The sequence below is a fragment of the Amycolatopsis sp. NPDC049868 genome, assembly GCF_044461365.1.
In the GTDB taxonomy this organism is placed as follows: Bacteria; Actinomycetota; Actinomycetes; order Mycobacteriales; family Pseudonocardiaceae; genus Amycolatopsis.
This window is the reverse complement of record NZ_JBITKV010000005.1, coordinates 459,385-516,696: the sequence shown is the minus strand read 5'-3', so window position 1 is coordinate 516,696 and position 57,312 is coordinate 459,385. Positions and strand designations below refer to the sequence as shown.

The 57,312-nt window shown below is 70.0% G+C and carries 49 protein-coding genes; 31 read left to right on the top strand and 18 right to left on the bottom strand.

Going from position 1 to position 57,312, the window contains the following annotated elements; genetic code table 11:
- Positions 1-113 precede the first annotated feature (113 nt).
- Positions 114-1,328, top strand: coding sequence for a GGDEF domain-containing protein (locus tag ACIBTM_RS23950; RefSeq protein WP_395879300.1), 1,215 nt, complete (start codon positions 114-116; stop codon positions 1,326-1,328).
- A 79-nt stretch (positions 1,329-1,407) separates the two neighbouring features.
- Here ACIBTM_RS23950 and ACIBTM_RS23945 read toward each other — a convergent pair whose 3' ends face one another.
- Complete coding sequence (locus ACIBTM_RS23945) at positions 1,408-2,760, bottom strand: TrpB-like pyridoxal phosphate-dependent enzyme (protein ID WP_395879299.1); 1,353 nt, start codon at positions 2,758-2,760, stop codon at positions 1,408-1,410.
- 76 nt (positions 2,761-2,836) lie between these two features.
- Here ACIBTM_RS23945 and ACIBTM_RS23940 point away from each other — a divergent pair, with 76 nt between their 5' ends.
- From ACIBTM_RS23940 to ACIBTM_RS23930, 3 genes are read left to right on the top strand one after another with little or no spacing between them, the layout of a single operon-like run.
- On the top strand, positions 2,837-3,721 hold the full coding sequence (locus ACIBTM_RS23940; protein WP_395879297.1) for an arginase family protein: 885 nt from the start codon (positions 2,837-2,839) through the stop codon (positions 3,719-3,721).
- The gene (locus ACIBTM_RS23935; RefSeq protein WP_395879296.1) at positions 3,718-4,407 is read left to right on the top strand and encodes a dienelactone hydrolase family protein; all 690 of its coding nucleotides are present in this window, start codon (positions 3,718-3,720) and stop codon (positions 4,405-4,407) included. Before ACIBTM_RS23940 ends, ACIBTM_RS23935 begins: the two co-directional genes overlap by 4 nt.
- A 48-nt stretch (positions 4,408-4,455) precedes the next feature.
- Complete coding sequence (locus ACIBTM_RS23930) at positions 4,456-5,250, top strand: PIG-L family deacetylase (RefSeq protein WP_395879295.1); 795 nt, start codon at positions 4,456-4,458, stop codon at positions 5,248-5,250.
- A 304-nt stretch (positions 5,251-5,554) separates the two neighbouring features.
- On the opposite strand, the gene ACIBTM_RS23925 is transcribed toward ACIBTM_RS23930, so the two are convergent.
- Positions 5,555-5,962 (bottom strand): RidA family protein, encoded by a 408-nt coding sequence (locus tag ACIBTM_RS23925; RefSeq protein WP_395879294.1) that lies wholly within the window; start codon positions 5,960-5,962, stop codon positions 5,555-5,557.
- Positions 5,963-6,010: 48 nt separating this feature from the next.
- Here ACIBTM_RS23925 and mtnA point away from each other — a divergent pair, with 48 nt between their 5' ends.
- Positions 6,011-6,976: an S-methyl-5-thioribose-1-phosphate isomerase gene (mtnA, locus tag ACIBTM_RS23920; protein ID WP_395879293.1), complete on the top strand. Its 966-nt coding sequence runs from the start codon at positions 6,011-6,013 to the stop codon at positions 6,974-6,976.
- Here the strand turns inward: mtnA and ACIBTM_RS23915 are convergent.
- The 3 genes from ACIBTM_RS23915 to ACIBTM_RS23905 all read right to left on the bottom strand — a co-directional run bounded on the left by ACIBTM_RS23915 (position 6,973) and on the right by ACIBTM_RS23905 (position 9,672).
- Positions 6,973-8,193, bottom strand: a complete 1,221-nt coding sequence (locus ACIBTM_RS23915; protein ID WP_395879292.1) for a GNAT family N-acetyltransferase — start codon at positions 8,191-8,193, stop codon at positions 6,973-6,975. The two genes, mtnA and ACIBTM_RS23915, sit on opposite strands and share 4 nt — an antisense overlap.
- Before the next feature lie 70 nt (positions 8,194-8,263).
- Positions 8,264-8,479, bottom strand: a complete 216-nt coding sequence (locus tag ACIBTM_RS23910; RefSeq protein ID WP_395879291.1) for a ferredoxin — start codon at positions 8,477-8,479, stop codon at positions 8,264-8,266.
- 2 nt (positions 8,480-8,481) lie between these two features.
- Positions 8,482-9,672, bottom strand: a complete 1,191-nt coding sequence (locus tag ACIBTM_RS23905; RefSeq protein ID WP_395879290.1) for a cytochrome P450 — start codon at positions 9,670-9,672, stop codon at positions 8,482-8,484.
- A 112-nt stretch (positions 9,673-9,784) separates the two neighbouring features.
- Between ACIBTM_RS23905 and ACIBTM_RS23900 the strand changes: the two genes are divergently transcribed.
- Together ACIBTM_RS23900 and ACIBTM_RS23895 are read left to right on the top strand one after the other, a co-directional pair.
- Positions 9,785-10,351 carry a TetR family transcriptional regulator gene (locus ACIBTM_RS23900; RefSeq protein ID WP_395879289.1) on the top strand — a complete coding sequence of 189 codons (567 nt, stop codon included), beginning with the start codon at positions 9,785-9,787 and terminating at the stop codon, positions 10,349-10,351.
- Between the two features lie 40 nt (positions 10,352-10,391).
- Positions 10,392-11,294 carry a phosphotransferase family protein gene (locus ACIBTM_RS23895; protein ID WP_395879288.1) on the top strand — a complete coding sequence of 301 codons (903 nt, stop codon included), beginning with the start codon at positions 10,392-10,394 and terminating at the stop codon, positions 11,292-11,294.
- On the opposite strand, the gene ACIBTM_RS23890 is transcribed toward ACIBTM_RS23895, so the two are convergent.
- Complete coding sequence (locus tag ACIBTM_RS23890) at positions 11,275-12,477, bottom strand: cytochrome P450 (protein ID WP_395879287.1); 1,203 nt, start codon at positions 12,475-12,477, stop codon at positions 11,275-11,277. The genes ACIBTM_RS23895 and ACIBTM_RS23890 overlap by 20 nt on opposite strands.
- A 116-nt stretch (positions 12,478-12,593) precedes the next feature.
- Entirely contained in the window at positions 12,594-15,359 is a 2,766-nt protein-coding gene (locus ACIBTM_RS23885; RefSeq protein WP_395879411.1) for an FAD-binding and (Fe-S)-binding domain-containing protein, read from the bottom strand.
- A 95-nt stretch (positions 15,360-15,454) separates the two neighbouring features.
- Between ACIBTM_RS23885 and ACIBTM_RS23880 the strand changes: the two genes are divergently transcribed.
- The 7 genes from ACIBTM_RS23880 (at position 15,455) to ACIBTM_RS23850 (ending at position 22,568) form a co-directional block, all read left to right on the top strand.
- A complete protein-coding gene (locus ACIBTM_RS23880) occupies positions 15,455-16,633 on the top strand; it encodes a GAF domain-containing protein (RefSeq protein WP_395879286.1) in 1,179 nt (392 codons plus the stop codon).
- Complete coding sequence (locus ACIBTM_RS23875) at positions 16,588-17,244, top strand: response regulator transcription factor (protein ID WP_016332103.1); 657 nt, start codon at positions 16,588-16,590, stop codon at positions 17,242-17,244. Before ACIBTM_RS23880 ends, ACIBTM_RS23875 begins: the two co-directional genes overlap by 46 nt.
- Positions 17,245-17,713: 469 nt before the next feature.
- On the top strand, positions 17,714-18,523 hold the full coding sequence (locus tag ACIBTM_RS23870; RefSeq protein WP_043848629.1) for an ABC transporter ATP-binding protein: 810 nt from the start codon (positions 17,714-17,716) through the stop codon (positions 18,521-18,523).
- The gene (locus ACIBTM_RS23865; protein ID WP_395879285.1) at positions 18,520-19,296 is read left to right on the top strand and encodes an ABC transporter ATP-binding protein; all 777 of its coding nucleotides are present in this window, start codon (positions 18,520-18,522) and stop codon (positions 19,294-19,296) included. The genes ACIBTM_RS23870 and ACIBTM_RS23865 overlap by 4 nt, the downstream gene beginning before the upstream one ends.
- Positions 19,293-20,171 (top strand): branched-chain amino acid ABC transporter permease, encoded by an 879-nt coding sequence (locus ACIBTM_RS23860; RefSeq protein WP_395879284.1) that lies wholly within the window; start codon positions 19,293-19,295, stop codon positions 20,169-20,171. The genes ACIBTM_RS23865 and ACIBTM_RS23860 overlap by 4 nt, the downstream gene beginning before the upstream one ends.
- Entirely contained in the window at positions 20,164-21,321 is a 1,158-nt protein-coding gene (locus ACIBTM_RS23855) for a branched-chain amino acid ABC transporter permease (protein ID WP_395879283.1), read from the top strand. The genes ACIBTM_RS23860 and ACIBTM_RS23855 overlap by 8 nt, the downstream gene beginning before the upstream one ends.
- Positions 21,318-22,568 (top strand): ABC transporter substrate-binding protein, encoded by a 1,251-nt coding sequence (locus tag ACIBTM_RS23850; RefSeq protein WP_395879282.1) that lies wholly within the window; start codon positions 21,318-21,320, stop codon positions 22,566-22,568. The genes ACIBTM_RS23855 and ACIBTM_RS23850 overlap by 4 nt, the downstream gene beginning before the upstream one ends.
- On the opposite strand, the gene ACIBTM_RS23845 is transcribed toward ACIBTM_RS23850, so the two are convergent.
- The gene (locus ACIBTM_RS23845; protein ID WP_395879281.1) at positions 22,510-23,568 is read right to left on the bottom strand and encodes a Glu/Leu/Phe/Val dehydrogenase dimerization domain-containing protein; all 1,059 of its coding nucleotides are present in this window, start codon (positions 23,566-23,568) and stop codon (positions 22,510-22,512) included. The two genes, ACIBTM_RS23850 and ACIBTM_RS23845, sit on opposite strands and share 59 nt — an antisense overlap.
- A gap of 112 nt (positions 23,569-23,680) precedes the next feature.
- On the opposite strand from ACIBTM_RS23845, the gene ACIBTM_RS23840 reads away from it, so the two are divergent.
- The 3 genes from ACIBTM_RS23840 to ACIBTM_RS23830 all read left to right on the top strand — a co-directional run bounded on the left by ACIBTM_RS23840 (position 23,681) and on the right by ACIBTM_RS23830 (position 25,171).
- Positions 23,681-24,160 (top strand): Lrp/AsnC family transcriptional regulator, encoded by a 480-nt coding sequence (locus ACIBTM_RS23840; protein WP_395879280.1) that lies wholly within the window; start codon positions 23,681-23,683, stop codon positions 24,158-24,160.
- A gap of 132 nt (positions 24,161-24,292) precedes the next feature.
- On the top strand, positions 24,293-24,562 hold the full coding sequence (locus tag ACIBTM_RS23835) for a hypothetical protein (protein ID WP_037346685.1): 270 nt from the start codon (positions 24,293-24,295) through the stop codon (positions 24,560-24,562).
- Positions 24,563-24,604: 42 nt separating this feature from the next.
- Complete coding sequence (locus ACIBTM_RS23830; protein WP_395879279.1) at positions 24,605-25,171, top strand: GNAT family N-acetyltransferase; 567 nt, start codon at positions 24,605-24,607, stop codon at positions 25,169-25,171.
- Between the two features lie 186 nt (positions 25,172-25,357).
- On the opposite strand, the gene ACIBTM_RS23825 is transcribed toward ACIBTM_RS23830, so the two are convergent.
- Entirely contained in the window at positions 25,358-25,987 is a 630-nt protein-coding gene (locus tag ACIBTM_RS23825) for a YigZ family protein (RefSeq protein WP_395879278.1), read from the bottom strand.
- 551 nt (positions 25,988-26,538) lie between these two features.
- On the opposite strand from ACIBTM_RS23825, the gene gltB reads away from it, so the two are divergent.
- The 4 genes from gltB to ACIBTM_RS23805 all read left to right on the top strand — a co-directional run bounded on the left by gltB (position 26,539) and on the right by ACIBTM_RS23805 (position 35,421).
- Positions 26,539-31,077, top strand: a complete 4,539-nt coding sequence (gltB, locus tag ACIBTM_RS23820; RefSeq protein WP_395879277.1) for a glutamate synthase large subunit — start codon at positions 26,539-26,541, stop codon at positions 31,075-31,077.
- The gene (locus tag ACIBTM_RS23815) at positions 31,070-32,521 is read left to right on the top strand and encodes a glutamate synthase subunit beta (RefSeq protein WP_395879276.1); all 1,452 of its coding nucleotides are present in this window, start codon (positions 31,070-31,072) and stop codon (positions 32,519-32,521) included. Before gltB ends, ACIBTM_RS23815 begins: the two co-directional genes overlap by 8 nt.
- A gap of 438 nt (positions 32,522-32,959) precedes the next feature.
- Positions 32,960-34,372: a Dyp-type peroxidase gene (locus tag ACIBTM_RS23810; RefSeq protein ID WP_395879274.1), complete on the top strand. Its 1,413-nt coding sequence runs from the start codon at positions 32,960-32,962 to the stop codon at positions 34,370-34,372.
- 263 nt (positions 34,373-34,635) lie between these two features.
- The gene (locus tag ACIBTM_RS23805) at positions 34,636-35,421 is read left to right on the top strand and encodes a DeoR/GlpR family DNA-binding transcription regulator (protein WP_395879273.1); all 786 of its coding nucleotides are present in this window, start codon (positions 34,636-34,638) and stop codon (positions 35,419-35,421) included.
- Here ACIBTM_RS23805 and ACIBTM_RS23800 read toward each other — a convergent pair.
- A complete protein-coding gene (locus tag ACIBTM_RS23800; protein ID WP_395879410.1) occupies positions 35,411-36,304 on the bottom strand; it encodes an ROK family protein in 894 nt (297 codons plus the stop codon). The two genes, ACIBTM_RS23805 and ACIBTM_RS23800, sit on opposite strands and share 11 nt — an antisense overlap.
- A 229-nt stretch (positions 36,305-36,533) precedes the next feature.
- Between ACIBTM_RS23800 and ACIBTM_RS23795 the strand changes: the two genes are divergently transcribed.
- The gene (locus ACIBTM_RS23795; protein ID WP_020634341.1) at positions 36,534-36,740 is read left to right on the top strand and encodes a CbtB-domain containing protein; all 207 of its coding nucleotides are present in this window, start codon (positions 36,534-36,536) and stop codon (positions 36,738-36,740) included.
- 15 nt (positions 36,741-36,755) lie between these two features.
- The gene (locus ACIBTM_RS23790) at positions 36,756-37,517 is read left to right on the top strand and encodes a CbtA family protein (RefSeq protein WP_395879272.1); all 762 of its coding nucleotides are present in this window, start codon (positions 36,756-36,758) and stop codon (positions 37,515-37,517) included.
- On the opposite strand, the gene ACIBTM_RS23785 is transcribed toward ACIBTM_RS23790, so the two are convergent.
- Positions 37,514-38,971: a cobyric acid synthase gene (locus tag ACIBTM_RS23785; RefSeq protein ID WP_395879271.1), complete on the bottom strand. Its 1,458-nt coding sequence runs from the start codon at positions 38,969-38,971 to the stop codon at positions 37,514-37,516. The two genes, ACIBTM_RS23790 and ACIBTM_RS23785, sit on opposite strands and share 4 nt — an antisense overlap.
- Positions 38,968-39,900, bottom strand: a complete 933-nt coding sequence (locus tag ACIBTM_RS23780; RefSeq protein WP_395879270.1) for a cobalamin biosynthesis protein — start codon at positions 39,898-39,900, stop codon at positions 38,968-38,970. Before ACIBTM_RS23780 ends, ACIBTM_RS23785 begins: the two co-directional genes overlap by 4 nt.
- 36 nt (positions 39,901-39,936) lie before the next feature.
- Here ACIBTM_RS23780 and ACIBTM_RS23775 point away from each other — a divergent pair, with 36 nt between their 5' ends.
- Genes ACIBTM_RS23775 through ACIBTM_RS23765 form a run of 3 tightly spaced genes read left to right on the top strand, consistent with a single transcriptional unit; the run spans position 39,937 to position 42,308 of the window.
- Positions 39,937-40,542, top strand: coding sequence for a bifunctional adenosylcobinamide kinase/adenosylcobinamide-phosphate guanylyltransferase (locus tag ACIBTM_RS23775; RefSeq protein WP_395879269.1), 606 nt, complete (start codon positions 39,937-39,939; stop codon positions 40,540-40,542).
- A gap of 9 nt (positions 40,543-40,551) precedes the next feature.
- Positions 40,552-41,565, top strand: a complete 1,014-nt coding sequence (gene cobT / locus ACIBTM_RS23770) for a nicotinate-nucleotide--dimethylbenzimidazole phosphoribosyltransferase (RefSeq protein WP_395879268.1) — start codon at positions 40,552-40,554, stop codon at positions 41,563-41,565.
- Entirely contained in the window at positions 41,562-42,308 is a 747-nt protein-coding gene (locus ACIBTM_RS23765) for an adenosylcobinamide-GDP ribazoletransferase (protein WP_395879267.1), read from the top strand. Before cobT ends, ACIBTM_RS23765 begins: the two co-directional genes overlap by 4 nt.
- Here the strand turns inward: ACIBTM_RS23765 and ACIBTM_RS23760 are convergent.
- From ACIBTM_RS23760 to ACIBTM_RS23740, 5 genes are all read right to left on the bottom strand, one after another.
- Positions 42,221-42,916, bottom strand: coding sequence for a hypothetical protein (locus ACIBTM_RS23760; protein ID WP_395879266.1), 696 nt, complete (start codon positions 42,914-42,916; stop codon positions 42,221-42,223). The genes ACIBTM_RS23765 and ACIBTM_RS23760 overlap by 88 nt on opposite strands.
- Before the next feature lie 142 nt (positions 42,917-43,058).
- Complete coding sequence (cobC, locus tag ACIBTM_RS23755; RefSeq protein ID WP_395879265.1) at positions 43,059-44,066, bottom strand: Rv2231c family pyridoxal phosphate-dependent protein CobC; 1,008 nt, start codon at positions 44,064-44,066, stop codon at positions 43,059-43,061.
- A complete protein-coding gene (locus tag ACIBTM_RS23750; protein ID WP_395879264.1) occupies positions 44,059-45,393 on the bottom strand; it encodes a cobyrinate a,c-diamide synthase in 1,335 nt (444 codons plus the stop codon). Before ACIBTM_RS23750 ends, cobC begins: the two co-directional genes overlap by 8 nt.
- Positions 45,387-46,001 (bottom strand): cob(I)yrinic acid a,c-diamide adenosyltransferase, encoded by a 615-nt coding sequence (gene cobO / locus ACIBTM_RS23745; RefSeq protein ID WP_395879263.1) that lies wholly within the window; start codon positions 45,999-46,001, stop codon positions 45,387-45,389. Before cobO ends, ACIBTM_RS23750 begins: the two co-directional genes overlap by 7 nt.
- Positions 46,001-47,965, bottom strand: coding sequence for a putative cobaltochelatase (locus ACIBTM_RS23740; RefSeq protein ID WP_395879262.1), 1,965 nt, complete (start codon positions 47,963-47,965; stop codon positions 46,001-46,003). Before ACIBTM_RS23740 ends, cobO begins: the two co-directional genes overlap by 1 nt.
- Before the next feature lie 60 nt (positions 47,966-48,025).
- Here ACIBTM_RS23740 and cbiE point away from each other — a divergent pair, with 60 nt between their 5' ends.
- Genes cbiE through ACIBTM_RS23715 form a run of 5 tightly spaced genes read left to right on the top strand, consistent with a single transcriptional unit; the run spans position 48,026 to position 54,793 of the window.
- Complete coding sequence (gene cbiE / locus ACIBTM_RS23735) at positions 48,026-49,165, top strand: precorrin-6y C5,15-methyltransferase (decarboxylating) subunit CbiE (RefSeq protein WP_395879261.1); 1,140 nt, start codon at positions 48,026-48,028, stop codon at positions 49,163-49,165.
- Positions 49,162-49,923, top strand: a complete 762-nt coding sequence (gene cobM / locus ACIBTM_RS23730; protein WP_395879259.1) for a precorrin-4 C(11)-methyltransferase — start codon at positions 49,162-49,164, stop codon at positions 49,921-49,923. Before cbiE ends, cobM begins: the two co-directional genes overlap by 4 nt.
- Positions 49,920-50,915 carry a Gfo/Idh/MocA family protein gene (locus tag ACIBTM_RS23725; RefSeq protein WP_395879258.1) on the top strand — a complete coding sequence of 332 codons (996 nt, stop codon included), beginning with the start codon at positions 49,920-49,922 and terminating at the stop codon, positions 50,913-50,915. Before cobM ends, ACIBTM_RS23725 begins: the two co-directional genes overlap by 4 nt.
- Positions 50,912-51,655, top strand: coding sequence for a cobalt-precorrin-6A reductase (locus ACIBTM_RS23720; RefSeq protein WP_395879257.1), 744 nt, complete (start codon positions 50,912-50,914; stop codon positions 51,653-51,655). Before ACIBTM_RS23725 ends, ACIBTM_RS23720 begins: the two co-directional genes overlap by 4 nt.
- 33 nt (positions 51,656-51,688) lie before the next feature.
- Entirely contained in the window at positions 51,689-54,793 is a 3,105-nt protein-coding gene (locus ACIBTM_RS23715; protein WP_395879255.1) for an arabinosyltransferase domain-containing protein, read from the top strand.
- A 104-nt stretch (positions 54,794-54,897) separates the two neighbouring features.
- Here the strand turns inward: ACIBTM_RS23715 and helR are convergent, their stop codons facing one another.
- A complete protein-coding gene (gene helR, locus ACIBTM_RS23710; RefSeq protein ID WP_395879253.1) occupies positions 54,898-57,081 on the bottom strand; it encodes an RNA polymerase recycling motor ATPase HelR in 2,184 nt (727 codons plus the stop codon).
- Positions 57,082-57,312 lie beyond the last annotated feature (231 nt).

Sequence of the window (57,312 nt, the reverse complement as noted above, 5' to 3'; positions counted from 1 at the left end):
CCCGCGCATGGAGCTCACCCCCTCCGATTACCCGATCCGGTCACGCGTGGTGCACCCACGCCTACCCATACAGCGTAGTGACACCTAGTATCCAACCGATTACGTTCGTCTCCGTGGCGCTAACGAATTGGGCGCTGTGGCGGCTACCCAACCGTGGTTTGATCGGCTTCGTCCTCCTGGTGGACGTCGCGGCGATCGCCGGATCCGCCTGGTCTTTTCTCCGGGTGCCGTTCACCGAGGGCGACGCCATCCCCTTCGCGATCCTGATCCTCAGCGCCGTGCTGTACACGGAATTGTCCCGTCCGGTGGAGCGGGTCCGGGAGCGGTTCGCCGGCACGCCGCATATCTCGCTCGACAGCGTGTGGACCTTCGCCGCCGTGCTGCTGGTGCACCCGGCGCTCGCCGCGCTGGTCATCGCCGTGTCGTTCTTCTACCGGTGGTTCCGCGGGCAGCCGAACCCGTTGTTCCGTCGGATGTTCTCCACCTCGGCGACCGTGCTCTCGGGGTTCGCGGCGGCCGCCTTCCTTTCCCGGTACGCGGCGCCCTTCGACACGCTCCCCCGCGACGTCTCCTCGTTCGGTTCGGTTGTCGCGGCGGGCGGGGTGTTCCTGCTGGTCAACACCGCGCTGATGACGGTCGCGGTGTACTACGGCACCCCGCACGAGCGGCTGCGCGACGCGGTGGCGAAGCCGTTCGAGTACGCGCTCGAAGCGGCGACGATCGCGCTCGGCGTCATCGTCGCGTGGGCGCTGCGGGACTGGCCGGTGGTGCTGCTGCTGGTCGTCGGGATCACGCTGGTGCTGCACCGCGGAGTCCTGCTGCGGCAGCTGAAACGGCAGGCGCGCAGCGACGCCAAGACCGGGCTGCTCAACGCCAAGGCGTGGCGTGAGGCCGCGACCGACGAACTCGACCGCGCGCGGCGCGCGGGGCGGCACACCAGCCTGCTGATGGTCGACGTCGACCGGTTCAAACTGATCAACGACCGGCACGGGCATCTGGTCGGCGACCGGTACCTGGCGGCGATCGCGGAAACGCTGCGCACCGAGGTGCGCGGCACGGATCTGGTCGGCCGGTTCGGCGGCGAGGAGTTCGTCGTCCTGCTGCCCGGCACGCCCGCCGTGCACGCCCACGCGATCGCGGAACGGATCCGGTCGAGCGTGGCTTCGCGCGCCGGTGACCTGCCGGAGCATGTCACCGTGTCGATCGGCCTCGCCGACCGGCCGGGGGTCGCCGATCTGGACACGGTGATCGCCGTCGCGGACCGGGCGCTCTACGAGGCCAAGAACACCGGGCGGAACCGGACGTCGGGCTACCAGGTGACCGGCTGACCCCCTCACCGCGTGCTATGAACGGGCCGTTCCTTGCAAATTTTGCAAGGAACGGCCCGTTCATAGCGCACGGCTGGGGTCAGGGGAGCCCGGCGAGGGACGTCTCGAGGGCCGAATCCGGCAGCGCGTGATCGGAGATGTCGCCCGCCAGGTACGCCCCGTACGCCGGAAGGTCGAGGTGCGCGTGTCCGCACAGCGCGGTCAATATCACCTTCTCCTCCCCGGTTTCCTTGCACCGCAACGCTTCCTGGATACACGCGGCGAGCGCGTGGGTGGGCTCCGGCGCGGGGATGATGCCCTCCGTGCGGGCGAACCGCACGCCCGCGGCGAAACAGTCCTCCTGCCCGATGGCGACCGCGTCGATCAGCCCGAGTTCGTAGATATGCGAGATCAGCGGTGACATCCCGTGATAGCGCAGGCCACCGGCGTGGATGGGGTCGGGGATGAAGTCGTGACCGAGCGTGTGCATCTTCAGCAGCGGCGTGAGCCCGGCGGTGTCCCCGAAGTCGTACGCGTACTTCCCTCGGGTGAGCGTCGGGCAGGCGGCCGGTTCGACCGCGCGGATCACCGGGTCCATCCGCCCGGCGAGTTTCTCGCGCAGGAACGGGAAGGCGAGCCCGCCGAAGTTGGACCCGCCGCCGGTGCAGCCGACGAGGACGTCCGGGGTGTCCCCGGCCAGTTCGAACTGCTTGAGCGCCTCTTCGCCGATGATCGTCTGGTGCAGCAGCACATGGTTGAGCACGCTGCCGAGCGCGTAGCGGGTGTTCTCCGCCTGCGCCGCCTGCTCGACCGCCTCGCTGATCGCGATGCCGAGGCTCCCGGTCGAGTTCGGGTCGGTGGCCAGGATCGCGCGGCCGGATTCGGTCAGCTCGGACGGGCTCGGGTGCACCGTCGCGCCGAAGGTCTCCATCATCAGCTTGCGGTACGGCTTCTGGTCGTAGGAAGCGCGGACCTGCCACACCTCGCACTCGAGCCCGAAGGTGGCGGAGGCGAACGCGAGCGCGCTCCCCCACTGCCCGGCGCCGGTCTCGGTGGTCAGCCTGGTGACGCCCTCCGCCGCGTTGTAGAACGCCTGCGGCACGGCGGTGTTGGGCTTGTGCGAGCCGACCGGGCTGACGCCCTCGTACTTGTAGTAGATGCGGGCAGGGGTGCCGAGCGCCTTCTCCAGCCGCCTCGCCCGGTACAGCGGCGACGGACGCCAAAGCCGGTAGACGTCCAGGACCTCTTCCGGGATGTCGATGTACCGCTCCGTGCTGACCTCTTGGGCGATGAGCGCCTGCGGGAACAGCGGCGCGAGATCGTCCGGGCCGACCGGCTCGCGGGTGCCGGGATGCAAGGGCGGTGGCGGCGGCTCCGGCAGATCCGGGACGACGTTGTACCACCTTGTCGGCATATCTGCTTCGTCGAGGATGTACTTGGTCCGCTCCGCCATTGAGCCTCCTCCGTCCGTCCCTTCAACCTAAAGGGACTGACGGCGTGACACCAGGCGTCACTACTACGGTGTGGGCATGGGGAATTTCGTACTGCTCGACGCACCGTCCAACCTCGGACTGCGCCCGCCGGCCGAAGGTGTGGTCCCCGGCTGTTACAAGGCGCCGGGCGCGCTGCGTGACCACGGCCTGCTCACCCGTTCGGGGGCGACCGACGGTGGCGTCGTCACCCCGCCGCGGTATCTGCCCACCTGGTCACCCGGGAGCGGCGTGCGGAACGCGGCCGGGATCGCGGCCTACACCGAAGCCCTCGCCGGACGTCTCGCGAAGATCCGCGCGGACGGCGGCTTCCCGGTGGTACTCGGCGGCGACTGCTCGATCGCGCTCGCCGCGATGCTGACGCTGCGTCGCGAAGGCCGCTACGGCATCGCCTACTTCGACGGACACGACGACTTCCGGCATCTCGGCAATTCCGATCACGTCGCCAACGTGGGCGGCGAGGCCCTCGCCGTCGTCACCGGCCGAGGCCAGCCGGAACTGGCCGATGTGGACGGTCTGGGCCCCTACGTCCGCGACGAAGACGTCCTCGTGCTCGGCGTTCGCGCGGAGGAGTCCGCCGAGGCGCGGGAAGCCGGGCTCCGGGTCGTGACCAGCCAGGAGATCATGGTGTCCGGCACCGACGGCGCGCTCGCCGCCGCCCGGGAGATTTTCGCGCCACTGGACGGTTTCTGGATCCACGTCGATATCGACACCCTCGATCCGCAATTCGTGTCCGCAGTGGACAGTCCCGACCCCGGCGGGCTCAGTCCGGACAAGCTCGTCGAGCTGCTCCGCGGCCTGCTCGCGATCCCCGGCGCCGCCGGGCTGGAGCTGACCATCTTCGATCCCGATCTCGACCCCGACGGCACGCAGGCCGCCCTCGTGACGGACTGCCTCGTGCGCGCACTGGAAGGAACCCGATGACCAAGGTGACCGTCGCCGCCGGCTCGTTCGACGCCCCGCTCTGGCTGCCCGAATCCGGCTCCGGCCCGGGTCTGGTGCTGATCCAGGAGATCTTCGGTCTCGACGACTACCTCAAGTCGGTCGCCGCCGATCTGGCTGCTCTCGGCTACGTCGTCGCGGTGCCCGAACTGTTCTGGCGGATCTCCCCCGGCTGGTCGGCCACGCATGACGAAGCCGGTGTCTCGGCGTCGATGGCCGTCGCCGGCCAACTGGACCCGGCGAGCGCCGTCACCGACGTCCTCGCGACCCTGGCGACACTGCGCGCATTGCCCGAAACCGGCGGCCGCGCGGGCGTCTTCGGCTTCTGCCTCGGCGGCTCCATGGCCTACGCGGCCGCGGCCGAAGGCGACCCGGACGTCGCGGTCTCCTACTACGGCTCACGCGTTCCCGAGCAACTTCCGTTGCTGGACAAGATCACTTGCCCGATCCAGTTCCAGTTCGGCGGCGCGGATCCCTACATTCCCGCCGAGGGGGTGAGTCGCTTGGCCGACGCGGTCGCTTCCCACGACGGGGCGGAGATCCACATCCACGAGGGCGCGGGGCACGCGTTCCACAATCACGTGGCGCCGATGTTCCATCAGCCGGAGCCCGCCGCTGCGGCCTGGGCGCTGACGCTGGAGTTCCTGGGGCGGACTTTCCCTGCCTGAGGCGACGACCGCCGGAATATGTCGGTGCCTCCCGGTAGTTTCCCCACCATGGCCACATTGGTGAGTTTTCACGCCCACCCCGACGACGAGTGCATCGTCGCGGGTGGAGTCATGCGCAAGGCCTTCGAAGAGGGTCACCGTGTCGTGCTCGTCGTCGCGACCAGGGGGGAGGTCGGCGAGGTGCCGGACGGTTTCCTCGACGACGGAGAGGAGTTGTGGCAGCGCCGCGTGCAGGAGACGCACGCATCCGCCGAGGTCCTGGGGGCCAAACGCGTGGAGTTCCTGGGGTACACCGATTCCGGCATGATGGGCGAGCCGCGCAACGACGTGCCCGGCACGTTCTGGCAGGCCGACGTCGAGGAGGCCGCGCAGCGGCTGGCCGAGATCCTGCGCGAGGAGCAGGCCGACGTCCTGACCGTCTACGACGACAACGGCGGTTACGGGCATCCGGACCACATCCAGGTGCATCGCGTCGGGATGCGCGCGGCCGAGCTGGCGGGTACGCCGCGGGTCTACGAGGCGACGAGCAACAGTGACGAGATGCGCCGCGGCATGGAGGAGGCGGTGCGGACCGGGCAGCTGAAGGCCGAAGACCTTCCTGATTTCGAGGACGGTTCCGAGTTCGGCAAGCCGGAAGCGGTCCTGACGGCACGGGTCGACGTCACCGCGTACCTGCCGGCCAAGCGGGCCGCGATGCGCGCGCACGCCAGTCAGATCAGCGAGGATTCGTTCTTCCTGTCGATGCCCGACGAAGGTTTCGCACAGGCGTTCGGCGTCGAGTGGTTCATCCGTGCCGGGCAGGGGCCGGGCATCACGGAGACCGACCTCATGGCGGGACTCTGACCGACGGGCATGTGCGGCGCGTATCCGATGAATCGCGCGAACTGGGCGGGACTTTGCTGGGGAAGCTGACGGCGGCGGGCGCCGCGGCCACTACTGGATTTTGGGTGCGGCTGATCGCGGGCCAGGTCCGTGAAGGCCTCCTTACCTACCCTGAAGGTAGTAAAGGAGGCCTTCACGGACACGATGATCGCCACACTCGACCCAGGTACACCAGCAGTCACAGCGCCTTCACACCTTCCCCAGTACATGAAGGCCCCCATCCTTGCGCCTAAGTACAGGAAGGGGGCCTTCATGTACCTCAGCTTCAGGCCGTGGCGGCGGTGACGTCGAGTTCGACGAGCTGCCCCGGGTAGCCGAGCTGCGCGACGCCAAGCAAGGTGCTCGCGGTGGTGAACGCCTCCCCGATCGCCGACTCGACGAACCGGTCCCAGACGGCCGAGAGCACGGCCGCGTCCGGTGTCACCACGTAGATCACCGTGCGCACGACATCCGCCGGGGTCGCCTTGGCGAAGGCGAGCGCGGCGGCGGTGTTCGCGACGACCTGGTCGACCTGGGCGAGCACGTCGCCTTCGACGACCTTGCCGTCTTCGGTGAGCGGGCATTGGCCGGCGAGGTGGACGTCCCTCCGGCCTTCGACGATGGTCACGTGGTGGTAGGTGGGCGTGGGGTGCAGGCCGGGCGGATGGTGGCGTTCAATGGTCACGGACCGCATCCTCACCGAGGCGGTCGCGACGGGACAACCTGATTTCACGGGGGAGCCATGCGCAGGACGATCGACTGGACCGGTGACGCGGTCACGATCATCGACCAGACCGTCCTTCCCGCCGAGTATCGCGTGCTCGAACTGCGCACGGTCGGCGAACTCGTCGGCGCCATCCAGCGGCTCGCGGTGCGCGGGGCGCCGGCGCTCGGCGCGGCGGGGGCGCTCGGCGTCGTGCTCGCCACCCGCGCCCAAGGCGACGTCGAGGCCGAGGCGCGCCGTGTCGCCCAGGCCCGGCCGACGGCGGTCAACCTGAGCTGGGGTGTTTCCCGCGCCCTCGCGAAGCTCCCGGAGGGGCCGGAAGCCGTTCTCGCCGAAGCCCTGGCGATCCTCGACGAGGACGAGTGGATCAACCGCGAGGCCTCCCGGCTGGCGGCCGACGTGGTGATCGAGCACTGCGGGCGGCGACCGTTGAAGCTGCTGAGCCACTGCAACGCGGGCCACCTCGCGACGGTCGCCTGGGGCAGCGCGCTCGGCGTCGTCTGGCATCTGCGGGCCCGCGGCCTGGTCGAGTCCGTGCTGGTCGACGAGACCCGGCCGCTGCTGCAGGGTGCCCGCCTGACCGCTTGGGAACTGGCCGAAGCCGGTGTCCCGTACCGGATCCAGCCCGACGGCGCGGCCGCCGCGGCGATGAGCCGCGGCCTGGTCGACTGCGTACTCGTCGGCGCCGACCGGATCGCCGCCAACGGCGACGTCGCCAACAAGATCGGCACCTACGGCCTGGCGATCGCGGCGAAGCACCACGGAATCCCGTTCGTGGTCGTCGCCCCGTCGTCCACTGTGGACACCGCGATGCCGGACGGCGCCGGGATCGTGATCGAGGAACGCGATCCCGGCGAGGTCCTGGCCTTCGGCGGTACGAAGGTCGCGCCCGAAGGCGCGGAAGTCTTCAACCCCGCCTTCGACGTGACACCGCACGAACTGATCACCGCCGTGGTGACCGAGCACGGAATCCTGCGAGGCTAGAAGGATTCCAGGCAGGACGGCTCGCGGTCGGTGTCGAACGCCGCCGTCGCCCGCGAAACCGCGCCGGCGGTCCGCTCCTTGATCCGGCCCGCCGCGGATAGGGTGCTCGGCCTGGTCCCGCCGAGGAAGATCGCGCCGAGGTCGGTGACGTCCAGTTCGAGATCCGGCGCGTCCTCCACTCGCGTCACCTCCGCGTGGCCGTCGGCGCCGGTGACGAGCCGCCAGTTCCCGGTGTTCCACGGGCAGAAGGCGTCGCGTACGCCGAACACCAGGTCCACCGGAGCGTTGTAGCGCCGGGTGACCAGGGCCCGATCGACGTCGACGAGCCGGAGCCACAGGGAGTCGCCGCCGGACCGGGTCATGGCGCGAGGGTTGGCGAGCAGATGGATGAGCGGTTCGTCGAGGGCGGTGAACACCTCCACCGTGGCGACGAGGTCGTAGTCGAGCAGGAAGCGATACAACGTCGCGTACGCCTCCGGCGTCGTCGCGACCAGCTCCTGCACGGTCAGGATCCCCCGCGGGCCCTCGTCGTTCCAGTCGTTCTTCACCCGGTAGATCACGTAACCGTCCGGCAGGACGGCGAACCTCAGCGCGGTCGCGCCGTTCCTCCGCCGCTCCGGGTCGTCGAGGTTGAACTCCCACGTCGCCCCGGGCCGGTCCAGCGCGCCGACCCGTTGGGGCGCTTCCTTTTCGTAGATCGCCTTGATCAGCGGAATCGCCTGCTCACGGCCGACTTCGCGCACCCGCTCGGCTTCGAGTTCGACACCGGGCCGGAACGCGGACTTCGCGCGGATCTTCGCCCGGTAGAACTGCGCCGCGAGCCCGTATCCGAAGCGCGGGTAGATGACGGCTTCGGACGCCCACAACGCGGCGAAGGGTTCGGCACCGTCCTCGTGCAGGCCGTGCAGCTGCGCCCGCATGACCCGGGTCAGCGCACCCCGCCGCCGATGCCCCGGAGCGACGCCGACCGACGTGATCGCCGCGAACGGCGTCGGCCCCGCTCCGGGAACGGTGATCTTCCGGGTGAGGATCTCCCCCATCCCGATCAGCTCGTCGCCGTCGAAGACACCGTGCGAGCGCTCAGGCTCGAACACCAGCCCTTCGCGGTGTTGGAACCCTTCTGAAGGATCGGCGAGGAAAGCACGCGCCAGCATGTCCGAGAGTGCGGGCAGGTCGTCGGTGGTCAGGGTGCGGAGGGTCAAGCCGTCATCGCTCACCCTGTTCGTCCTACGCCCCTTCACCGACGACCGCCACGCCTTTTTCGAAGCAAGCACGGAAGGGCGGCGTTCAGGGCCTCGGCCCGATCACCTCTCCGTTTTCCGTCACCTCGATGGCCATCGCGGGGCAGGAATCCGCCGCGTCGAGCACCGTCTCGTCCGAATCCACCTCCCCCTTGACCACCGTCGCCACGGCGCCTTCGAGTTCGAAGACCTCCGGCATCAGCGCCGCGCACATCCCCGAGCCGATGCACGTGTTGCCATCGACCTCGACTTTCCAGCTCATGCTCACCATCCGATCGGCATGGAGCGGGGGCCCCGCACCAGCATCTGGGTCTTCCACACGATATCGCCGTCGAGGTGCAGCCCGGGGAGATCTCGCAACAGCGCCTTCAGTGCCTCCTGGAGTTCGAGCCTGGCCAGCGGGGCACCGAGGCAGTGGTGCACGCCGTGCCCGAAACCGAGGTGGGGATTGGCCTCCCTGCCGAATTCGAGGGTTTCCGCCGCGGTGAACTGGAGCGCGTCCCGGTTGGCGGCGCCGATCGCGACCATCACCGGCTCGCCCTCCTTCACCAGCACGTCACCCACCTGGATGTCTTCGGTGGCGTAGCGGGCGAACCCGGCTCCGGCACCCAGCGGGACGAACCGCAGCAGCTCCTCCACCGCGGCCGGGATCAGGTCCAAGTCCTCGCGGAGGCGGGCGAGCTGCTCCGGCTGTTCGAGCAGGGAGTAGACGAAGTTGGGGATCTGGCTGGCGGTGGTCTCGTGCCCGGCGATCAGGATGCCGATGCACATGTCGACCAGTTCCAGCTCGCTCAGCCGGTCGCGGACGTCGCGCGCCTCGATCAGCGCGGTCATCAGATCGTCCTGGGGCTCGGCGCGATGCTGCTCGACGAGCACGTGCATGTACGCCCGCAGCTCGTCCTGGTTGGCCATCATCTCTTCGGTGGTCAGCGGGCTGGTCGACAGCGCGGCGTCGCTCCACACGCGGAACTTCGGCCGGTCCTCGACGGGGACGCCGAGCAGTTCGCAGATCACCGCGACCGGGATCGGCAGCGCGTAGTCCTCGACCAGGTCCGCGGGCTGTCCCTTGGCCTTCATGTCCTCGATCAGGCCCGCCGCCAGCTCGGCGACGCGCGGGCGCAGCAGTTCGACGCGGCGCATGGTGAACGCCTTCGCGACCAGCGTGCGCAATCGGGTGTGATCCGGCGGGTCCATGCTCAGGATCCCGCCGGGGCGCCTGCCGGGCGCCATCCTCGGCTCGTCCTTCTCCGCCGCCATCGCACGGGAGAACCGCCGATCGCCCAGGACGAAGCGCGCGTCGGCGTACCGCACGGCGAGCCACGCCGGCTCGCCGTGCGGGAGCCTGACGCGGAGCATGCCCTTAGCGGCGCGGGCCGCCGCGTACGCCTCGTTGAGTTCGAGTCCGGCGTCCTCGTTGAAGGGATAGGCGACGAATTCGGTGTCTGTGGTGGTCATTTGTCCGGAAACCCCCCGGCTCGGCGGTTTGTAAGCAACTGCTTACAACGCTAACCATGATCACGGTGAGCGTCAATGCGCCTACCGTGCGACGCCCGGCTAGCCTTTGCCGATGACGGAAGAACCGCAGGTCCGCAAGCGCGACGCGGCCGCGACCAGGGCGGCCCTGCTCGACGCGGCGGCGGCTCTCTTCGCCGAACGCGGTTTCGACCGGACGACCGTGCGCGACATCGCGAAACTCGCCGGAGCCAACCAGGCCTTGCTGTTCCGCTACTTCGGCTCGAAGGACGCCCTGTTCGAGGAGGTCCTGGCCCGCGGGGGACGCGAGCAGATCGCCACCACCCCACCGGCCGAACTGCTCGGAACGGCGTTGCGCAGCATGCTGGAGTCCGACACCCGCCGCGACCGCACCCTCGACGCGTACCTGCGCTCGACCGGACACGACAGCGCCGCGGCCGCGGTCCGGCGGCAACTCGGCGAGGAGTACGCGAAGGTGCTCGCCACGCTGAGCGACGCCGACGACGCGGAACTGCGGGCCGACCTCGTCCTCGCCTGGCTGCTCGGGATCGGCCTGGTCCGCGACATCACCGGCAAGGAACCGCTGGCCAGCGCGGATCCCGACGACGTCTGCCGTCTGGTGCTCGGCGCGGCACGGACCCTGCTGGAGCGCAGCGGGTAATTGCGTCGCCGTCCACGGCACGCTGTTCTACGGTCGTGCCGTGATCTCGTTCCCGCCCGCCGGCACCGAAGCCGAATTCGACGCGCTGACCAGGCAAGACCTGCTCCCGGCCGTGAAGTCACTCGGCTTTGGCGAAGCCGTCCCGTTCACCGAGGGCTCGCTGCCGGTCTACGCCGTCGGCGACGATCTGGTGCTCAAGCTGTTCCCGCCGGTGCATCTCGGCGAACTCCCCACCGAGCGGACGATGCTCGAGGTCCTGCACGGGAAGTTGCCGATCCCGACCCCCGCCGTGCGTGACGTGGGCGAGCGGGACGGCTGGGGCTATGTGCTCATGGAACGCCTGCCCGGCGAAACGCTGAAGGACGCCTGGCCGAAACTGTCCACAGAGGACAAACACCGGCTCGCGCCCGAACTCGGCGAGGCACTGGCCGCCCTGCATTCGCTGCACGACCCGCGACTCGACGTCCTCGGCCCGCCGGATTGGGCCGCCTTCGTCGCAGAGCAGCGCGCGAAGGTCGTCGAACATCACCGGCGGACCGGGCTCGGCGAAAGCTGGATCGCCCAAATCCCGGCCTTCCTCGATTCCGTCGAGCTGGGCAGCCCGCCGGCCGTCCCGCTGCACACCGAATTCATGCGCGACCATCTCATGGTCACCCACGACGGCGGACGTCCTCGGCTGACCGGGCTCTTCGACTTCGAACCGGCCATGCGGGGCGCGGCCGAGTACGACTTCGTCGCCGTGGGCCTGTTCGTTTCCGGCGGGGACAAGGACTTCCTGCGGCGGCTGCTCGCCGGATACGGCGCCGAGCCGGACGAGGAATTCTCCCGCCGCTGCCTGGCGTACGCGCTTTTGCACGTATACAGCAACTTCACCTGGTATCTCAGTGTCCTCCCCGCACCGGAAGAACCGACGCTGGAGAGCCTCAGCCGCGCGTGGTGGTAGCCCAGGTCACGGGCACCGCCTCCGGGCCGCGGATCGAAAGCGGCGGACGCCAGGCGATGGCCGAGGCGGGAACCGCGAGATCCAATCCCGGAAGCCCGTCGAGCAGGGTCCGGAACGCGATCTCCCCTTCGAGCCGGGCCAGTGCCGCGCCGAGGCAGAAGTGGAGGCCGTGCCCGAAGCCGAGTTGCGGCGCGTTCCGGCGCCGGATGTCGAACCGGGACGCGCCGGGAAAGGCGGCTTCGTCGCGGTTCGCCGCGCCGGTGTGCGCCAGCACCGCCTCACCGCGCCGGACCCGGCCGGCACTCAGCTCGACGTCCTCGAGCGCGACCCGGAGCAGCGACGCGTCGGCCGGGCCGTCGAACCGCATGATCTCCTCGACGGCCCCCTCCGTCAGGCTCGGATCCGAGCGCAGCGCGGCGAGCTGATCCGGATTTCCCGCCAGCAGCACGATCCCGGTCGCGATCAGGCTGACCGTGGTCTCGTGCCCGGCGAGCAGGAGCTGGGTGGCGAGATCGATCAGCTCGGCCTCGGTGAGCCGGTCGCCGTCCTCGTCGCGAGCGTGCACGAGGACGCTCAGCAGGTCCTCTCCCGGCGTCTCCCGCTTGACGGCGACGAGCGCCGCCATGTCGTCCGCCCCGTCACGCCGGGCCCGCGCCACTTCCGCCGGGCTGTACGCCATCGGCGTGACGATCACGCGTGACCATCGGCGAAACCGTTCCCTGCCTTCGTAAGGGACGCCGAGGATCTCGCACATGACCGCGGTGGGCAGCGGAAAGGCGAACAGCTCGACGAGATCCACCGGCGGACCGTGCTCGGCCATCGCCCGCAGCAGCGTGTCGGCGATCTCCTGGATCCGCGGCCGGAGCCCCGCGATCCGGCGGGCGGTGAAGGCCTGCGCCGTCAGCTTCCGCAGGCGCGTGTGATCCGGCGGGTCCATGTTCAGGATGCTGTGCTCGCCCGTGGAGAAGTCGCCGGGTTCGATGAGGCACGGCGCGCCCGGGGCGAGCAGGTTCCGGGAGAACCGGGTGTCCGAGAAGATCAGGCGGACGTCTTCGTACCGGGTCACCAGCCAGCCTTCGCAGCCGCTGGGGAAGACGACCCGGGACATCGGCGGGTACTCGGCGTAGATCGCGCCCATCGGGGTCGCGGGGTCGTCCTTCGCCGCGGGATAGGTGGCTGTCATGGAGCATGATGATGAGCGGCGCCGCGCGTGGCCGGAAGGCTCCGGCCGATCACCCGCCCGAAGAGCCGAAGATCCTTCTCACCGAGTGATAATCCCGCGCCGAACGAGACGCGCGCTCAGGGCAACGCGCGCCGCAGCAGTTCCGCCAGGTGCACGGCCTTGCGCCCGTCGAGCTGCTCGATCTGCGTCCGGCAGCTGAAACCGTCCGCGACCACTTCGGTGCCCTCGGCCGCGGCACGGATCGCGGGCAGCATGCGATCTTCGGCACAGGCGACGGAAACGTCGTAGTGCCAGCGTTCGAAGCCGAAGTTGCCCGCCAGTCCACAGCAGCCGGAGTCCATTGTGGAATTGTGGATACCCGCGGCGCGCATGGCCGCCTCGTCGGCGTCGAAGCCGAGCACGGCGTGCTGGTGGCAATGCACCTGGCTGAGCGCCTCGACGTCCAGCGAACGGAATTCGAGCGGCGAGTCCTCGACGAGTTCGGCGAAGGTCCTGGTCCGTTCGGCGAGCAGTTCCGCCACCGGGTCGCCCGGGAGCAACGCCGGGAGATCGCCGCGGAACAGGGCCGTGCAGCTCGGCTCCAGCCCGGCGACCAGGTACCCCGACCGCAGGTACGGTTCGAGCACGGAAAGCGTGCGGCGCAACACCTTCTTCGCCACGTCGAGCTGACCGGTCGACACCCAGGTGAGGCCGCAGCAGACACCGCGATCGGGCAGGACGACGTCGTAGCCCGCCGCGGTGAGCACCTCGGCCGCGGCGTCGAGGACGTCCGGCGTGAGGTAGTTGTTGAAGGAGTCGGGCCACAGCACCACGGGCCGGGAGCCGGTCGCCCAGCGCTTGAGCTCGGCGCGCCGCCGGGTGAACGGCGCCGTCGCGAACGTCGGCAGGTCCCGTTCCGGCGCGATCCCGCCGAACTTCTTCAGCAGCCCGGAGAACCGGCGCGACACCGTGTTCGCCAGCCGAGGCGCGAGCGACGCCGCGCGAAGCCACACCGGCAGCCAGCCCATCGAGTAGTGCGACGCCGGGCGGATCCGTCCTTTGTGATGCTGATGCAGGAATTCCGCCTTGTACGTCGCCATGTCGACGTCGACCGGGCAATCGGACAGGCAGCCCTTGCACGACAGGCAGAGGTCCAGTGCCTCGGCGACCTCCTCCGAGCGCCAGCCGTCGGTGATCAGTTCGCCGTTCACCATCTCGGCGAGCAGATGCGCGCGGCCCCGCGTCGAATGCTTCTCCTCGCGCGTGGCGCGGTAGCTCGGGCACATCACGCCCGCGCCGGTGGTGTTGCGGCATTTCCCGACGCCGACGCAACGCCGCATCGCCTGCCCGAAGCTCCCCTGATCCTCCGGGTACGCGAGCGCGGTGACGTCTTCGAGCTCCAGTGGCGCGTGACGGACGCGGAGATCGGCGTCGACCGGCCTGGGGTTCACCAGGATACCGGGGTTCATCATCCCCGCCGGATCGAAGATCCCCTTGAACCGCGCGAAAAGCGCGAGGATCTCGGGGCTGTACATCCGGGACAGCAGCTCCGAACGCGCCTGGCCGTCACCGTGCTCCCCCGACAGCGAGCCACCGTGCGCGGCGACCAGATCCGCCGCCTCTTCCAGGAACGACCGGAATCCGGCGATCCCTCGCGACGACAGCAGATCGAAGTCCAGCCGCAGATGCAGGCAGCCCTCGCCGTAGTGGCCGTAGACGACGCTCTTGCGCCCGTGCGCGCGCATGAGCTGCTTGAACTCCCGCAAGTAGGCACCCAACCGCTCGGGCGGCACGGCCGCGTCTTCCCAGCCGGGCCAGGCTTCCTCACCCCCGGCCAGCCGGGTCGCGAGACCGGCGCCCTCCTCCCGGATCCGCCACAGCCGCTTCTGCGCCGCCGCGTCGTCCAACAGCGCGGATCCGGTCAGCGCGCCGCGAAGTCCGTCGATCAGCCCGCGTGCCCGGTCCGGGTCCGCCATTTCGACGAACAGCCAGGCGCCACCGGGCGGCAGACCGTCGGCGCGACCGGGTTCCAGCAGGGCGACGAGATCCGCGTCGACGCCCTCGACGGTCAGCGGTGACCACGGCAGGATCGCCGGGACGGCGTCCGCCGCGGCGATGTCGGATTCGAACCCGAGCACCGCGAGCACCTTGCGTTCCGGCACCTCGGCGAGCGAGACCGTCGCCTCCAGCACGGTGACGCAGGTGCCCTCGCTGCCGACCAGCGCCTTGGCGACGTCGAAACCGTTTTCCGGCAACAGGTGTTCCAGCCCGTACCCGGAGACCCGCCTGCTGAAGGAGGACAGTTCGGTGCGCAGCAGCGCCAGGTTGTCCTGGACGAGCGCGCGTAGCTCGGAGAAGACCCGGCCTTCGGTGCCGGGCTTGGCCGCCCGTGCGTCCACTTCGGACGGTGTGGTCGGCCCGACGGTCAGCCGCGTGCCGTCGTAGAGCAGCACGTCCAGCTCGCGGACGACGTCGACCGTGCGGCCCCAGGCCACCGAATGCGAACCGCAGGCGTTGTTGCCGATCATCCCGCCGATCGTGCAGCGCGAATGCGTCGACGGGTCGGGGCCGAACCGGAGCCCGTGCGGCGCGGCGAGCCGCTGGAGGTCGTCGAGGACGGTTCCCGGCGCGACCCTCGCCGTGCGCGCGGCCGGGTCGAGGTCGAGGACCCCACCGAGGTGACGCGAGGTGTCGAGCACGACGCCCGGCCCGCACGAGTTGCCCGCGACGCTGGTGCCGCCGCCGCGGGCGATCACCGGCAGCCCGGCCCGGCGGCAGGCGGCGACGGCCTCGATCACCTCACCGACGCTCCGCGGCAGCACCACACCCTTCGGCACGTGCCGGTAGTTGGAGGCGTCGGTCGTGTACAGCGCCAGTGTCGCGGCGTCGGCCAGGATCTCCACGGGGTCCATTCAAGACAACCGCGGCCGGAAACGCATCGGCGAACCTCTCCGGACGGGTGTGTCGGAAACCACGTCCGGTGTGCGATCGTGAGCGCGTGACGGCGAGACGGCACGCCGCTGAAGAGCTCGCCGCCGAGCACAGCGCGGTGCTCGGCGGGCTTCTTCGCGAGCGCGAAGAGCTGCTCGCGACCCTCGACCGGGTCGCGGCCCTCAACGGCACCGCGCGGCTGATCCGCGAGTCGATCGGCACGCATTCCGGCTTCGTCGCCGAGCTGGCCGGGCCCGAAGAGGCGGTCATCCGCTGGATGTCGGGCACCCGCACGGACGCGCTGCAGGACCTCGCCGTGCCCATCGGCCAGGGCATCGGCGGGCGGGTACTCGCGCTGGGCAAGCCGGTGAGGGTCAACGACTACGTCAACTCGCCGAGTATCACCCACCAGTTCGACGCCCAGGTCCGCGGCGAGGGCCTCGCCGCGATGATCGCCGTCCCGATCGTCAGCGGGACCGAGACCGTCGCCATCGCGTACGCCGCCATGCGTGAGCGCCGCGACTTCGGCGACGACGCGGTCCAGTCCCTCGAAGACATCGCCACCGAGGCCGGGCGGGCGCTGAAACTGGCGTCGGTCGCCGAGGCCGACCGCGAGACGGCGCTGTCCGCCGAGCGGCTGCGGATGCAGAGCGCGCTGCACGATTCGGTCGGCGCGCTGCTGTTCTCCATCGGTGTCCAGGTGCGGAACCTGCACGAGGACATCAGCGACAACCCGGCGCTCGAATCGCGGCTGCGGCGGCTGGAGGGCGACGTGTCGGCCGCGTCGAGGGCGCTGCGCGAGTCGCTGCTCGCGCTGTCGGAGTCGAGCCCGGAACGCGCGCTGCCGGTGGAGCTGGCCGAGCACTGCCGTTCGTTCCAGGCTCGCTGCGGTGTCCCGGCGCGGTTCGTGCAGCTCGCGCCGGTGCCCAGACTGGATGCCGAACGCACCGGCCTGCTGGTGGCGGCCGTCCGGGAAGGCCTGCTCAACGTGGAGAAACACGCCGAAGCGCTGTCCGTCGTGGTCAGCCTGCTGCCCAGTGACGACGGCGTGCAGGTGGTCGTCGCCGACGACGGGACCGGCCGTCGCGCCGAAGACGCCGAGGAGCCCGAACCCGGCACCGGTATGGGGCTGCGCGCGCTGGCCGAACGCGCCGCGCGGCTCGGTGGCCGGGTCAGCCTGGTCCGCGACGACGACGATGGGTGCACGCTGCGCGCCTGGGTGCCGGAACCGTGCCGTCGCCGGTGACGGTGCTCGTCGTGGACGACCATCCGGTGGTCCGCGACGGGGTGAGCCTGCTGCTGCGGTACGACCCGGCGATGACCGTGGTCGGCTCGGCCGAGACCGGCCGGTCCGCGATCCGGCGGGCGGGTGAGCTGAAACCGGTGCTGATCCTGCTGGACCTGCGGTTGCCGGACATGCTCGCGCCCGAGGTGATCGCCGAACTCCGCCGGGTGCACCCGGCCGGGCGGATCGTGGTGTTCACCGCGCACGGCGACCATCAGGGCGTGCGGGCCGCGCTGGATTCCGGGGCGCACGGCTGCCTGCTCAAGGACGTCGCCGGGACGGATCTGGTGGCGGCGTTGCGGCAGGTGCTCAAGGGTGAGCGCGTCGTCGATCCGCGCATCTTCCCCGACGACGGCCAGCGGTCCGACGCGCTGGCCCGCAGCGGGCTGACGCGGCGCGAGTACGAGGTTTTAAGACTCGCCGCGCAGGGCCAGACGAATCCGGAGATCGCGGAATCGACCGGGCTGGCGCGGAACACGGTGAAGACCTACCTGCAGTCCGCCCTGCACAAACTCGGCGCCCGGAACCGCGTCGAGGCCATCGGCAAAGCCTCCGAAGCCGGCCTCCTCTGACCCGCATGTGACGATGCCGTTGGTCAAGCCAAGCCTGGGCCGATCAGGCGGGGTGAGCCCAAAGCGGCAGAACCCGGCCGCGGCTAACCCGAAACGCCACTCACGAGCCTCTGAGGTACATGAAGGCCCCCTTCCTGTACCTAGGCGCAAGGAAGGGGGCCTTCATGTACTTGGCAAGGCGTGAAGGTCGAGTTTCTGGTGCTTATGGGGCTCGTGTTCCGTAGTTGGGGATCAATCGCAGCCGCAATCCACGTAGGTACCTAAGACACCGTCGACCACTGCGCCCACCAGCCAGGAACCACCCCGTCCGGATAACCCAACAGCATCATGTGGCGGGACGAACCCCTTCAACTCCCGTGTCCGTTTTGTGTCCGGGTGGGTCTCCAGGTGGGGGTAACGCGGCGGAGGGTGCCCACGCAGGATGACCGCCACCGATCGTGACTCGCGTCACACGGATGGAGGAGGCGGCTTGCTGAGTGTTCGCGATCTTCAGGTGCGGTACGGCCGATCGGTGGCCGCACTGCACGGGGTCGACCTCGACGTTTCACCTGATGGCGTGCTGGCCGTGCTCGGCAGCAACGGGGCCGGGAAGTCGACCCTGCTGCGCACCGTCTCCGGCACGCTGCGCATGCACCGCGGCTCGGTTTCCGCCGGCGAGGTGCGCTACGACGGCAAACCACTGACCAAACTGGACCCCGCCCGCATCGTCGGTCTCGGTGTGGTCGGCGTCCCCGAAGGCCGCCAGGTCTTCGCGCGGATGACGGTCGAGGAGAACCTGCGCGCGGGCGGGATCGGCGCCCGCTCCCCCGAGCAGCGCGCCGCCGCCCGCAAACGCGTCGACGAGCTCTTCCCGGTCCTGTCCGAACGGGCCAAACAGCGCGCGGGCCTGCTCTCCGGCGGCGAGCAGCAGATGCTCGCCATCGGCCGTGCGCTGATGTCCGGCCCGCGGTTGTTGCTGCTCGACGAACCTTCGCTCGGTCTCGCGCCGAAGATCGTCGAGCGGATCGGCGACATCATCCGCGAGATCCACGAACAGGGCACCGCCGTGGTGCTGGTCGAGCAGAACGCCGTGATGGCGTTGCGCGTCGCCGATCACGCGATCGTCCTCGAAGTCGGCCGGGTCGCGCTGGCCGGGACGACGGCCGAACTCGCGGCGAGCGAGGAGGTCCAGCGGCTCTACCTCGGCGGTCACGCCGAATCGCAGGCCACCGCCGAAGCCGAAGCCGCCGATGCCCGCAAGCACCTCGCGGGCCGGAGCCTGTCGAGGTGGGCCGGATGACGCCGCCCGAGTTGCGCGTCGAGAACGTGACCCTGCGTTTCGGCGGGATCCGGGCGCTGGACGACGTCTCCTTCACCGTCGGCTCCGGTTCGCTGCACGCGCTCATCGGCCCGAACGGCGCCGGGAAGTCCAGCTGCTTCAACGTGATCAGCGGCCTCTACCGGGCGAACGCCGGCCGCGTCCGGCTCGGCGACACCGTCCTTTCCGGACTCCCGCCGCACCGGCTGGCCCGCCTCGGCGTCGGCCGGTCGTTCCAGAACGCCGCCCTCTCCCCCGGCTCGACCGTGCTCGACAACGTCATGCTCGGCCGCCACGCGCTGACCAAGGGCGGTTTCCTCGCCTGCGGGCTCCGTCTGCCGTGGACGGTCCGGGCCGAACGGCGGCATTCCGCGCGGGTGCGGGAGATCTGCGACTTCCTCGGCATCGGCGGGCTGGTGGACCTCCCGGTCGGCGCGCTGCCCTACGGCGCGGTGAAACGGGTCGACCTCGCCCGCGCGCTCGCCGTCGAACCGGTCCTGCTGCTGCTCGACGAACCCGCGGCGGGCATGAACGCGACCGAGACCGCCGAACTGGCCGGGACGATCCGCGACGTCCGGGACGAGCTCGGCATCTCGATCCTGCTGGTGGAACACGACATGGGGCTGGTGATGGGCATCGCGGACCGGGTCACCGTCCTGGACTTCGGCAAACGCATCGCCGACGGCACACCGGCCGAGGTCCAGTCGGATCCGGACGTGATCAGGGCATATCTCGGCACGGAGGCCACGGCGTGAACACATTCCTGCAACTCGTGGTGAACGGACTCGGCAAGGGCGCGGTGTTCGCGTTGCTGGCGCTGGGTTTCGTGATCATCTTCAAGGCCACCGAGGTGGTCAACTTCGCGCACGGCTCGCTCGTGCTCTTCGGCGGTTACCTGGTCGTCGTGACCCGCGAAGCGCTCGGCTGGGCCGGTGCCTCGCTGGTCGGCATCGTCTCGGCGGGCCTGCTCGCCCTCCTGCTGGAACGGTTCCTGCTGTCCCGCTCGCGGCACGCGGACGCGAACAGCCTGGCGTTGCTGACCATCGGCGTCGACGTGATCGTCACCGAGGAGATCGTGCGGCGGCTCGGTGTCACGCTGCCGTTCCTCGGCGACGCCTGGGACGCGAAGCCGTTCCAGCTCGGCGGGATCACGCTGTTCCGCACACATCTGGTGGCACTGCTCGTCGCCGCCGTGCTGATCACCGCGTTCACGCTGGCGTTCAAGTACTCGAACTGGGGCGTCGCGATGCGCGCACAGGCCGAGAACCGCGAGGCCGCCGCGTTGATGGGGATCCGCAGTTCCCGGGTGACGGCGACCGCATGGGTGGTCGCGGGCGTGCTCGCCGGGGTCGCGGTGCTCTTCATCGCCACGCAGGACTTCTCCGGCGCCGGGCTGTCCCGCGGCACGCACTCCATCGCGCTCGCGGCGTTCCCCGCGGCCATCCTCGGCGGGCTGGACTCGACCGCGGGCGCGGTGGTGGGCGGCCTGGTCGTCGGGCTGGTCGAGGCGCTTTCGGCGCAGTACGTGTCGTTCGACTTCTCCAAGAGCGCGGTCTTCCTGGTGATGCTCGTGGTCCTGGTGGTGCGGCCGTCGGGGTTGTTCGGGACGAGGGAGAGCACACGTGTCTGACACCGCTGTGAAAACCCCTGCCGAAGCCCCGGCGGCACCGCCCGCGAAACGTGATCGGGGGCGCCTGGTCAAAGCGCTGGCCTGGGTCGCGCTGCTGGTCGTCCTGCTCGCGATCCCGTTGTACCTCGACGCCGCCTGGCTGAAGGCCGGGCAGTACATGATGATCGGCGGGGTCGGCGCGATCGGGCTGACGCTGCTGGTCGGGCAGGCCGGGCAGCTGTCGCTGGCACACGCGTTCTTCCTGCTGGCCGGCGCGACCGGGTACACCGTCCTTTCCGGACCGGCCGACGACGAGCGGGTGTTCGGGCTCGGGCTCGATCCCGGGCTGTCGCTGGTCGGCGCGGTGGTCATCGCCGCGTTGCTGGGGCTGGCGTTCGCGCCGGTCTCCGGACGGCTTCGCGGGATCTACCTCGGTGTCGCGTCCCTTTCGCTGGTGTTCCTCGGGCTCTACTTCGGACAGTCGGCCGAGACGCTGACCGGCGGGACGTCGACCGGGCGGACGCCGGAACCGTTCTCGTTGTTCGGCTTCCCGTTCACCAACGGCGGCCCCGAGATCGAGCTGATGGGCGTGCCGATCCGGCAGGCGGAACGGCTCTGGTACCTGTTCCTGCTGCTGACCGTGCTCGCGTTCGTCGTCGCCAAGGCGGCGGTGCGCAGCCGGGTCGGCCGGTCGTGGCGGGCGGTGCGGGACAACGAGGCCGCCGCGTCCGTGATGGGCGTCAGTGTCACGCGGGCCAAGGCGGGCGCGTTCGCGGTCTCCTCGGCGTACGCGGGGCTCGCGGGCGCGATGACCGTGCTGTGGTTCGACATCCTCAAACCCGACGAGAGCGAATTCGGCACGTACGGCATCAACATCTCCATCGCCTTCCTGGCCATGGTGATCATCGGGGGACTCGGCTCGGTGCCCGGCGCGCTGGTGGGCGCGCTGATCGTCAACGGGCTGCCACAGGTTCTTTCGCTGTACTCCGCCGATCTCGGCTGGTTCTCCGGAACCGGGGACGGCGCCTTGACCCCGATCCTGGTCAGTTCGTTCGTCTACGGCGCCGCGATCATCCTCGTGGTGCTCTTCGAACCGGGCGGGCTCGCCGCGATCGGTCGACGGATCACACCCGCCAGGAAACCTCATCTCCCGGAGGAGCAAGACAAATGAAGCGTATGTATCCGGCCGTCGCGCTGGCGGCGGTCCTCGCCCTTTCGGCGTGCAGCACGAAGGCGGGCGACTCGGGGTCCTCGGGGGCGGACGGCTCGGGCGTCAAGGCGGGCAAAGGGGTGACGGCCTCGGAGATCACCCTCGGCGTGATGACGGACAAGACCGGGGTGTTCAAGAACCTCGGGCTCGGCATCACGCAGGGGAACGAGTTGTGGGCCAAGGACTTCAACGCCGCGGGCGGGGTGTGCGGCCGTCAGGTCAAACTCGAGACCGTCGACCACGGCTACAAGGCGGACACGGCGAAGACGCTGTACCCGCAGATCGAGCCGAAGGTCCTCGGCTTCGTGCAGCTGCTCGGCTCGCCGGTGGTGGCCGCGCTGAAACAGAACATCGCCTCGGACAAGACCGTCGCGGCGCCCGCGTCGTGGTCTTCGGAACTGCTCGACAACCAGTACGTGATGATCGTCGGGACGACGTACGACCTGGAGATCATCGACGGGCTGTCGTACTTCCAGGAAAAGGGCCTGGTGAAGGACGGCGACACGATCGGGCACGTCTACATCGACGGCGAGTACGGCAAGAACGGCCTGCGCGGCTCGCAGTACTACGCGAAGAAGCACAACCTGACGGTGAAGGAGGTCAAGGTCACCTCCACCGACAACGACCTCACCAATATCGTCACCGGGCTCAAGGGCGACGGCGTCAAGGCCATCGTCCTGACCACGTCCCCGGCGCAGACCGGTTCCGCGCTCGCGGCGAACAAGGCGCTCGGGCTCGACGTGCCCGTGCTCGGCAACAACCCGGTGTTCGACCCCGTGCTGTTGAAGAGCCCCGCGGCGAACGCGCTGGACAAACTGACGATCGTCGCCAGCAGCGTCCCGTTCTCCGCCGACATCCCCAAGGCCAAGGAAGTCGCCACGAAGTACAAGGCGGCGTACAAGGAGACCCCGAACGGTGGGATCCCCTACGGTTACGCGGTCGGCGAGGTGTGGGGCGCGGTGCTCAAGAAGGCCTGCGAGAACAAGGACCTCACTCGCGACGGTATCGCGGCGGCGCTGAAGCAGACGACGTCGGCGAGCACGGGGGATCTCGTGGCGGCGCTGGACTTCTCGAAGGCGGGCACCCCGGCGACGCGTCAGGTGTACGCGGCGACACCGGACGCGTCGGCCGAGGGCGGGGTCCGCTACGTCAAGCCGCTGTTCGAGGCTCCCGAGGCGAAGGAGTACGTGGCTCCGCACCAGAAGTGAGTCTCGCTTCGGCGAGCGCGTCCGCTTCGGCCAACGGCGTGGTGCCGTTGGCCGAAGCGGCGTCGAGGATCCCTTGCGTGGTCTTCTCCAGTGCCTCGACGCGGGTGAGCGCCTCGGCGTGGGTGAGGTTCTGCTTCTCCCGGCCGAGTGTGTAGACGACTCCCCCGGCGCTCGCGACGAAATCCGGGATCCACAGGATTCCCCTGGCCGCGAGGTCGTCGGCCACCGTGTCGTCGGTGAGCTGGTTGTTGGCCGGGCCGACCACGAGCGGCGCGGCGACCTCGGTTCCCGTGTCGAAGACCCCGCCCACGGCGGCCGGGATCAGGACGTCGGCCTCGATGCCGAGCACCTGATCCGGCGTCACCTGTTTCAGGCCTTGTTCGCGCGCCGCGGCGAGGCGTCGTTCGTCCACATCGGACACGACGACCTCGGCACCCCGTGTGACCAGCGCGCCGGCCAGGTGGGCGCCGACCGAGCCGTAGCCGCTGATGACCACTTTGCGGCCCTTCATCCCGTCGTCGCCGAAGACCGCCCGCGCGCCCGCGCGCAGGGCCGCGAGCACACCGACGGCGGTCGGTCCGCTCGAAGAACCGGTGCCGCCGTGCTCCTCGGGCAGGCAGAAGACGTGCGGGGTCCGCTCGCGCAGCACGAGCATGTCCTCCGGACCGGTTCCGACGTCCGGCCCGGCGAGATACGCACCGTCGAGTGACGCGATGAGGTCGGCGTGGTCGAGCAGGATCTCGCGCCGCCGCTCGGCGGACGGCACGCCGTCGAGCGCGACGACGCTCTTGCCACCGCCGAAGTCCAGGCCCGCGACCGCGCATTTGCGGGTCATCGCCGCGGACAACCGCAGGACGTCGTCGATCGCGTCGTGGACACGCGGATAGACCTTGAACCGGCAGCCGCCGACGGCCGGGCCGAGCGTGCTCGAGTGCACGGCCACCATCGTCGTCACCCCGGACCGGCGCCCCCGCCGGACGACCAACTCCTGTACGGACATCTCACTCCTCGTCTCCGCATTTAGTCGACTGAATGCGCTGAAGTTAGGGTGATGCGCGGGGCTACAGGGGCTCCGCCGAACGATATTCGGCAAGGCCGGTGAAGGAGCGGACGTGGACGAACTTGATTCGGCGATCATCCGGGAACTCCAGGCGGATGCGCGGCAGTCGAACCGCGACATCGCCCGCAAGGTCGGCGTCGCGCCGTCGACCTGCCTGGAACGGACCAGGCTGCTGCGGGAGCGCGGCGTCATCCGCGGGTATCACGCCGACATCGACCTGCGCAGCCTCAACCGCGGCGTGCAGGCGATGGTCTCGGCGCAGGTGCGGCCGCTGAGCCGGGAGGTGATCGATTCCTTCCAGCGTTCGGTCGCGGAATTGCCCGAGGTCCTTTCCGTCTTCGTCACCGCCGGCAGCGACGATTTCCTGATCCACGTCGCCGCCCAGGACGTCGATCAGCTCCACGCATTCCTGGTGGATCGGTTGGCGAAGCGCAAAGAGATCATCGGCTTCCGCAGTTCGATCATTTTCCGGCATCTGCGCAAGACCGAGCTGGAACCGCTTCCGCACCGAATACCGGGTGACACCCCCTAGGTCCTTACCCCGGAATACCCGACACACCACCCCTAAGTACGCCCGAAATCCAAGACTTCGCATCGTAGGAGACGGAAACTGTCGGGGGTATGGGTTTGACTGGTAAGAGCGGAAACGGAAAGGAGGCGCGCCATGGACGTTCGGACGGGCCTGAACCATCGTGAGCGGGCCACCCTGAGAGCCGTGGCCGAGGGCCACGCCGAGATCAGCTGCAGCTGCGAGCCGGACCTGTTCGTCGACGGTCTCGCCTGCTGCGACCAGCACACCGCGCATCGCCTCGCCCACCTCGGCCTGGTGATGCCCGCGCGGGGCGGCCGATGGGGCGAGCGCGTTCCCGCCCTGCTCACCGAGGCCGGAGCGGTGGCGCTGGAAGGCGCGTTCCCGCCGCTGGCCGCCGCTTAAAAAGCGTTTGCGGGTGCGCGCGGGGAGCGCCACGATCGCGTGATGCGTGTCTTTCTGGAGACCGAGCGGCTCGTACTGCGGCAGTTCACCGGCGCCGACGTCGACAACCTGTTCGCGCTCTACGACGATCCCGAAGTCATGCGGTACCTCAATGGGGGCGAACCCGCCGACCGGGCGGAGATCGAAAACCTGGACCTTCCCGCCTTTCTCGGTTACTACGAGCGTTTCCCCGGTTACGGGTTCTGGGCGGCGATCGAGAAAGCGAGCGGGGATTTCCTGGGGTGGTTCCATTTCCGCCCGTTGCGCGGTCACCACTCGGACGATCCGGAGCTGGGCTACCGGCTGAACCGGTCGTGCTGGGGCAAGGGGTACGCGACCGAAGGTTCGCTCGCGCTGCTGGAGAAGGGGTTCACCGAATTCGGGGCCCGGCGGATCTGGGCGGCGACCATGGCGGTGAACCGGGGGTCCCGGCGGGTGATGGAAAAGATCGGGATGCGGTACGTCCGGACCTATCACGAGCACTTCGACCACCCGATCCCCGGTACGGAGGAGGGCGAGGTCGAGTACGCCATCACCCTGGACGAGTGGCGCTCCCGCGCCAACCCGTAACTCGCGTGATCAGGCGGCGCACTCGCGTGATCAGGCGGCGCACTCGCGTGATCAGAGGGACGACACGGCCCCGCCCACGCCAATCTCGTGTCGTCCGCCTGATCACGTGAGTGCGCCGTCCAATCACGTGAGTGCGCTCTCCAATCACGTGAGTGCGCTCTCCAATCACGCGAATGACGGGTCCGGTCACGCGGTGGGCAGCCAGGTCTCGCCGATCTCCTCGGCCAGGGCCTCCCCGCCGGTGAGGTCGGCGAGCCACGCGTGGAAGGTGTCCCCCTGATCCGGCGCGAGCCCGACGTCGAAATGCGCGACGTCCTCGAACCGCGTCGCGTGCAGCAGGTACGGCGACGAACGGATGTCGTTCTCCAGGCGGCCGGCCCGGTCGTAGTCGACGACGACCTCCACCAGCCGCAGCCGCCGGTACTCCCGCACCCCGACGACGTCGACGGCCTCCGAAACGGCCTGCCCGTACGCGCGGATCAGCCCGCCGGCGCCGAGCAGCACCCCGCCGAAGTACCGGGTCACCACGGCGACGGTGTCGGTCAGCTCGCGGCGGCGGAGCACCTCGAGCATCGGGGTGCCCGCCGTGCCGGCGGGCTCGCCGTCATCACTCGATCGTTGGGTGCGTCCGTCGGCGCCCAGCACGAACGCGTGACAGTGGTGCCTGGCCGCCGGATCGGCCTTCTTCCGGGCGGCGATCACCTCGCGGGCCGCCTCTTCCGAGGTGACCGGCGCGAGCGCGCAGAGGAAGCGCGACCGCCGGATTTCGATCTCGTGGACCCCGGTGCCCGCCACGGTGAGATAACGATCCGCCATCGGCCAAGCCTCTCAAACCGGGCAGGTCACTCTGCCGTTCGGGCGATTCGACGGTCACCCGAGGTCACCAAGGCACGGGCGAAACCCACTCGACCGCGCGACCCAGGTCACACTTTCGGACGAGCCGGTCAGTGATAAGCGCAGGTCAGCGCGCTGATGCTCCACTCAGTGGACACGTCGTTCCAGCTCGTGGGCCGATGATGTTTGAAGTCAACGCCCGCGTGGCATTTCCCACCCCGACCAAGCGACGTATGTCGATAACAGCGATTTCACACTATCGTCATAAGACCGGCGAACCCGGGAGTAACACGTGTACCCGCCAGCCACCCACCACAGCGGCCAGGCGGCACCCACGTGCACAGCAGTACCGATATGCGCATCGGCCGCCCAGTGCAGTGCGGCTCTACGAGGCCTGTCCCCGTTTCCGCGGGCAGGATCGTTCCCTCTCGACTGACCATCGCGGTCCCGGACCACTCCGTTAACTGGTTCACGCACGAACCACCCGAACGGAGTGGTACCGGTCGCGCCGACGCCTTGGGAGGCGGCCAGCCGTGACCCACCATGCCAGCTATAAGGGCAGCAAGGCCCCCGAAGGCCTGTACGACCCGGAGTTCGAACACGACGCCTGTGGTGTCGCGTTCGTCGCAGATCTCTCCGGTAAACGCGATCACGGCATCGTCGCCAAAGCGCTGATCGCGCTGCGGAACCTGGAACATCGCGGGGCCCGCGGCGCCGACCCGGAGACCGGCGACGGCGCCGGGATCCTCATCCAGGTCCCCGACGAGTTCTATCGCGAGGTCGTCGACTTCGACCTTCCCGCGCCCGGCGCCTACGCCGTCGGCACGGCTTTCCTTCCGCAGGACGAAAACGCCCGCGGCCGCGCGATGACGACCATCGAGCGCGTCGCCGCCGAAGAGGGCATGCGGGTGCTCGGCTGGCGTGACCTGCCGGTCCACACCGAACACGTCGGCACCGGCGCCGCCGAGACCATGCCGCATTTCAGCCAGTTGTTCCTGGCGGGCAACGACGCGCTGGAGGGCCTGGCGCTGGAACGCGCCGCCTTCGTGGTGCGCAAGCGCGCCGAGCACGAGCTCGTCGAGGACGACGTCTATTTCCCCAGCCTCTCCTCGCGCACGATCGTCTACAAAGGAATGCTCACCGAGCCGCAGGTCGAGAAGTTCTTCGCCGACCTCACCGACGAGCGAGTCACCAGCGCCATCGGCCTGGTGCACTCCCGGTTCTCCACCAACACCTTCCCGTCGTGGCCGCTGGCGCACCCGTACCGGTACGTCGCCCACAACGGCGAGATCAACACCCTGCGCGGCAACCGGAACTGGATGGACGCGCGGGAGGCGCTGCTCGAATCCGACCTGATCCCCGGTGATCTCAAGCGGATCTACCCGATCATCACCCGCGGCGCGAGTGACTCGGCGTCCTTCGACGAGGTGCTGGAGCTGCTCCACCTCGGCGGCCGTTCGCTGCCCCACGCGGTGCTGATGATGATCCCGGAGGCCTGGGAGAACCATCAAGAGATGGACCCGGCGCGCCGCGCGTTCTACGAGTTCCACTCGACACTGATGGAGCCGTGGGACGGCCCCGCGCTGGTCTCCTTCACCGACGGCACCCAGATCGGCGCGGTCCTCGACCGCAACGGCCTGCGCCCCGCCCGGTACTGGGTCACCGAAGACGGCCTCGTCGTCCTCGCCAGCGAGGTCGGCGTGCTGGAGCTGGAGCAGTCCACGATCGTCCGCAAAGGACGGTTGGAGCCGGGCCGCATGTTCCTCGTGGACACGGCCGCCGGCCGGATCGTCGAGGACGAGGAGATCAAGAACGAGCTCGCCACCGAGCACCCGTACGACGAATGGGTCGAAGACGGCCTGCTCCCGCTCGACGGGCTTCCCGAGCGTGAGCGCGAGATCCCGCCGCACGCCGCGCTCGTGCGCCGTCAGCAGGCGTTCGGCTACACCGAGGAGGAGCTCGACGTCCTGCTCGAACCGATGGCCCGCACCGGCGCGGAGCCGATCGGCTCGATGGGCAACGACTCCCCCATCGCGTCGCTGTCCAGCCGTCCGCGGTTGCTCTTCGACTACTTCATCCAGCTCTTCGCCCAGGTGACCAACCCGCCGCTGGACGCGATCCGCGAGGAACTGGTCACCTCGCTGGGCACCCAGCTGGGCGCGGAGCCGAACCTCCTGGAGGCGGGCGCCAAGTCGTGCCGCCGGATCGTGCTGCCGTTCCCGGTACTGGACAACGACGAGCTCGCGAAGCTGGTGCACGTCAACGACGACGGCGACCTGCCGGAGTTCCAGGCGGTCACCGTGCAGGGCACCTACGACGTCCACGGCGGCGGCGAGGCGCTCGTGCGGCGGCTCGACGAGATCCGCGCCGAGGTGTCCGCGGCCATCGCCGAGGGCGCGCGGCTGATCGTGCTTTCCGACCGCGGGATCGACGAAGACCACGCGGCCATCCCGTCGCTGCTGCTCACCGGCGCGGTGCATCACCACCTGGTGCGCGAAAAGACCCGTACGCAGGTCGGCCTCATCGTCGAGGCCGGCGACGCACGCGAGGTGCACCACATCGCGCTGCTGATCGGCTACGGCGTCGCGGCGGTGAACCCGTACCTGGCGATGGCGACCGTCGAGGAGATGGCCGATCAGGGCCTGATCGCCGGTGCCACCGCCAAGCAGGCGACCGCGAATCTGATCAAGGCGCTGGGCAAGGGCGTCCGCAAGACCATGTCGAAGATGGGTGTGTCCACAGTGGCCTCCTACACCGGCGCGCAGATCTTCGAAGCGGTCGGGCTCGGCGACGAGGTCATCCAGAACTGCTTCACCGGCACCACTTCCCGGCTCGGCGGCGTCGGCTTCGACACGCTCGCGCTGGAGGTCGCCGAACGGCACCGCCGCGCGTTCCCGCGCGACGGGTTCCGCGCGAACCACCGCGAGCTGGAGACCGGTGCGGACTACCAGTGGCGCCGCGAGGGCGAGCCGCATTTGTTCAACCCGCAGACGGTGTTCAAGTTGCAGCACTCCACCCGTGCCGGGAAGTACGAGGTCTTCAAGGAGTACACGAAGGCCGTCGACGACCAGGCGCAGAAGCTGTACACGCTGCGCGGGCTGTTCGACTTCAAGGTCGGCAGGCGGCCCGCGGTGCCGATCGAAGAGGTCGAGCCGGTCTCCGAGATCGTCAAGCGGTTCGCCACCGGCGCGATCTCCTACGGGTCGATCTCGGCGGAGATGCACGAAACCCTGGCCATCGCGATGAACCGCCTCGGCGGCAAGTCGAACACCGGTGAGGGCGGCGAGGATCCGGAACGGCTCTACGACCCCGAGCGCCGCAGCGCGGTCAAGCAGGTCGCCAGCGGCCGGTTCGGCGTCACGAGCGAGTATCTGGTCAACGCCGACGACATCCAGATCAAGATGGCGCAGGGCGCGAAGCCCGGTGAAGGTGGCCAGCTGCCCGGCGCGAAGGTGTACCCGTGGATCGCGAAGACGCGGCACTCCACGCCGGGTGTCGGGCTGATCTCCCCGCCGCCGCACCACGACATCTACTCGATCGAGGATCTGGCGCAGCTGATCCACGACCTCAAGAACGCCAACCCGGCGGCGCGCATCCACGTGAAGCTCGTGTCCGAGGTCGGCGTGGGCACGGTCGCGGCCGGTGTTTCCAAGGCACACGCCGATGTCGTGCTCATCTCCGGGCACGACGGCGGCACGGGTGCTTCGCCGCTGTCGTCGATCAAGCACGCGGGCGGCCCCTGGGAACTCGGGCTCGCCGAGACACAGCAGACGTTGCTGGCCAACCGGTTGCGTGACCGGATCGTCGTGCAGACCGACGGCCAGCTCAAAACCGGCCGTGACGTCGTCATCGCCGCGCTGCTCGGGGCCGAGGAGTTCGGTTTCGCGACCGCGCCGCTGGTGGTGTCCGGCTGCATCATGATGCGGGTGTGTCACCTCGACACCTGCCCGGTCGGCGTCGCGACGCAGAACCCGAAGCTGCGCGAGAAGTTCAGCGGCAAGGCCGAGTACGTGGTGAACTTCTTCGAGTTCATCGCCCAGGAGGTCCGGGAGTACCTGGCGGAGCTGGGTTTCCGATCCATCGCCGAGGCCGTCGGCCACGCAGAGATGCTCGACAAGCGCAAGGCGATCGATCACTGGAAGGCCGCCGGTCTCGACCTGACGCCGATCTTCCACGTACCCGACACCGCGCCCGCCGGACTGCGTCACCAGCAGACGGTGCAGGACCACGGGCTGGAGAAGGCGCTCGACAATACGCTGATCCAGCTCGCCGAGGGCGCGCTGTCGTCCGGGGACAAGGTGCGGCTGGAACTGCCGGTCCGCAACGTGAACCGGACCGTCGGCACCATGCTCGGCCACGAGCTGACCAAGCGGTGGGGTGGCGAAGGCCTGCCGGACAACACGATCGACGTCACCTTCACCGGGACCGCCGGTCAGTCGTTCGGCGCGTTCGTGCCCAAGGGCATCACGCTGCGGCTCTACGGCGACGGCAACGACTACGTCGGCAAGGGGCTCTCCGGTGGACGGCTCATCGTGCGGCCGCCGAAGGTGGCGCGGTACAACGCCGAAGAGCACATCATCGCGGGCAACGTGATCGGCTACGGCGCGACCAGCGGCGAGATCTTCATCCGCGGCAAGGTCGGCGAACGGTTCTGCGTGCGCAACTCGGGCGCGCTGGCCATCGTCGAGGGCGTCGGCGACCACGGTTGCGAGTACATGACCGGTGGCCGCGTCGTCGTGCTCGGCGGGGTGGGCCGTAACTTCGCGGCCGGGATGTCGGGCGGCGTCGCCTACGTGCTGGACCTTCCGGCGCACCGGATCAACCCGGAGATGGTCGACATCGACCCGCTGGATTCGTCCGATGTGGACTTCCTGCGCGAGGCGCTCGAAAAGCATTACGACGAAACGGAGTCCGCGGTCGCGCGTGCGCTGCTCGCCGACTGGGACGCCGCCGTCGACCGGTTCGGCAAGGTCATGCCGAAGGACTACAAGCGCGTGCTCGCGGCGCAGGCGAAGGCCGAGCGCGACGGGCGTGACGTGAACGAGGCGATCATGGAGGCCGCACATGGCTGACCCCAAGGGCTTTCTGACCACCACTCGCGAGACGCCCAAGAGCCGTCCCGTCGACCTGCGCCTGATGGACTGGCGCGAGGTGTACGAGGACTTCGCGACGTCGAAACTGCAGAAGCAGGCCGGGCGCTGCATGGACTGCGGTATCCCGTTCTGTCACCAGGGCTGCCCGCTCGGGAACCTCATCCCCGAGTGGAACACGCTGACCTGGCGCGACGATTGGCGCGACGCGGCCGAGCGGCTGCACGCGACCAACAATTTCCCGGAGTTCACCGGGACCCTCTGCCCGGCGCCGTGCGAGACGGCGTGTGTGCTCGGGATCAACGACGATCCCGTCACCATCAAGCGGGTCGAGATCTCGATCATCGACCGGGCCTTCGAAGAAGGCTGGGTCACGCCGCAGAAGCCGGTGGCGCTCACCGGCAAGAAGGTGGCGGTGGTCGGGTCCGGCCCGTCGGGACTCGCCGCGGCGCAGCAGCTCACGCGCGCGGGCCACAGTGTCGTGGTCTTCGAGCGGGCCGACAAGATCGGCGGGCTGCTGCGCTACGGCATCCCCGAATTCAAGATGGAGAAGCACCGCCTCGACCGCCGTCTCGACCAGATGCGCGCCGAGGGCACGGAATTCCGGACCTCGGTGAACGTCGGCGTCGACCTCACCGTCGAGGAGCTGAAGTCGTCCTACGACGCCGTGGTCCTCGCCGGCGGCGCGACCGCGTGGCGGGATCTGCCGATCACCGGCCGCGAGCACGCCGGTATCCACCAGGCGATGGAGTTCCTTCCGCACGCCAACCGCGTCGCCGCCGGCGAACTGGACGTCTCGCCGATCAGTGCCGAGGGCCTCGACGTCGTGGTCATCGGAGGCGGTGACACCGGTGCGGACTGCGTCGGGACCTCGCACCGCCAGGGCGCGAAGTCGGTGACGCAGCTGGAGATCATGCCGAAGCCGCCGCTTTCGCGGTCCGACGCGCACCCGTGGCCGACGTACCCGATGATCTACCGCGTCTCGTCCGCGCACGAGGAGGGCGGCGAGCGGCTGTACTCGGTCAACACGCAGGAGTTCGCCGCCGACGCCGACGGCCGGGTGCGGGCGCTGAAGCTGGTCGAGGTGCGCAACGAGGGCGGCAAGTTCGCCCCGGTTCCCGGAACCGAACGCGAACTGCCCGCGCAGCTGGTGCTGCTCGCGATGGGCTTCGTCGGCCCGGAGCGGGAAGGCCTGCTGGAGTCGCTCGACGTCGAACTGGACCAGCGCGGCAACGTCGCCCGCGACAAGGCGTTCAAGACCAGCGTCGACAACGTGTTCGTGGCGGGCGACATGGGCCGCGGCCAGTCGCTCATCGTGTGGGCGATCGCCGAGGGCCGCTCCGCCGCGGCCGGGGTGGACGCGTTCCTCACCGGACGGGACGTGCTGCCCGCCCCGATCGCGCCGACCGACCGGCCGCTCACCTAAGACCGCTTGAGCGCGTGAAGGCCCCCTTCCTGTCCCTAGGCGCAAGGAAGGGGGCCTTCATGTACTGCCGCTGTGGTTGCTGGACTGCGGATGGCGATCGCGTATCGCTTCGGCGGTAATGCGTGCCTCAGGGGACGGCGCGTGTGATCAGGTGGACGACACGCGTGACTGGACGGACGACACCCGCTACACGTCGCGTTTGGTCCTCTGAATGCGGTAGTTGCGCGCGCAACCACCGCAAGCAGAGGACTAAACGCGGGGCGTGATCGGGGTATTGGTTCTTTCGAGTGAAAGAACCGCCGGAAGAGTGTACTTGCGAGTGATGACAGCAAGGTTTCGGTATCGGTTGTATCAAGGGGGTAAGTCCCGTACGGCGGCGGGGACCGGCAAGACCTGCCGGAGCCGCCGGACGGTGTCCCAAGGAGGGGGTTCCTTGATATGTCCGTCGATCTGACCGTGCCCTTGGAATGGAAGACGGCCACCGGCGATGCCGCGAAGATGCTCGACGAACTACAGCCGAACATCCTGAAAGCGCACGCCCGCGACCATTTTTCCGCACTTTTCCTCCGTTTTTCGCCAGGCCCGAGCGCGATGAAGTTCCTCGCGTCGCTCGTCCCGCTGATGAAATCCGCGAAGACCCACCTGACCGAGGTCGAGCGCTTCAAGACCGAAGGCGTGAAGGGGTCGCCCTACGTCGGCACCGGACTGACCTCGGCCGGCTACCGGTTCCTGAAAATCGAGGCACCGCAAGATGAATCCTTCCGGCTGGGCATGCGCACGCAGGAGACCCGCGAGAAGCTGAACGACCCGCCTCGCTCCACGTTCGACGGTGGATACCACGACGAGATCCACGCCGTCGTCATCATCGCCGACGGCGCCGACGCTCCGATGACCGCACGCCGGAACGCGGTTCTCGCGCTGATTCCGTCGACCGTTTCCGTCGTCGCCGAGGAAACCGGATTCGGCCGGGTGAACGCCGACGGCGAGGGGATCGAGCATTTCGGCTACGTCGACGGCCGGAGCCAGCCGCTCTTCCTGGTCGAGGACATCCACGCGGAAAAAACGGGAACGGACGGGATCAGCGTCTGGGATCCGTCCGCTCCGCTGAACCAGGTGCTCGTTCCGGACCACGCCGCGCCCGATCCCGAAGTCCATTTCGGCAGCTACTTCGTTTTCCGCAAATTGGAACAGAATGTGCGGCGATTCAAGCAGTCGGAAGAGGCGCTGGCGGATCAATTGGGACTCGTCGGCGAAGACCGGGAACGGGCGGGGGCGATGATCGTCGGCCGGTTCGAGGACGGCACGCCGTTGACCGCGCAACGGGAAGAGGGCGCGGAAAGTCCGGTACCGAACAACTTCGACTACGGAAACGACATCGCCGGCGCCAAATGTCCCTTCCAGGCGCATATCCGGAAGACGAATCCGCGCGGCAGCGGCGGTGCGGAACCGCCCCCACAGGAACGTCTGCACCTGATGGCGCGGCGGGGTGTGCCCTACGGCGAACGGGCCGACCATCCGAACGCCGACCTGCCGCCGTCCGCCCGGCCCAGCGGCGGGGTCGGCCTGCTGTTCATGGCGTTCAATTCGGCACTGGGCAACCAGTTCGAGTTCACGCAGGCGACCTGGTCGAACAACCCGGGCTTCCCGATCCCGGCCGACGGGGTCAAGCCGCCGGGCCTCGATCCGGTCATCGGCCAGGGCCCGCGCCCGGAATCCGTCTACACCACGGAATGGGCGGGCACCCGGACGGTGACGGCGGATCCGATCCCGCAGGCGGTGACGCTCAAGGGTGGCGACTACTTCTTCATGCCTTCACTCGCCTTCCTGCGCGGACTCGGCGGCAAGGGCTGATCGCACTATCCGCAGAACGTCACCGAAATAGGCGTAAAGCGGATATCAGTCCGTCGCCGGCGGAGATAGCCTGCGAAACGGGCCGGTCCTGGGCGTACCGGCCGCCGGGCGGGCGCCGGTCACACTGGGGGTGGCCGGCGCCCGTTCACTTCGCCATTTCTCCCCGGCGCCCGGAATCCGCCGCTTCTTTCCGGCCGTATCGCGACGCGTAGTACTTTGTCCGGTGCGGTAAGCGACATCGCGCTTCGGGGAGGGAGCTGGTGATGAATCGGCATGAACGGCTGACGGCTTTATTGGACATGGTGGGAGAGCGGGAAAAAGTCGACGTCGAGGTTTCGGCGGGCGAACTCGGTGTCTCCCCCGCGACGATCCGCCGGGACCTCGATCATCTGGCGGGCCGCAACCTCGTGGTCCGCACCCGCGGCGGCGCCGTCGCGAGCAACCTCGCCTACGACCTTCCGTTGCGGCACAAGGCCGCGCGCAACGCACCGGAACAGCAACGGATCTCCGCCGCCGCGGCCAGGATGGTCGATCCGGGCATGGTGGTCGGGCTCAACGGGGGCACCACGAGCACCGAGGTGGGCCGCGCGCTCGCGACCCGGCCGGATATGGGCGAGCCGACCGGCGGGCCGTCGCTCACCGTGGTGACGAACGCGCTCAACATCGCCCACGAACTCGCCGTGCGGCCCAATATCAAGATCGTGGTGACCGGCGGGGTCGCGCGGCAGCAGTCGTTCGACCTGTCCGGGCCGCTGTCGCAGCTGTTCCTCGACCAGATCTCGCTGGATCTGGTGTTCCTCGGCGTGGACGCCTTCGACCCGGTGCACGGCGCGCAGGCGCACCACGAGGGCGACGCGAGCACGAACCGGCTGATGGCGGCCCGCGCCCGGCAGGTCGTCGTCCTCGCCGACAGCGGGAAACTCGGCGGTCACGCCTTCGCGAAGATCTGCGCGACCGCCGACGTCGACGTGCTCGTCACCGACGGCCGGGCCGATCCCGAGCGGGTGCACGCCTTCGAGGAGGAAGGCGTGCGGGTGGTCAAGGCTTGAGGAGGTCCAGTGCCAGCAGGGCCGCGCCGAGCCTGCCCGCCTCGTCACCGAGCCGCGCGATCCGCAGTTCGGGCATCCGCTGGAACTGCAGGTTCGCCGACAGCCAGGCCCGCACCGGTTCGAGGACGTAGTCGCCCGCGGTGAACAGGCCGCCGCCGAGGACGACGACTTCGGGCGCGAGCAGGGTGACCAGGGTCTTGATGCCGTGGCCGAGCCCTTCGAGCGCGTCGTTGACCACGGAGATCGCGGCCTCGTCACCGTGGCGGGCGGCGTCGACCACCTGCTCGGCGCCTTCGGCCTGCCGTCCGGTGTGCTCGCTGTAGCGGCGGGCGATGGCCGACGCGGAGGAGATCGCTTCGAGACAGCCTGTCGCGCCGCACCCGCACAGCAGCCGGTGCCCGACGTCGATATGCCCGATTTCGCCGCCTTGCCCACCCGCGGCGTACAGCTTCCCGTCAAGCTGGAGCGCGGCCGCGATCCCGGTGCCGACCGGGATGAAGGCGGCGTCGGTGCAGCCCTTGCCCGCGCCGACCCGGAACTCCGCGAGCCCGCCGGCGCGGACGTCGTGCCCGAAGGCGAACGGAAGACCGAGCCTGCTGTCGAGCATCTCGCCGAACGGGACGTTCCGGAAGTCGAGGTTCGCCGAGAACCGGGCCACCCGCCCGACCTCGTCGACGATGCCGGGGATGACCACGCCGACGGCGTCCGGCGTACCGGTCCCCGCCTGCTTGCCCAGCGTTTCCACGATCCGCGCGACCTGGTCGGCGAGCGCCTCGCCGTCCGCCCCGCGCGCCGTCGGCTCGCGCAGGCTGGCGAGATCTTTCAGGTCCGCGTCGTACAGGGCCGCCTTGATGGACGTGCCGCCGACATCGAGTGCCGCCACCGCAGGTGTCATGGCTGGATTTTGGCATGCGCGCGTCCGATTGGGTTCGGTCACATTGACCGGAGGCTTCACCGCGACCTACTCTCGATCGGCCAGACGACGGTACCCGGAACGCGGTGAGAATCCGCGCGGTCGCGCCACTGTGACCCCGAGTCATCGGGGAAGCCAGACCCGGAGCCGTCGTGACACCCCTGAAGAGGCCGCGCTAGCCCGAGGAGGTCCCACCGCCATGTCCGAAGCGGTAGCCGCAGTACCCGTCCCCGTCCGGATCCCCGTCCGCGAGATCTTGCCCTGGGCGGTGCTCGTCATCCTCCTTTCGCTGATCGCGCTGTATTTCGTCAGCGCCGAGCAAGGCGCGGTGTCGGTGTTCGCGAACTCGTACGTCCACGAGTTCGTCCACGACGGCCGGCACCTGCTGGCCTTCCCCTGTCACTAGGGCGGCAAGCGCCCCATGATGAGGACCTTGCTGGTCCGCGGCATGCTCGCGGGCCTGGTCGCCGGTGTCCTGGCGACCCTTTTCGCGTACTTCTTCGGTGAGCCTTCGGTCGACACCGCCATCGGCCTGGAGGGCACCGCCGCGCATTCGCACAGCGCGCCCGGTGCCCACGAACACGCCCCGGCCGACGCCGAGGCGGCGGAGGAAGAGCTCGTCACCCGCGGTGTGCAGAGCACCGTCGGCCTGTTGACCGGCGTCGGCCTGTACGGCGTCGCCGTCGGCGGGCTGTTCTCGCTCGCGTTCGCCTTCACCTACGGCCGCCTCGGCACCCTGCGACCGCGGGTGACCGCGGCGCTGCTCGCGGGTGGCGCGTTCGTGGTCGTGTTCCTGGTGCCGTTCTTGAAGTACCCGGGGAATCCGCCCGCGGTCGGCCAGGCGGGCACGATCGGGAGCCGGACTTCCCTGTACTTCGGCTTCGTCGCGCTTTCGCTGCTGGTCGGCATCCTCGCGGCGGCGTTCGGCCGGAAGCTGGCCGACAGGCTCGGTGCCTGGCGTGGCGGCCTGCTCGCCGCGGGCGGGTACGTCGTGGTGATCGCGGTGGCGGCGGCGCTGCTGCCGTCGATCGACGAGGTCCCCGACGGTTTCCCGGGTTCCACGCTGTGGACCTTCCGGCTGGCGTCGGTCGGCACGCAGGTGGTGCTCTGGACCTCGCTCGGCCTGGCCTTCGGGGCGTTGGCCGAGAAGGCGTTGAAGCACAAGGAAGCCGTTCAGGCCTAGACCCCTGGCGGCACGAAAGGCAGAGCGCGGTCGGCACCGTCCTCGATCAATCGCAGGAGCCGGGCGGTGTCGACGTGCTCTTCCACGGCGTCGGCGAGCCTGTCGAGCATGGCCTCCCGCAGCGCGCCGAACCCCGGTGCCCCGGCGGCCGGTGACCAGTCCGCCACCTCGCCCAGCCAGGCGCGCCGGAAACCGTCGTTTTCGAAGGCCCCGTGCCACATCGTGCCCCACACCGCGCCCCGCCGGTACCCGTCCAAAAAGGACTCGGCGGGGCCGGTGGCCGTCACGGTGCCGTGGTGGATCTCGTACGCCTCCACGGATTGACCACGCCACGAACCCGACGGCCGGGCCAGCACCTTGTCGACGCCGAACGAGACGCGGGTCGGCAGCAACCCGAGACCGGGGACCGTTCCCGCGCCGGATTCGACGTCGTCCTCGATCTCGGCGGCCAGCATCTGATAGCCGCCGCAGATCCCCAGCACCGGCCGCCCCGCCTCGGCCCGTGTGCGCACCGCGTCCGCCAGGCCGCGTGCCCGCAGCCACGCCAGATCGTCCACCGTCGCGCGGGAGCCCGGCAGGATCACCACGTCGGCGGAACGGACCGTGTCCGGGTCGGCGGTCAGCGCGACCGAGACCCCGGGCTCGGCGGCGAGCGCGTCGACGTCGGTCGCGTTGGAGGCCCGCGGGAAACGCACGACGGCGACCCGCAGAGACCCGCCGGAGGCGCCCCAGCCCGCGGCGGCCAGCGCGTCCTCCGAGTCGATCCACACCTGGTCGAGCCAGGGCAGCACGCCGAAGACCTCGCGGCCGGTGAGCTTCTCCAGCGTCTCCAGTCCCGGCCGCAGCAGGCCGACGTCACCGCGGAACTTGTTGACCAGCCAGCCCGAAACCAGCGCCTGGTCTTCGGCGGACAGCAGGGCGAGGGTGCCGAACATCGCGGCCATGACCCCGCCGCGGTCGATGTCGCCGACGACGACCACGGGCAGGCCGAAGCGCCGGGCCAGCCCCATGTTGACGTAGTCGCCTTCGCGCAGGTTGATCTCGGCAGGGCTGCCCGCGCCTTCGCACAGCACGACGTCGAAACGCTTTCGCAGCGAAGAGAACGTGTCGAACGCGATCTCGGCGAGCCCGGCCCGGCCCGTCGCGTACTCCCCCGCTTCCAGCGTGCCGAACGGTTTCCCGAGCGCGACGACGTGGCTGCCCCGATCACTCCCGGGTTTCAGCAGCACCGGGTTCATCGCGGCTTCGGGTTCGACGCGGGCCGCCCGCGCCTGCAGCCATTGCGCGCGGCCGATCTCGGCGCCGTCCGCGCACACCATCGAGTTGTTCGACATGTTCTGGGACTTGAACGGCGCGACCCGCACGCCCCGGCGCGCGAGCCAGCGGCACAACGCGGCGGTGACCAGGCTCTTGCCCGCGTCCGACGTCGTCCCCGCGACGAGCAGGCCGCTCACCGCGCGACCGCCACCGCGACGGCGAGCGCGGCGAGGCCGACCGCCTTCGACAACCGGACCGCGCGGCGCACGTCCACCGGCTCCGGCTCGCGGCCGTCACCGAGGACACCGCGGCGTTCGGTGCGGCCGCCGTAGCTGTTCGTCCCGCCCAGCCTGATCCCGAGCGCGCCGGCGAAGGCGGCCTCGACCTGGCCCGCGTTGGGACTCGGATGGTGCTTGCCGTCGCGGCGCCAGATCCGGAACGCGGGTTTGGCGAAGCCGCCCGCCAGCGGCGCCGACACCACGGTGAGCGCCGCGCCGACGCGGGACGGCACCAGATTCGCCAGGTCGTCCGTCCTCGCCGACGCCCAGCCGAAGTTGGCGTACTTCGGCGATCGGTAGCCGACCATCGCGTCGAGCGTGTTGAGCGCGCGATAACCCAGCAGACCGGGGATCCCGGCGACCGCGCCCCACAGCAGCGGCGCGACGACCGCGTCGGAGGTGTTCTCGGCGATGGACTCGGTGGTCGCGCGCGCGAGCTGTTCGGTGTCGAGGCCGGTGGCGTCGCGGGCGCACAGATGCGAAAGCCGCCGCCGGGCGCCGGGCAGGTCGCCGTCGTCGAGCAGGTGGGCCATCCGCGTGCCCTCGGCCGCGAGCCCCTTGCCGCCGAGAACCACCCAAGTGGACGCCGCGGTGAGCGCGAACCTCGCGAAGGGACGCTTCCGCGTCAAGAACTGGGCCGCGACCCCCAATCCGGTGACGGTACCCGCGCAGACCGCGGTGTACGCGGCGCCCCGCACCTTCGAATCGGCGTAAACCCGCTGTTCGAGGGCTTGCGCGGCGCGGCCGAAGCCCGCGACCGGATGCCTCTTCCGTGGATCTCCGAACACGGCGTCGGCGACGTAACCGGTCACGAGTCCGGCTGCGGTGGCGGCTTGTCGGAGTGGCACGTGGCGAACGGTAGCGCGTGCACGAGAATGCGGGGTATGACCAAGCTGACGCATCGCCTCGCGAGGGTCCTGGAGACTCTCGCGCGGGCACTTCGCCGCTATTCGCGCGACGACGGCAAGGTGCTGATACTGGGCGGCGTCCGCTCTGGGAAGTCACACCACGCCGAGCGGCTCGCGTCCCGCCACCCGCACCTGACCTATGTCGCGCCCGGACTGCCGCCGAGCGCCGAAGATCCCGAATGGGCCGCTCGGGTGGCCGCGCACCGCGCGCGGCGGCCGGGCCACTGGAAGACGGTGGAGACCACCGATCTGGCCACGGTGCTGCGCACGGCGACGCATCCGCTGCTCATCGACTGCCTCGGCACGTGGATCAGCCGGGTGCTCGACGAGGTCGGTGCCTGGGAGCAGCGCAAGGGCTGGGAGCGGCGGCTCGACGACCGGCTGGAGGATTTCCTGGCCGCGTGGGCGCAGGCGGACGTGCCGGTGATCGCGGTCAGCAACGAGGTCGGCAGCGGTGTGGTGCCCGCGACGGTGTCCGGACGCGTTTTCCGTGATGTGCTGGGCGCGTTGAACAACCGGGTGTCCGCGGTGTCCGACCGGACCGTGCTGGTCGTCGCCGGACGGATGCTCGACCTGCCCTAGGGAGTTTCCATGCGTATCGCCACCCCGGACGCCGCAGCCGCAGCCGCCGCGCGCGCCAGACTGGACGGGCTGGTCAAACCGCTCGGTTCACTCGGACGGCTCGAAGACCTGGCCGCGTGGCTCAGCGCGGCGCACGGTGCCGTCCCGCCGCGGCCGCTCGACGACGTCCGGGTGGTCGTCTTCGCCGGGGACCACGGGGTTTCCGGCATGTCGGCGTATCCGCGTGAGGTCACCGCGGCGATGGTCCGGGTGTTCCTCGCCGGGAAGAGCGGCGTCAGTGTGCTGGCCGGGCTGGCCGGGGCGAAGGTGCGGGTGCTGGACATCGCGGTGGACTGGGACGGCGCGGACGTGCCCGCCGAGGTCGTCGCGCACAAGGTGCGACGGGGTTCCGGCTCGATCGACGTCGAGGACGCGCTCGCCGAGGGCGAGGCGCGGACGGCGTTCGAGCACGGGCTGGCGATCGCGGACGAGGAGATCGACGGCGGCGCGGATCTGCTCATCCCCGGTGACATGGGGATCGGCAACACGACGATCTGCGCGGCCGTGGTCGCCTCGGTGCTCGGCCTTCTCCCGGAAGACGTCGTCGGTACGGGCACCGGGATCGACGAGGACAGGCGGGCACAGAAGCTGGCGGTCGTCGAGGCCGCGTTGATCAGGGCCGGTGCGGTGAAAGACCCCTTCACGGTGTTGACCGCGCTCGGCAGCGCTTGTCTCGCCGCGACGGCGGGCTTTCTCGTACAGGCGGCGGTTCGCGGGGTGCCGGTGCTGCTCGACGGCGTGTTCTCCGGGGCCGCGGCGCTCGTCGCCCGCGAGATCGCGCCGGGTGCCGAGCAGTGGTGGCTCGCCGGGCACCGGTCGACCGAGCCGTCGCAGGCGTACGCGTTGAAGGCGCTCGACCTGGAGCCGATCCTCGACCTCGGGCTGCGGCTCGGTGAGGGCAGCGGCGCCGTGCAGGCGGTGCCGACGCTGAGGGCGGCGCGGGCGATCCTCGCGGATATGGGCCTGCTGGCGGATCTGGCTTGATCGCCGACGCGCTGAAGATGGCCGTCGGCACCCTGACCACCGTCCGGGTACCGGCGCCCGGAGTGATCGACCGGCGGGTGGCGGGCGGAGCGATGATGCTCGGCCCGCTGGCCGCCGTGCCGCTCGCGGCCGCCGCCACGGTGATCGTCTTCCTGGGTGAGCTGATCGGCCTGCCCGCGTTCGCGTCGGCGGCACTGGCTTTGGGCGCGGTCGCGCTGGGCAGCCGCGGGCTCCATCTGGACGGGCTCGCCGACACGGCCGACGGGCTCGGCGCGTCGTACGACCGCGCCCGGGCGCTGGAGGTCATGCGGCGCGGGGATTCCGGGCCGACCGGGATCGCGACCCTGGTGCTCGTGCTGCTCGTCCAGGTCGGTGCGCTGGCCGGGGCGATCGCGGCCGGACACGGGATCGCGGCGGCCGCGGTGGCGGTCATCGCCGGACGCGGGGTGCTCTCGCTGTGCTGTGCGCGCGGCGTCCCGTCGGCCCGGCCGGAAGGGCTGGGCGCGACCGTCGCCGGTTCGGTGCCGGTGTGGGCGGCGGCCGTGGTTTTCGCCGTGCTGGCGGGCGCGGCGGCGCTGGTGCTGCCGTGGTGGCAAGGGTTGATCGCGGTGGCGCTGGGCTATCTGGCCGCGTCGGCGCTGCTGGCGCGGTGCGTTCAGCGGTTGGGCGGGGTCACCGGGGACGTACTCGGGGGTTGCGTCGAGGTCTCCGTCGCGGGGATTTTGCTCGCTTTGTCGTTCTGAGGAGCCGCCAGTTTCTCGTCGATTTCCGGGATCCAGAAACACAGTTCGAGGGTCTTCATCCCGGCCCAGAGCCCGAACTTGCGGCTCTGCGTGACCAGGGTGAGCGACGCGAGCAGGAACAGCACCGCGAACCCGGCGGCGATGAACGGATGCTTACCGGCGAAGATCTCGACGATCGCGGCGACCGCGCCGAACAGCAGCGGCGGCGCGCAGTTGCGCACCATGAGGCCGGACGCGCGCACCCGCGTGACGTCGGCAGCGACCTCCTTGTCGTGCAGTTGCAAGGCGCCCAACAGCAGATGCGTGTTCTCCTTGAGGAACGGGCGCCCCTCGGCCTCGGGCGTCCGGCGAAGGAACTCCTCGGGGGCATTCCTGCTCCGCCTGCGCGGCACGATCCGCTCCAGCGCTTCCCCGAGCGGATAGGCCAGATAGCCCAGCAGGAAGCTGAGCACCACGATCACGACGATCAGCGCCACGGTCGGCACGCCGCCGATGCTGGCCGCCGTCAGGATGTGGAGCTTCGTCCCGAGGTAGCCGAAGAAGGCGACGTACAGCGCGCCGGGGATGGTGTAGGCGAAGAGATCGAAGACGCCGATCGCGAAGTTCACCGGCCCATCCAACCACTTCGGGCGCGGCGCGACGTCAGAATCCGTGCGCTCGCACGCGATCGGCCCTCCGGCCCGGCCTCGTGTGTCGCGAAAGCCACTTTCGCGACATCTGATGTCCCGAAAGTGGCTTTCGCGACGCTCCTCAAAAAGCCTGCAGCAGTGCCGCCAGGAACCGATCCACCGTCTCCCGGTCCCGTACCGCGATCCGCAGGTACCGCGCGTCCAGCCCCGGGAAGGTGTCCCCGCGGCGGACGGCGAAACCGGTCTCCCGCAACCGTTCCCGAACGCCGTCGGCCCCCGGGAGCCGCACGAGCACGAAGGGCCCCCGAGGCTCCCCCAGCACCTCGACGCCCAGCGCCGCCAGGCCCGAAACCAGGTACTCCCGGTCCGCTTCCGCGGCCACGGCCAGCTTCTCGGCTTCCTCCAGCGCCGCGGGACGGCAACACGCCTCGACGGCGACGGCGGCCAGCGACGACACCGACCACGGGGGCTGCACCGCGCGCAGTCTGTCCACAACGGACTCCTCCGCCAGGACGTATCCGGCGCGCAGCCCGGCGATCCCCCACGTTTTGGTCAGGCTGCGGAGTACGACGAAACCCGGTTGCCCCGCGACGCTTTCGGTCTCGCCGGGGACGGCGTCGAGGAAGGCCTCGTCGACGACGACCAGCCGATCAGGGCGGCCCAGCGCGAGCAGGTCCGCGGCCGGATGCAGCACGGAAGTCGGGTTCGTGGGGTTCCCGACGAAGACCAGGTCCGCCTCCTCCGGGACGTCGCCCAGCCGGAAGCCGTCGTCGGGCGACAGCACCACCCGGTGCACGGCATGGCCGGCCGCGCGCAGAGCGGCTTCGGGTTCGGTGAACTGCGGGTGCACGACCACCGCGTACGACGGCCGCAACGCCGTGGCCAGCAAGGTGAACGCCTCGGCGGCACCGGAGGTCACCAAGACCCGGGACTCGGGCAACGAGTGCCGGGCGGCCACCGCGGCCGTGGCGGCGGTGACATCCGGGTAGGCCGCCAAATCGTCGAGGGCCGCCGCAAGCTCGGCGCGCAGCCAAGCGGGTGGCGCCGGCAGGCGGACGTTGACCGCCAGATCGACGAGACCTTCGCCGACCTCGCGATCGCCGTGGTGCCACAGGTCGTAGTCAGCCATGGGCGTGCACCGCGGCGGCGAACCGCTCGGCGAGTTCGGGGTAGCCCGCCCAGTGGACGTGCAGGTACGACGCGTGCAGGGACGCCGACGCGAACCCGTCGGGAGTGCGGTCCCAGCCCCAGGCCGGGGTCTGGCCACTGCCGGGTTCGATGATCGTGCGGTGGAATTCGTGCCCGGTGACGCGTTGCCCGGCGACCGCGAGGACACTGTCCGCGGGCGAGAAAGCCTTGCGGTATCCGAGTTTTCCGCGTTTCGTCATGGTGGCCGAGGCGTCGAGGACGCCGGTCATCGGCAGCCCGTCGATATCCTGGCACAGGTACAACAGCCCCGCGCATTCCGCCACGACGGGCATTCCGCCGTCGACGGCACGCGCGATCGCCGTCCGCAGGCCGACGTTCGCCGACAGCTCTTCCGCGTGCACCTCGGGGAAACCGCCGCCGAAGTACAGCCCGGCGCAGCCTTCGGGAAGTTTCTTGTCCTGCAAGGGATCCACCTCGACGACGTCGACGCCCGCGGCGGCGAGCAGTTCGACGGCCTCGGTGTAGCGGAAGGTGAACGCCGGACCGGCCGCCGCGGCGACCACCGACCGCCTCCCCTCAACCGCGAAAGGCGGCCGCCAGGGCTCCCCCGAAAGCCGGGAAGCCGATCGGGCGACCTGCACGATCCCGCCGAGGTCCACTCCCTCGCTGATCCAGGCGGCCAGCTCCGGCAGCAGCCGTTCGGACTCGCTCGCCCGTTCCGCCGCCGGGACCAGGCCGAGGTGACGGCTGGGCGCGTGGATCTCTTCGTTGCGGTACAACGTTCCCAGCAGCGGGACGCCGGTCGCCTCCAGCGCGGTGACGATCTCGTCCGCGTGCCGCTGCGAGCCCAGCTTGTTGAGGATGACGCCGGCGAGCCGGACACGGGTGTCGTACTGCGCGAACCCGAGCACGGTCGCGGCGACACTGCGCGACGCGGCCGACGCGTCCACGACGAGCACCACCGGCGCGTCCAGCAACCGGGCCACATGCGCCGTCGAGGCGTAGCCCTCGGTGCCGAGCGCCCCGTCGAACAGACCCATCACGCCTTCGATGACCGCGATGTCGGCACCGGCGGAACCGTGCCGCAGCAACGGGATCAGCCGGTCCTCGCCCTGAAGGAACGGGTCGAGGTTCCGCGGCGGCCGTCCGGTGGCCAGCGCGTGATAGCCCGGGTCGATGAAATCGGGCCCGACCTTGTGCCCGGACACCTTCAGCCCCCGCGCGCGCAACGCCGCCATCAGGCCCGCGGCGATCGTGGTCTTGCCGTGCCCGGAGCCGGGCGCGGCGATGACCACGCGGTTCACCATTCGATGCCTCGCTGGCCCTTTTGCCCGGCGTCCATCGGATGCTTCACCTTCGTCATCTCGGTGACCAGGTCCGCCGCCTCGATCAGCTCCGGCGGCGCGTACCGGCCGGTGATCACCACGTGCTGGTGACCGGGGCGCTCCGTCAGCGTCGAGACGACGTCGTCCACTTCGAGCCAGCCCCATTTGAGCAGGTAGCTGAACTCGTCGAGGACGTAGAAGTCGTGGGTCTCGGCGGCGAGACGGCGTTTGATCTCGGCCCAGCCCTCACGAGCGTTGGCGGCGTGGTCCTCTTCGGATCCGGATTTACGCGCCCAGCTCCAGCCTTCACCCATCTTGTGCCACTCGACCGCGCCGCCCTGGCCGGTGTCCTCGTGCAGTTTGCCCAGCGCGCGGAACGCGGCTTCCTCACCGACGCGCCACTTCGCCGACTTGACGAACTGGAACACGCCGATCGACCAGCCCTGGTTCCACGCGCGCAGCGCCATCCCGAACGCGGCCGTGGATTTGCCCTTCATCTCGCCGGTGTGCACGGCGAGCAGCGGGCGGTTGCGCCGCTGGCGGGTGGTGAGGCCGTCGTTCGGCACCGTTTCCGGTTTACCCTGTGGCATTACGCGGCCCTTCCGGAGATACGTGTGCGTACGGCACCGGCCAAGGTGTCGGCGGCGACCTCGGCGACCGGGACGTGTTCCGCGCCAAGGTGTTCCGCCAGTTCGGCGGCGAGCCCGAGGCGCATCTTCCCGCTCTCGCAGTCCATCACGACCGAGGTCACGTTCCCGGCCAGCAACCCGGCCGCCTGCCGCGCGCGCTGGACGGCGTCGGCGCCGCTGGTCGCCCGGCCGTCGGTGACGACGACGAGCAGCGGACGCCGCAACGGATCACGGACCGCTTCGATGCGCAGGACCCTGGCCGCTTCGAGAAGTCCCTCGGCCAGCGGTGTCCGGCCGCCGGTCGCGAGACCGTCCAAACGGGACGCCGCGGCGTCGACGCTGATCGTGGGCGGGAGCGCGAGTTCGGCACCGGAGGCGCGGAAGGTCACCAGGCCCACCTTGTCCCGGCGCTGGTACGCGTCGAGCAGCAGCGACAGCACGGCGGTCTTGACCTCGCGCATCCGCTGCCGCGCGCCCATCGAGCCGGACGCGTCGACGCAGAACAGCACCAGGTTGCCCTCGCGCCCTTCCCGTCGCGCGAACCGCAGATCCTGGGGCCGCACCATGAGCCCGGCGCCACTCCGGCCGCGAGAACGCTGATGCGGGGCGGCCGCGCGCACGGTCGCGAGCAGATGCGGATGCCCGTCCTTGGTCCCGGCGGGCTGGACGCCGATGGTCCGCCCGTTGTCGGTGATCGCCCTCGACCGCCGTCCGGCGGCGCCCTCGCCGGTGCCCTTCACCTCGAAACGCCTGGCGCGGAAGGCTTCCCCGGCTCCGACCGGCTTCTGGTCGCCGCCGCTCTTGCCGCCGCCCGACGGTTCTTGCCCGCCCTCGGACGGCGGCGGTCCCGAGGTTTCGCCGCCTTCCGGCGGGGTGCCCGAGCCCGGGCCGTCGTCGTCAGGGCCGGGACCTTCGGGTTCGGCGTCCTGCAACGCCTGCTCCAGCTGCTCCTCGGAGATCCCGGGCGCGTCGAAGGGATTGCGGCGACGGCGGTGCGGCAGCGCGAGCCGGGCCGCGACCCGGACGTCGTCGGTGGTCACCTCGGTACGCCCGGCCCAGGCGGCGTGCGCGACCGCGGTCCGCGCGGTCACGATATCCGCGCGCATCCCGTCGACCTCGAACGACGCACAGACCTCGGCGATCTGCCGCAGCGCGTCGTCCGGCAGTTTGACCGACGGCAGAAGTCGTTGCGCCGCCTCGATGTCGGCGGCGAGTTCGGCGTCGGCCGCGGCGTACTGACCGGCGAAACCATCGGGGTCCGCCTCGTAGGCGAGCCGCCGCCGGACGACCTCGACCCGCAGTTCGGGATCCCGGCTCGACGCGACCTCGACGGTGAGCCCGAAGCGGTCCAGCAGCTGCGGCCGCAGCTCGCCTTCCTCGGGGTTCATCGTGCCGATCAGGACGAACCGGGCCGCGTGCGACACCGATACACCCTCGCGTTCGACGGTCGCCCGGCCCATGGCGGCGGCGTCGAGCAGCGTGTCGACCAGGTGGTCGTGCAGGAGGTTGACCTCGTCCACGTACAGCAGCCCGCGATGCGCGGCCGCGAGCAGGCCGGGCTGGAAGTCGGTGACACCGTCCGCGAGCGCGCGTTCCAGGTTCAGCGAGCCGATCACGCGGTCTTCGGCCGCGCCGACCGGCAGCTCCACCAGCCGCGCGGGACGACGATGGGCGGGCGAACCTTCGGCGTGCGGGCCGTCCGGGCACGCCGGGTCGGGCTCGACGGGATCGCAGGAGAACCGGCACGCGTCCACGACGTCGACGCCCGGCAGCAGACCGGCCAGCGCCCGCACCATCGTGGATTTCGCCGTGCCCTTCTCACCACGCACGAGCACCCCGCCGACGGCGGGCGAGATGGAGGAAAGCACCAGCGCCAGGCGCAGATCCGGCATCCCCACAACGGCGGTGAACGGGTACGGCTTCACAGCTCTCCCTGTCGTCGACGACCTCCGGCCGATCATCGCATAGGAATTCCGTCATCTAACGTGACGAGCGTGCGCGAAAAATCACCCCTGACGGTCGTCGGGATCGGAGCCGACGGCTGGCCCGGTCTGTCTTCGCAGGCCAGGGAAGCGGTGCTGAACGCCGACGTGGTCGTGGGCTCGCCGCGGCAGCTCGCGTACCTGCCGGCCGGGATGAAATCCGAGCCATGGCCGAGCCCGCTCCTTCCCGGCCTGGACGCCTTCCTCGCCGAGCGGGAAGGCCGCGTCTGCGTGCTGGCCAGCGGCGATCCGCTGCTGTCCGGTATCGGCACGACGCTGATCCAGCGCGGCTACGACGTCGAGGTCGTGCCCGCCCTCTCCTCGGTGACACTCGCCCGCGCGAAGCTCGGCTGGCCGGCGGAGGAGACCGAGGTGGTCACCGTCGTCGGCCGCGCGATCGCCCGGGTGGGCCGCGCGCTCGCGCCCGGCCGGAAGATCCTCGTCCTCGGCGCGAACGCCGAAGACCTGCTCGACCTGCTCAAAACCCGCGGTTACGGCAAGAGTCGCGTCACCGCGCTGTCCGACCTCGGCGGCCCCGACGAACGGGTGGGCCCCGGCTCGCTGACCGTGTTCGCCATCGAGGCCGACGGTCCCGCGCTGCCGCTGACCGGGCTGCCGGACGACGCCTTCGAGCACGACGGCCAGCTCACCAAACGTGACCTCCGCGCGTCCGCGCTGGCCAGGCTCGCGCCGTCGCCCGGCGAACTGCTGTGGGACGTCGGTGCGGGCGCGGGCAGCGTCGGGATCGAGTGGTCCCGCATGCATCCGCTGAACCGGGCGATCGCGATCGAGCGGTCGCCGGAGCGAGCCGCCCGGATCACCCGGAACGCGGACACGCTCGGCGTCCCGGAACTCGACGTGGTGATCGGCGCGGTACCGGACGCCCTCGAAGGACTTACCACCCCGCAAGCGATCTTCATCGGCGGCGGGCTGACCGTGCCCGGCGTTCTGGACGCCTGCCTGGCGACCGGGGCGCGGATCGTCGCGCACGGCGTGACCCTCGAATCCGAACAGGCCCTGGCCCGCGCGTACGGCGAACACGGCGGGGAGCTGATCCGCGTCGCGGTCGAACAGGCCGCGCCGCTGGGCGGATTCACCGGCTGGACCCCGGCGCGGGCCGTGACACAGTGGAGCAAGGCGTGACAGTGCACTTCATCGGCGCCGGTCCCGGCGCCGCCGATCTCATCACCGTGCGAGGCCGTGACCTGCTCGGCCGCTGCGAAACCTGCCTGTACCCCGGCAGCATGACACCCACGGACCTGCTCGCCTATTGCCCGGACGACGCGGTGCTCGTCGACACCGCGAACCTCGACCTGCCCGCGATCGTCGAGCGCATGGTCGAAGCCCACGCGAAGGGCCACGAGATCGCGCGGCTGTGCTCGGGTGATCCGTCGATCTACAGCGCGGTCGCCGAACAGATGCGCCGCCTCGACGCGGCGGGCGTGCCGTACGACGTCACGCCGGGTGTCCCCTCGTTCGCCGCCGCGGCCGCGCTGCTCAACCGCGAATTGACCGTGCCCGAGGTCGGGCAGAGCCTGGTCATCACGCGTGCCCAGGCCAGGTCCACGGCCATGCCGCCGGGGGAAACGCTGGCGAACTTCGCGCGTACCGGCACCACGCTCGCGCTGCATCTGGCGATCAACCGCATCGAGCAAGTAGTCGACGAACTGCGGCCGTTCTATCGCGAAGACTGCCCGGCGGCGGTGGTGGCGCTGGCGAGCCAGCCGGGTGAACAGGTGCTGCGCGGCACGCTCGGCACCATCGCGGCGCAGTCCCGCGAAGCCGGGATCAGCCGCGCGGCGATGATCTTCGTCGGGGAAGTCCTTGCGGCCGAAGGGTTTCCCGACAGTTTCCTGTACTCGGCCGCCAGGGATCGCGCTAGTCAACCGGAGTCGTTGTGAAAAGCCTTCGCTGGGGCCTGCTGGCCGCCGGGACCATCGCCGCCGAGTTCGCCGCGGGCGTCGAAGAGAGCAAACACGGCGTCCTCGAAGCCGTCGCCGCACGATCCGGCGACCGGGCGGCCGAGTTCGCGAGCCGCTTCGAGATCCCGAAATGCTACGGCGCCTACGAAGACCTGCTCGCCGATCCGGACGTCGACGCGATCTACATCTCGACGCCGCATCCACTGCACGGCGAATGGGCGATCCGCGCCGCGGAAGCGGGCAAGCACATCCTGTGCGAGAAACCGCTGACGATATCCGTCGCCGAAGCCGAGAAGGTCATCGAAGCCGCCCGCGCGAACGACGTCTTCCTCATGGAGGCGTTCATGTACCGGCTGCATCCGCAGATCCGGCGGCTGGCCGAGCTGATCTCCTGCGGCGCCATCGGTGAGGTCCGCGCCGTGGACGTCGCCTTCAGCTACAACTTCGCCGTCCCCCGGCTCACCGATCCCGCGCTGGGCGGCGGCGGGATCTTCGACGTCGGCTGCTACTGCACGTCACTCGCGCGGCTGGTCTCACAGGCGGCGACCGGGCAAAGCGTCGTCGAGCCCGAAGAGGTGCTCGGGATGGCGAGGCTCGACGAGAACGGCGTCGACGAGGTGGCGTTCGGGCTGCTGCGGCTGCCGGGCGGGATCCTCGCGCAGCTGGCCTGCGGTTTCCAGCTGACGCAGGACGACCACATCCGCGTGTACGGCTCGGAAGGGCAGCTGTACGTGCCGAAACCGGCGTGGATCCACGAAATGCGCAAGCCGAAGACGTCGCAGATCGTCCTCACGCCGGAAGGCGGCGCGCCCGAGGTGATCGAAGTCGAAGCGACACAAGGCCTTTTCGCCCGCGAAGCCGACCACGTCGCCGCACATCTCGCCGACCGGCAAGCGCCCGAACTCACCTGGGCGGAGACGCTCGCGAACCTGCGCACGCTGGAGCGGTGGCGCGCGGCCGTAGCTCGATGACGCTGCTGATCCTGGGCGGCACCGGCGAAGCACGCGAGCTCGCGAAGGAACTGGTGGCACGCGGTGAGCACGTCGTGTCGTCGCTCGCGGGCCGTGTCGAGCGCCCGAAACTGCCGGATGGCGAAGTCCGCGTCGGTGGCTTCGGCGGTCCGGAAGGGCTCGCGCGCTGGCTGACGGAGAACGACGTCGGCGCGGTGATCGACGCCACGCATCCCTTCGCCGAACGCATCGGCTCGAACGCCGCCGAAGCCGCAAGCGTGACGGGGACACCGCTGCTCAGGCTCGCCAGGCCCGGCTGGACCGCGCAGCCCGGCGACACCTGGCACTGGGCCGACGACCTCGGCCACGCCGCACGGCTGCTCCCGGCGCTCGGCGAACGCGTGTTCCTCACCAGCGGACGTCAAGGTCTCGCCGCCTTCGCGGGGCTCGACCTCTGGTTCCTGATCCGCTGCGTCGACCCGCCGGAGGCACCGCTCCCCCGGCGGCACGAAGTCCTGCTGGACCGAGGGCCGTACACGGTGGAGAAGGAACGCGCGCTCATGGAGCGGCACGGTGTCGAGGTCCTCGTCACCAAGGACAGCGGTGGCGCGATGACCGCGGCGAAGCTCACCGCGGCGCGCGGGCTCGGCCTTCCGGTGGTCGTCGTACGGCGGCCTCGTCGGCCCGAAACGGCCAGCGTAACGACAGTTCAGGACGCCATAACCTGGCTCGGCGGCAGGACGAAGGGCAGCCCTGCGTAAGCCGTTCGGACCAGACCCGTTAGCGTTGCGCCGATGCGTTTGATCGCTGTCACGCTGGGGTTGCTGTCCGCCTTGTGCGCATTGGCTTTCCCCTTCCTGCCGGTGGTGCAGGACACAGCGGAGGTCGTCTGGCCAACGGGCGGCGACACCCGCTCCGTCAACGCGCCCTTGACCGGGTACTGGGCGCAGGACCTGCGCGTCGACCTGCCGTGCACGACCGTCCGTTCGCTGGACGCGCGTTCGCAGGGCCAGGCGCTGTTGTTCTCCACCGTTCCCGACGGCCGCACCGACCCGCGCGCGGGCAAGGGCGTCGGCCTCCAGCTGCGCATCGACAACGGCGTGCTGCTCGCCTCCAGCCAGGGGCAGCAGATCGTGCAGCAGCCGCTACCCGAGAACAAATGCGATATCAAGCTCCGTGCGGACGCGAACCAGATGACGGTGACCGTCGCCGAGACCGTGGTGTTCCACGCCGAGGGCGACGTCCGGCCGCGGCTGGTCGGGATCTACTCGTCGATCAACGCGGGCAAGGACCCGATCGCCGGCCTGCACGTCTCGGTCGTCCCGGACACCCGCTACCAGACCTCGCCGACCGTGTGGAAGTGGATCATCGGCGTCATCGCGGCGCTGTCGTTCATCGGCTGCCTGATCGCGGTGTGGCGGATGGACTCCGGATTCGCCCGCCGCGCGCCGCGCTGGGCGCCGGTCGGCTGGTGGCGGCTGACCGCCCGCGACGCGACGGTGATCATCGCGCTCGGCGCCTGGGTGTTCATCGGCCCGGTCACCTCGGACGACGGCTACATCCTCACGATGTCGAGAGTGGCCGAAGAGACCGGCTACCTCACGAACTACCACCGATGGTTCGGGGTCGCCGAAGCGCCGTTCGGCTGGTTCTACCACGTGTATCAGCTGATGGCGCATGTCAGCACGGTGCCGCCGTGGATCCGGCTCCCGTCGTTCCTGCTCGGCGTGCTGAGCTGGCTGCTGATCAGTCGTGAGGTCATGCCGCGGCTGGGCACCCAGGTCCGCACGAGCCGCGCCGCCGGCTGGGCGGCCGCCGCGGTGTTCCTGGTCTGGTGGATGCCGTTCAACAACGGTGTCCGGCCGGAACCGGTGGCCGCGCTGGGCTCGCTGCTGGCGATCTGCGCCGTCGAGCGCGCGCTGGTGACCCGCCGTCTGCTGCCGTTGTGCCTCGGGCTGACCGCGGCCGGGTTCACCCTGGCCGCGACGCCGACCGGGCTGATCGCGGTCGCGCCGTTCCTGGTCGCCGCGCGCCCGCTGTACAAACTGGTCCGCCAGCGGGCCGAGAACGGCTGGCTGCCGGTGCTCGCGCCGGTGCTGGCCGCCGGGCTGCTCGTGCTGGTCGTGGTGTTCGCCGACCAGACCTTCGCCACCGTGCAGGAGGCGACTCGGATCCGCACCCTGGTCGGCCCGAACCTGTCGTGGTTCCAGGAACTCGCGCGCTACCAGCTGCTCTTCGAAAGCCTGCCGGACGGCTCCGTGCCACGCCGGTTCCCCGTGCTGCTGGTGCTGCTCTGCACCGGGACCTGTCTGGTGGTGCTGCTGCGCCGCGGCCGCATCCCCGGCGCGGCACTCGGCCCCAGCCGCCGCCTGATCGGCACGGTCGCGCTGTTCTTCCTGCTGCTGGCGCTGACCCCGACCAAGTGGACGCACCACTTCGGCGCGTTCGCCGCGGTCGGCGCGGCGATGGCGGCGTTGACCGCGCTGGCGACCAGTTCGACGGTGCTGAGGTCCAGGCGCAACCGTGCCGCGTTCCTCGCCGGGTTGCTCGTGGTCGGCGCGCTGGCCGCGACCGGGCCCAACTCGTACTGGTTCGTCTCGAAACTCGGCGTGCAGTGGACGGCGGTGGCGCCGTCGATCGGCGGGATCCCGCTGTCGACGATCCTGCTGATCGCGGCCGCGATCTCCGGGGTGTACGCGTTCGTGGAGAACGTCCGCGCGCACCGGCCCGGCCTGCAGGCGGGACCGCAGGAGGGGCGGAGCCGGTCGCTGCGGCTCGGTTCGCTCTCGCTGGTGGTCGTCTGCGGCCTGATGGCCACGGGCGAGTTCGTCAGCATGGCGTGGGCGATCCACAACCAGTCGGGCTCCTACAGCCTCGGCGCCGCGAACTTCGGGCATCTGTTCGGCAAGAGCTGCAACCTCTCCGACCACGTGATGGTGGAACGGGACGCCGCGACCAGCATCCTGCGGGCCCAGCCCGAACAGCGAACGGTCCCGGTGAAGAAGGAGGAACCGCCCGCCGGGCAGACCCCGCCGCCGCTGCCCGATCCCGAGCAGGACAACGGCCGGGTGCAGACCGGGTTCCACACCCGCGCGATCGACGACAAGGATCCGCTGGCCGAACCGCCGCACGGCTTCAAACCCGACGAAGTCCCGATGTGGAGCAGCTTCCTCGACCCCGAGACGCGGGCCGGGCGGCTGCGCAGCGACTGGTACGCGCTCTCCGAGAAGCCCGCCGACGGCCAGATCGTGGTCGCCACCGCGGGCGCGGCCCGGCGGCCGACGTCGGTCAGCCTCGATTACGGCGTGAACACCCCCGAAGGCGTGAAGGTCGTCCGCAGCCAGTTCGTGCTGCCGCCCGGCGCCGGGACCAACGGCTGGAACGACACCCGGATCAACCTGCGCGACCTCCCCGCCGAGACGACGTCCGTGCGGATCAACATCGTCGACAACGACCTCACCGAGGACGGCTGGATCGCCGCGTCCGCGCCCCGCGTGCCGACGTTCACCACGCTGACCGAGAAGATCGCGGGCAAGCCGGTGTACGTCGACTGGCCCGCGTCGTTCGTCTACCCGTGCGTGCAGCCGGTGACCTCGCACGACGGCATCTCGAAGATGCCCGAGTACCGGATCACCGCCGGCGCCGTGGCCGACGAGGCGAACTGGGCGTCCAGCACCAACGGCGGCCCGATCGGCTGGCTCGAAGAGGTCGCGGCCGAACCCGAGGTGCCCAGCTACCTGATCGGCCAGCCGAGCCAGTCGTGGGGCCAGCTGCTGCAGGTCGAACCGTTCACCGAGGGGATCGCGCCGACGATCGTCCACGGCGAGAAGGTCGTCCCCGGCTGGTGGTCACCCGGTCCGGGCCCGCGCCAACCGAACGGCAAGGACCCAACGCGCTAGCACGCGTGATCAGCCGGACGGCACGCGTGATTGAACGGACGACACCTGTGATCAGACGGACGGCGAGAGTGTCGTCCGTCTGATCACGAGTGTCGTCCATCCAGTCACGCGTGTCGTCCGCTCAGGCCCGCCAGCGCGGGCGGCAGCGAGCCTTCGTGAAGGACGCCGAGCCGCTGCGTAGCGCGCGTCAGCGCCACATAGAGCTCAGCGGCACCTCGCGGTCCGTCGGCCAGGATCCGTTCCGGGTCCACGACGAGAACGGCGTCGAATTCGAGTCCCTTCGTCTCCGAGGCGGGTACCGTGCCGGGCACCCCGGGCGGCCCGATCACGACACTGGTGCCTTCACGCCCGGCCTCGTCCTTGACGAACTCCTCGATGGCACCCGCCAGGGAATCCGCGCCGACCTGCCGCGCCCACGGCCGGACACCGTTGGACCGCACCGATTCCGGCGCCCGGACCTCGGGCGCGAACTCGGCGAGCACCGACGCCGCGACCGCCATGATCTCCGCCGGGGTGCGGTAGTTCACCGTCAGCGAGCGGTACACCCAGCGACCCGGCACGTACGGCGCTAGCATCGCGTCCCACGAGCGCGCCCCGGCCTCGGACCGGCGCTGCGCCAGATCGCCGACGACGGTGAACGACCGGTTGGGGCAGCGCCGCATCAGCACCCGCCAGTCCATTTCGGACAGTTCCTGCGCCTCGTCGACCACGACGTGCCGGTATGTCCAGTCCCGGTCCGCCGAGGCACGCTCGACGAGGCTCCGCGTGTCGTGCTCGACGAACCGGTCGGCGAGTTCGTCGGCGAAGAGCAGGTTCTCCGCCGACAGCATGATGTCCTCGTCCATCTCCTCGCGGTCGAGCTTCATCGTGTCGAGCACACCTTCGGCGTACTCGGCCTCGGCCTTCTTCTCCCGCGCGAGCGCCTGTTCCGCGGCCTGATCCGCCGCCTTGTCACGGCCGAGCAGGTCGACGAGTTCGTCGAGCAGCGGCATGTCCGACACCGTCCAGGCTTCCCCGTCGGCGCGCAGCAACGCCTGGTCGGCCCCCGCAGCACGAAGCCGCTCCGGGGACGAGAGCAGCGATCCCAGCAGGCTTTCCGGCGTCAGGATCGGCCAGAGCGCGTCGAGCGCGGCGGTGAACGTCTCGCTCTCCGCCAGTTCCTTCAGCAGGTCCTTCCGCAGCCGCTCCCATTCGTCCCGGTCGTCCCGGCTGAGCCAGCCGCGGCCGATCCGCGCGATCGCCCGCTCGGTCAGGACGTAGGTGACGATGTCGGTGAACGTCCCGCGCGCCTCGTTGTGCGGCAGGCCGCTCTTGCGCGCCTCGTCCCTCGCCCATTCCGCGGTCTCGGCGTCGATCCGCACGGTGACGTCGGCGAGGTCGATCAGCACCGGCTCCTCCGGCAGCCGCTGCCGGTCGGCGACGGCGGCCTTGAGGACGTCCAGCATCTTCAGCGAACCCTTGAGCCGTGTGGCCTCCGGGCCGTCCTCGGCGGTGACGTGCTTGCCGGGCACGAAATCGCCGGTGGTCATGAACACCACGTCGGTCTCGCCCAGCGACGGCAGGACGCGGCCGATGTGGTGCAGGAACGCCGGATTCGGCCCCACCACGAGCACCCCGTGGCGCTCCATCCGCTCGCGCTGCGTGTAGAGCAGGTACGCGACGCGGTGCAGCGCGACCACGGTCTTCCCGGTACCCGGCCCGCCCTCGATCACGAGCACCCCGGGGTGCTCGTGCCGGATGATCTCGTCCTGTTCGGACTGGATCGTCGCGACGATGTCGCGCATCCCCTCGCCACGCGGCGCGTTGACCGCCGCGAGCAGCGCCGCGTCACCCTCCGCGTCGCCGCCGGGGCGGCCGAACACCTCGTCGGTGAACCCGAGCAGCTCACGGCCGTGGGTGTGGAACTGGCGGCGACGGCGCATCTTCTCCGGCGTCGCGGCGGTCGCGGTGTAGAACGGGCGCGCCGCCGGCGCCCGCCAGTCGAGCAGCACCGGTTCGTAGTCGTTCTCCTCGTCGAAGAGACCGATGCGGCCGATGTGGGCGGTCTCCCCCGCCAGGCTGTCCAGCCTGCCGAAGCACAGCCCGTTGTCGACGACGTCCAGCCGCCGCGACTCCCTGGCCAGCGCGCGTACCTCTACGTCACGTTCCATGGCCGTCCCGCCGGTCCCGCCCAGCGCGGCCTGGTACTCCCCCTTCACACGCGCGCGTTCGGCGTCCAGGCGCGTGTAGAGCCCGGCGACGTACTCGCGTTCGGACCGGAGCTCTTCTTCATGACCCTGAGTTGACACAGACTCCCATTTCACCAGGTTTCGGCTACGGCGAGTGAGTCTGAGGCATCACCGGGGTCTTGTGGCAAGTCCCCCCATGCGCTATATGTTTATTACGGAGGGAGTTACCCCGTCTACTTCTCGGCCCGGTCGGGCCCTGTGTCCACGCAAGTCGACGTGTCGCGAAAGCCACTTTCGCGACCCGTTTTTTTAACAAAAAGGGTGTTAAGCCAACCCCCCCCCCCCCCCAAT

What these genes read in the sequence shown, in the direction of transcription:
- ACIBTM_RS23945 (WP_395879299.1), bottom strand. Translation starts at nt 2,760, where the DNA reads ATGGCGGAGCGGACCAAGTACATCCTCGACGAAGCAGATATGCCGACA.
- ACIBTM_RS23940 (WP_395879297.1), top strand. Translation starts at nt 2,837, where the DNA reads ATGGGGAATTTCGTACTGCTCGACGCACCGTCCAACCTCGGACTGCGC.
- ACIBTM_RS23935 (WP_395879296.1), top strand. Translation starts at nt 3,718, where the DNA reads ATGACCAAGGTGACCGTCGCCGCCGGCTCGTTCGACGCCCCGCTCTGG.
- ACIBTM_RS23930 (WP_395879295.1), top strand. Translation starts at nt 4,456, where the DNA reads ATGGCCACATTGGTGAGTTTTCACGCCCACCCCGACGACGAGTGCATC.
- ACIBTM_RS23925 (WP_395879294.1), bottom strand. Translation starts at nt 5,962, where the DNA reads ATGCGGTCCGTGACCATTGAACGCCACCATCCGCCCGGCCTGCACCCC.
- mtnA (WP_395879293.1), top strand. Translation starts at nt 6,011, where the DNA reads ATGCGCAGGACGATCGACTGGACCGGTGACGCGGTCACGATCATCGAC.
- ACIBTM_RS23910 (WP_395879291.1), bottom strand. Translation starts at nt 8,479, where the DNA reads ATGAGCTGGAAAGTCGAGGTCGATGGCAACACGTGCATCGGCTCGGGG.
- ACIBTM_RS23905 (WP_395879290.1), bottom strand. Translation starts at nt 9,672, where the DNA reads ATGACCACCACAGACACCGAATTCGTCGCCTATCCCTTCAACGAGGAC.
- ACIBTM_RS23900 (WP_395879289.1), top strand. Translation starts at nt 9,785, where the DNA reads ATGACGGAAGAACCGCAGGTCCGCAAGCGCGACGCGGCCGCGACCAGG.
- ACIBTM_RS23890 (WP_395879287.1), bottom strand. Translation starts at nt 12,477, where the DNA reads ATGACAGCCACCTATCCCGCGGCGAAGGACGACCCCGCGACCCCGATG.
- ACIBTM_RS23865 (WP_395879285.1), top strand. Translation starts at nt 18,520, where the DNA reads ATGACGCCGCCCGAGTTGCGCGTCGAGAACGTGACCCTGCGTTTCGGC.
- ACIBTM_RS23850 (WP_395879282.1), top strand. Translation starts at nt 21,318, where the DNA reads ATGAAGCGTATGTATCCGGCCGTCGCGCTGGCGGCGGTCCTCGCCCTT.
- ACIBTM_RS23845 (WP_395879281.1), bottom strand. Translation starts at nt 23,568, where the DNA reads ATGTCCGTACAGGAGTTGGTCGTCCGGCGGGGGCGCCGGTCCGGGGTG.
- ACIBTM_RS23835 (WP_037346685.1), top strand. Translation starts at nt 24,293, where the DNA reads ATGGACGTTCGGACGGGCCTGAACCATCGTGAGCGGGCCACCCTGAGA.
- ACIBTM_RS23830 (WP_395879279.1), top strand. Translation starts at nt 24,605, where the DNA reads ATGCGTGTCTTTCTGGAGACCGAGCGGCTCGTACTGCGGCAGTTCACC.
- ACIBTM_RS23825 (WP_395879278.1), bottom strand. Translation starts at nt 25,987, where the DNA reads ATGGCGGATCGTTATCTCACCGTGGCGGGCACCGGGGTCCACGAGATC.
- ACIBTM_RS23815 (WP_395879276.1), top strand. Translation starts at nt 31,070, where the DNA reads ATGGCTGACCCCAAGGGCTTTCTGACCACCACTCGCGAGACGCCCAAG.
- ACIBTM_RS23810 (WP_395879274.1), top strand. Translation starts at nt 32,960, where the DNA reads ATGTCCGTCGATCTGACCGTGCCCTTGGAATGGAAGACGGCCACCGGC.
- ACIBTM_RS23805 (WP_395879273.1), top strand. Translation starts at nt 34,636, where the DNA reads ATGAATCGGCATGAACGGCTGACGGCTTTATTGGACATGGTGGGAGAG.
- ACIBTM_RS23795 (WP_020634341.1), top strand. Translation starts at nt 36,534, where the DNA reads ATGTCCGAAGCGGTAGCCGCAGTACCCGTCCCCGTCCGGATCCCCGTC.
- ACIBTM_RS23790 (WP_395879272.1), top strand. Translation starts at nt 36,756, where the DNA reads ATGATGAGGACCTTGCTGGTCCGCGGCATGCTCGCGGGCCTGGTCGCC.
- ACIBTM_RS23775 (WP_395879269.1), top strand. Translation starts at nt 39,937, where the DNA reads ATGACCAAGCTGACGCATCGCCTCGCGAGGGTCCTGGAGACTCTCGCG.
- cobT (WP_395879268.1), top strand. Translation starts at nt 40,552, where the DNA reads ATGCGTATCGCCACCCCGGACGCCGCAGCCGCAGCCGCCGCGCGCGCC.
- cobC (WP_395879265.1), bottom strand. Translation starts at nt 44,066, where the DNA reads ATGGCTGACTACGACCTGTGGCACCACGGCGATCGCGAGGTCGGCGAA.
- ACIBTM_RS23750 (WP_395879264.1), bottom strand. Translation starts at nt 45,393, where the DNA reads ATGGTGAACCGCGTGGTCATCGCCGCGCCCGGCTCCGGGCACGGCAAG.
- cobO (WP_395879263.1), bottom strand. Translation starts at nt 46,001, where the DNA reads ATGCCACAGGGTAAACCGGAAACGGTGCCGAACGACGGCCTCACCACC.
- ACIBTM_RS23720 (WP_395879257.1), top strand. Translation starts at nt 50,912, where the DNA reads ATGACGCTGCTGATCCTGGGCGGCACCGGCGAAGCACGCGAGCTCGCG.
- ACIBTM_RS23715 (WP_395879255.1), top strand. Translation starts at nt 51,689, where the DNA reads ATGCGTTTGATCGCTGTCACGCTGGGGTTGCTGTCCGCCTTGTGCGCA.